The sequence below is a fragment of the Komagataeibacter sp. SM21 genome (assembly GCF_041402665.1).
Taxonomy (GTDB): domain Bacteria; phylum Pseudomonadota; class Alphaproteobacteria; order Acetobacterales; family Acetobacteraceae; genus Komagataeibacter; species Komagataeibacter saccharivorans.
Genome location: NZ_JBGLOV010000021.1, coordinates 1 through 41,393, shown reverse-complemented (window position 1 = coordinate 41,393; position 41,393 = coordinate 1). Strand labels below are relative to the sequence as shown.

Here is a 41,393-nt window from a genome sequence, read left to right as displayed (position 1 = left end):
GTAAAGGGAAAACACGCCAAGATCGCCATTACCGCAATCATGCGAAAGCTCATCGTCCTCGCAAACGCCCTGCTTCACAAAGATCGGCTTTGGATGCCAAAAGCCGCTTGACCACAACGGATACTCTCAATGGTATTGAGGCATATCTGGTCAAAGCTGCCGTAGGTGAAAGAGATGAAACTGGCACCCTGATCCAAACCAATATGGATTACGGTGGTGGCACCATTGGTCAGGGTCATGGAGAAACCGTTCGTATCCGGCCTTTGCTGGATATCCTGACCGATGCCAAAGTCAACAAGGTTGATGTGTTGAAGATCGACATTGAAGGATATGAGGACCGGGCTTTAATGCCCTTTTTCAGGGATGCACCCTCAACCTTATTTCCCTCACACATCATCATGGAATACAGCGAGAGTGATCGCTGGCAATCAGACCTGATGGGCAAACTGGCTCAGGCTGGATACCGTCAAACGGCACGTAGCAGGGGTAACGCCCTGCTATCACGCAAATAGGGGAGAACAGGTAAAATTAGCGGGTAGGTGGTTACGACCACCGACCCGTTTTTGTATGTTTGTTCGTTGGTATATCAGCGATAAATGCTACGTTTTGGGACTTTTCAAACAGTCACTTACCCTGCTTCTGGCAACAGGATTCCGGGGTTCTCTTGGGCCGTTATGACATTACATGCGCTACGTTCAACACGCGCATTGCGGCTTTGGGGTAACAGTCATACCGGAACGACAGCGACCCCTTGCAGGACGCAACCGTTCATCAGTTATCGGAACCGACAGAAGCGGGAACAGGCAAAAGCCGTTTCCTCAAGGGTTATCTATCCCTGACCGGTAAAGTCGGAAATATTGATATCTTCCCTCCATACACATCGGCGCCGTGGCGTCCATTTTTGGACATCACAGCGCCGGATACCATGCAGAAAAGAAGAACCTTGACGATGGTCCGCCGCCGGGGCTGCCAGTAATGCAGCCCCGGCGGCGGCGGGGTCCTATCGGTTGAGCAGGTAGAACAGTCCCGCAGCGATCGTAATGGTGACAGGCAGCGTGCAGACCCATGCCAGCGCGATCTTGACCAGCATGCCCCGGTTGATGCCCGAACCGGAACCAAGCATGGTGCCCGCGATACCCGCCGTAATGATGTGTGTCGTGCTGACAGGCAGGCCGGTATAACCAGCCGTGGCGATCAGCCCCGCGCCCACCAGTTCAGCCGATGCACCCTGCGCCGGGGTCAGGTGCGTATTACCGATTTTTTCGCCCAGCGTATGCACGATGCGCTTGTAGCCGATCATGGTGCCGATACCCAGGCACAGGGCGCTGAGCAGCCGCACCCACCACGGCGCGTATTCCACCACCGGGCGCATCTGGTTGCCCAGCGTCTTGGCCATCGCGCGTTCCTGCGCGGATGCCTGCGGGTTCGCGGCAACGGTTTTCAGCCCGGCCACGACTTCATACAGGTCGGCACGCAGTTCGGAAGGCACGACCTCATCCGGCGCGGTTCTGGACAGGCGGGTAACGGAAGCAACCGCTTCGTCACGCAGGCCATCATGGTCATACTGCTGGATCAGCGGGGTAGCGTTTGTCGCATACTCCGCGATGTGGACAATATGCGGCGCGCTGTTGGGCGCCAGCGCGAAGGTCGCGGGCAGGATACCGATGATGGTCAGCATGATCAGGCCAATGCTTTTCTGCCCGTCATTGCTACCGTGGGAGAAGCTGACACCGGTGCAGGTCAGGATCAGCAGTCCGCGCACCCAGCCACGCGTCGGCCTGTCACCCTGCGGGGGCTGGTACAGTTCCGGATCGCGCACAAGATGGCGGATTATGAAATACAGCCCACCCGCGCCAATCAGGCCCAGCAGCGGCGAGATGGCAAGGGCGCGCAGGATCTTCCATATCTGCGACCAGTCCACGCTGTTGCCCAGATCGCGGGTATGCAGCAGCGCATCCCCGATCGCTATGCCGATCAGCGCGCCAATCACGCAATGCGAACTGGAGTTCGGAATCCCGAACCACCATGTAAACAGGTTCCATGCCAGCGCCGTGCCGAACAGGGATATCAGCATCGGCACCGCCGGATCGCCATTGGGTGGGGACAGCACGTCGGCGGGCAGCAGTTCGACCAGACCGTACGCAACACTGATCCCGCCCAGGATAACCCCTACGAAATTCATGCACCCCGACCAGATCACAGCCGTGCGGGGTTTAAGCGATCTGGTATAGATAACGGTGGCGACCGCATTTGCCGTGTCGTGAAATCCGTTTACGAATTCAAACACGCAGACAAGCGCGAAGCACACGACAAGCGCGATTATGGAAAATGTGGAATAGGGTGCAAAGTGAAGCATATAACTACACACAGAAAGTTATTGTTATTTGCTTTATAAATAATTTTAAGGACGAATTTAAGTCACCGCACCTGATCTTCATATAATATTCATATTTACATAATCATGCGCTTTATTACGTGATCGCACCTGTTCAGAAGGGGGCGGGACATTACTTCCAGCCCGCTGCGTGACTGGAGATAACGTCCCATAAAAACATCCGTAGAAAACGGCCTACCGGTTCAGCCGCGTCACCAGTAACTGATTGATGCGGAAACCTTCCACATCGACCACTTCAAAACGGAAACTGACCGTGTCCACCCGGTCCGCCTTACGCGCCATGCGCCGCAGGCGGTGCAGGACAAAACCGCCAATGGTGTCAAAAGGCGCGCTTTCATCCAGATCGAACGCATCCAGCGCGCGCCGCACATCCCCGATCGTGGCGGCACCGTCAATCAGCCACGATGTCGCATCGCGGCGCACGATCAACTGCTCCTCAAACGGATTGGCAAGTCCGCCCATCAGCGCGCCAAGAATGTCCTTGAAGGTGATAAGCCCCATCACCAGCCCGTATTCATTCACCACCAGCGCGAAACCCACGCCATGGGTATCGAACTGCGCCAGCGTATCCCACAGGTTTATGGTCTCGGGCACCGACAGGACATCGCGGCGCATCTGCACGATCGGGTTTTCCCGTGGCGCAGGGGCGTCCTGATCGTCCGGCGTGGACAGGACGCCGGGCCTGCGGTCCACCACGGCGGCCAGCACGTCTTCCGCCCGGATGGAGCCTATGACGTTATCCAGTCCCCCATCACACAGGGGATAGCGTGAATAGGGCTTGGCGCGGACCTTGTCCTTCTGCATCTCGATGCTTTCCTGCAGATCGAGAAACACGATTTCATCACGCGGCGTCATGGCGGATGTGATGGAACGGTCCTGAAGCCCCAGAACGTTCTGGATCATCTGGTGTTCCTGTTCCAGCAGGACACCCGAAGCCGTGCCCGCGGCCAGAATGGCGCGCAGGTCTTCCGGCGTGACCGGCTCGACACCGGATGCTGCGGGAATTTTCAGGGCGCGCAGGATCGTATCGGATGTGCGCGAAAATACCCACACAATGGGATAAAGCAGTTTCAGCGCCGCCGCCGGGAACCAGCCCACCGCCAGCGCGATCTTGTCGGGCGCGTTCATGGCTACGCGCTTGGGCAGCAGATCGGCAAACAGGACGAACATGCCCGTTACCAGCACGAAGCCGAACGCCGAGGCCAGCGTCTGCGCCGTTGCGATGCTCAGGCCCCAGTGGACCAGATACTGATACAGCGGCGGGGCGATCATGCCGGAACTGATGATACCGCCCAGAACCCCGACCGCGTTAAGGCATATCTGCAGGACGGTAATGACCTGCCCGCTGTTGCGCCGCAGTTTCAGGAACGCGACAGCCCGTTCATCACCCGCTTCCGCGCGGGACTGGAGCCGCACATCGCGGGCTGCGGCAAAAGAGACTTCGGAAAGCGAAATAAAAATATTAAGCGCGACCAGCATAACAAGCGATACCAGCCCCGACAGAAACAAAATCACACAGCACCTATGGAAGAATATTTAATTCATCATATCATGAACTGGCGATTACCTAACAGGATAAAGGTTTTTGGTCCGGGAATTTTTTGTTAAGATTTCAGGCATGTTTACCGTAACCAGACCACGCCTGTTCCCGGCCATGGCCTGCAACGCGGACACATCCCCACTGTTTCCATAAATCCCGATGCCAGCAGGCGCATTTTACTAAACCGTGCCCGGTTCGGGCGGGCCGGAACCCGGACCGGGCGCACAAGCCCACAAAAGCGCAGGCAACAGGCCGTTATTGCCGGGGTGAGAGGGCCTGCACCAGTTGCGCCACCACCGCTTCCAGCAGCGCGCGATCCCTGTCGGTGAACCTGTCACGGCGCGGACTGTCGATGTCGAGCACGCCCAGCAGTTCGTTGCCCATCACGACCGGCACCACGATTTCCGAAGCCGATGCCGCGTCGCAGGCAATATGACCGGGGAAAGCATGCACGTCCGGCACCACCACTGTCTGCCGGTCCCGCGCAACCGTGCCGCACACGCCTTTGCCAAACGGGATGCGGGTGCAGGCCACGCGCCCCTGAAACGGCCCAAGCACAAGCTGGCCATCCTTTGCCAGATAGAAGCCCGCCCAGTTCAGGTCCGGCAGGGCTTCAAATATCAGGGCGGCGATATTGGCCATGTTCGCGATCATGTCGCCCTCACCCGCAACTACGGCGGATACGGTTTCAGGCAGGGTATCGGGCGTTACGCGCCGGTCGGGTGCGGTCATGACTGTGTTCCTCTGGACAATGGGCGGACAGGGGACACTACTGTAACGCACCGGTCAATCACCCGGCCACATGGGGGGAAGCCGGACGGAATGCTTCTATCCCATCGATACCTCCACCGCATGGGTATTGCCGTCATCGAGCATGTCGATACTGCCGGTGGCCGGTATGCTGACCCCATCCACGCTGACAGTGCCGATCCCCCGGCACAGATGGGCGGGATTGAGCACGGTAATGTTGTAAACCGCACTGCGCCAGCGCAGCGTGACTTCAAAACGCGGCCAGTCATGGGGAATGCACGGGTCAACCCGCAACTGCGTGCCATGCACCCGTATGCCAAGGATGGTCTCGATCCCCACACGCTGCATCCATCCCGCCGATCCCGTGTACCACGACCACCCACCCCGCCCGACATGCGGTGGCTGGGAATAGACATCGGCGGCGATTACGTAGGGCTCCAGCCGGTAACGCGCGGCTTCCGTGGTATTCAGCGCATGGTTGATCGGGGTAAGGGTGTGAAACAGCGACTGCGCGCGGTCCCCGTCGCCCAATGCCGCCACGGCCATGACCGTCCACAGCGCGGCATGGGTATACTGGCCACCATTTTCACGGATGCCGGGCGGATAACCGCGGATATAGCCCGGATCAGGCCCCGTGGTATCGAAGGGCGGCGCAAGGACAAGGATCAGCCCTTCATGCTGGCGGACAAGACGCGACAGCACGGACCCCATGGCATGTTCGGCACGTTCGGGTGACGCAACGCCTGACAGCACCGCCCATGACTGCGAAATCGCATCAATCTGGCATTCCGCGCTGATATGCGACCCAAGCGGCGTGCCATCGTCAAAATAGGCACGCAGGTACCAGTCGCCATCCCATGTCTTTTCCAGCGCCACGGCAAGGGCCCGCGCATGGTCCTCCCACGCGCGGGCGCGGACCAGATCGCCGCGCGCGCGGGCCAGCGGGATAAAGGCGTTCAGGGTGGCATGCAGGAACCAGCCCAGCCAGACACTTTCCCCCTTTCCGTGCTCGCCCACACGGTTCATCCCGTCATTCCAGTCGCCCGTGCCCATAAGCGGCAGGCCATGCGCGCCAACAACCAGACTGTGATCCAGAGCACGGGCACAATGTTCGAACAATGACCCGCTTTCATCCGATATGGTCGGAACCGTGAAACGGTCATGTTCGGTAATGGGAAGGGGCGGGGCCACCAGAAAGGGGAGGCTTTCATCCAGCACACCCGTATCGCCCGATGTCGCGACGTAATGCGCCACGGTATAGGCAAGCCATGCCCGGTCATCGGAAATATGGGTGCGCACGCCCGCCCCGGTCTGGGGCAGCCACCAGTGTTGCACGTCGCCTTCCACAAACTGGCGCGAAGCCGCGCGCAGCAGGTGCGCGCGGACCAGATCGGGCCGTGACAGCACAAGGGCCATGCCATCTTGCAACTGGTCGCGGAAGCCATAGGCCCCACTGGCCTGATAGAAACCCGCACGGGCCTGCACGCGGCTGGCCAGTGTCTGGTAAAGCAGCCAGCCATTGAGCATGATGTCCATGCTCCGGTCGGGCGTGCGGACCTGCACGGATTGCGTAATCCGGTCCCAATGCTGGCGGACATCGCGCAGCACACCATCCAGATCCACGGTGCGGTACCGGGCCACGAGGTCACGGGCCTGATTGATGTCCGCCCCCTCGCCCAGCAGGAAGACGATTTCCGCTTTCCCACCCGGCGGCAGGATCACCACCGTCTGCACCACCCCGCACGGGTCCAGCCCAGCACCCGTGCGCCCCTGCACGCCATCGGCATGGGCGAAGGCCGCCGGGTGTTCGACGGTGCCGTTACGCCCGACAAAGGCCGTGCGGTCGCCGGAACTGGCGGTCAGATAGCCGCCGATATCGGCAAAGGCCACGCGGTTTCCGTAATCCGCGCTCCACGGGTTGCGGGCAAACAGTGTGCCGGTTTCCTCATCCAGTTCTGTGGAAACAAAGGCCGCCGACGTGCTGCGCGCCCGCCCCAGCACCCATTCGACATAGGCGGTGATGGACAGCGTGCGGGAATGATCGGACAGGTTGCGCAACTGGATGCGCGTAATCTTGACCGGGTCCGCCACGGGCACGTATTGCAGCAGCGTGCTGGCCACCCCATGGGCAATGCGTTCCTGCCGCGTATAGCCGCGCCCATGCGTGGTAACGTAGGTCGCCGCGCGGTCGCGCCGGACGGCGGCGGCGGGGCACCACAGCATGCCGGTGCTTTCATCGCGGATATAGAAAATCTCGCCCGCGTGGTTGCTGACCGGATCGTTGGACCATGGCGTGATCTGGTGTTCGCGGCTGCTGCCCGACCATGTATAGCCACTCCCCTCCCCCGACACCTGAAAACCGAAGGTGTCGTTGGTGATGACATTGATCCACGGCGCAGGCGTGGTCTGTCCCGGCGCCAGCACGATCACGTATTCCTGCCCATTGCGGGCAAAGCCGCCATGGCCGTTGAAGAATTCAAGTTCCGGCACGGGCGGGGCGGCAAAGGCCGAAGCGGGCGACGGCGTGGGGGCAAGGGTGGGCAGGAACGTACGTTTTGCGGGAACCCTTGCATAATCAAGCTGTTCCGCCAGACCCCGATCGGCCACCAGCACCACGCGGGCGACCGACAGGATCAGGTCACGCATGGCGGGGGTAAGCAGGTCGGCGCGCAGCACACGCACGGTGCCCGCATTCCCCCCGCTCTGTGTTACGGAATGGACAAGCTGGTCCAGTGCCGCCTGAAGTTCCTGAAGGTAGGAGGATGGATGTTCGTTCAGCACGACAAAATCCACCGCCACCTGCTTGAGACGGAAATATTCATGCGCCAGCAGCAGCAGGCGCACGATGGCGGTATTCGACGCCTCGCGTATGCGCAGCACAAGAATGGGCAGGTCGCCCGAAATGCCCTGTTCCCACAGAAGCGGCTGTGCCCCCGCCCCCTTCGCGATCGCGGGCGGACTGGCCCGCAGCGCCGGCCCGGCAAACAGGATATGTCCCGCCAGGCGCTGGAACAGATCCGCCGTGGCGGGCGTGATGTCCAGATGGCGCAACTGCACCTGCGCCTGTGTCCAGGCAAGGGTGCGCACACGCTCGAATGCGGCATGGTCGCGGTGCGTGTCGATCAGGTCCAGAAGCGCTTCGCGCGATGGCGCGGCCATGGTCCAGAACGCGATGCGGCCCATGGTGCCCGGACGGATGGAAAGGGGAACGCGGATGGAAAAGATCGGGTCCAGCACGCTGCCCGTATGACCGGCCAGCGCCCCGTCACCCATCACGGCCACGGGCCGGTGCACCGTGCGCTCGCGTCCAAGGAAGCAGGCGCGGTCGGTTTCCACCTCTATGGCAGTACTGCATACCACCAGATGGGCGACCCATATTTCCGCCTCGTCCGGTGTGCGGCGGCGGCGGGTCGCGATCAGGGCGCGCGCGGCATGCAGGTATTCGGTATGGACGAAAAGCTTGGTAAAGGCCGGATGGGCCAGATCGCCAGCCTGCGCCAGCAGCGCCAGTTCCATATAGGATGTCACATCGATATCCAGCGGATCGCTGCCCGCGTTGAACAGGGAAAGCTGGCGGACTTCGGCATCGTTCTCGGCCGAGACAAGGACTTCCAGCCGCGTCGTAAGCGTCCCGTCACGACGGGCGAATTCGGCGCGGTCTTCATGGAAGGCCACGGCATATTCTTCGGGCGACGGACCACAGGGCTGCACGCCCGCCGACCAGACCTGTCCCGTCCTGCGGTTTTTCAGGTACAGGTACGACCCGTAATCATCGCATGTCGTATCTTCGCGCCAGCGCGTGATGGCCTGACCGTTCCAGCGGCTGTAACCCGATCCCGCCGCCGTCAGCATGACCGTATAGCGGCCATTGGACAGCAGATGGGTGACAGGCTGGGGCGTATCGGCGCGTTCCAGATACCGCCCCGCCGGGGTGGAGACGGCGTGGACGGTGGGATGCGTATCCTCCTCGAACGGTAGCGGGCGGGCGACCGCGCCGGTACGGGGGGCGCGTTCCTGCAGCAGCAGTTCGGCGGACGCCACGACCGGGTCGGAATGAAAGCGCGTGCGCATGACGCCATTCATGATGGCGTCCGCCACCGCAAGGATGGACATGCCCTGATGATGCGCCATATACGCGCGCACGATTGCCACCCTGCCCTGATCGGGAACACGATCGGGCGTGAAGTCGAGTGATTCGTAAAATCCGTACTGCCCCAGCGCCCCGGTCTTTTCCAGCACGTACAGATTGGCCACCGCCTTCTGCGGGTCAACCATCGCTGCCAGCATGGTGGCGTAGGGGGCCACCACCCGGTCCAGCCCCAGCCCGCGCTTGAACCCCAGCCCCGGCACGCCGAAATTGGAATACTGGTACGTATAGTCCAGATCCCGCACGTTATAGGCGGATTCCGAAACCCCCCACGGAATGTCATGCGTCTGGCCATAGGCGATCTGGCGCTGCACGATCAAGCCGTTGGTCTGTTCCAGCAGGCTGCCCACCGGCGCACGCATGACGAGCGAGGGCATGAGGTATTCGAACATCGACCCCGACCACGAAACCAGCGCCGCGCCATTGCGCACCGGCGTAATCGACCGGCCCAGCCGGAACCAGTCATGCGCGGGCATGTCGCCCTTGGCGATGGCGAAGAACACCGCCAGACGCGCTTCGGACGCCAGCAGGTCATAACAGTTGGTGTCCTGCGTATCCTCGGCCACCAGATATCCGATGGACAGCAGCTTGCGCGACGGATTGCACAGGAAATGGAAATCCATCTCCTGCGCCATGGTCCGGGCCTTCTGTGCGATGGTTTCCAGCCTGCTGGTCAGCGTGGCATGCAGGTCCGTATCAAGGTCGCGCATATGGCTTTCCAGCGCGCGCAGCGGGGCCGTGACCCAGAATACGCGGTCGGCAATACGGTCGGTGCCCCCGGCGGCCACGTCAGGGTGCATGCGCGCTACATGTTCCGCAGCCCCCGCGGCATGACGGTGCAGGGCCGCCAGTTCGGCGGTTGATTTGCCGGGGGTGGACAGGACCGCGTTTTTCAGTCCTGTCAGCAGGCGCAGCAACTGCCGCTCCGCCGCCGTGTGGCTCTGCCGGACGCCACGATCGAATGTCAGGTCGGCAATGGCGATGTTCAGCGCATCGGCAATCCCTTCGCGCCACGTATCGGTTTCAGGCCCCGCATGCTGCCAGCCCTGACACGCACTGGCCAGCGCGATCAGGTGGCCCGCCATGTTGCCACTGTCCACGCTGGAAACATAGATCGGTTCCAGCGGGCGCAGATCATCGGTTGCATACCAGTTGTAGAAATGCCCCCGGTAGCGCGGCATGGTTTCCAGCGTGCTGAACGTCGCTTCCAGCCGGCTGACGGTATCGGCCAGGCCGGTCCAGCCAAAATCATGCGCGCTGGCGGTACACAGCAGGTAAAGGCCGATATTGGTGGGGGAAGTACGGCGGGCCAGAACGGGGGATGGATCTTCCTGAAAATTATCCGGCGGCAGCATATGGTCCGCCGGGGTGGTGAAGGTTTCAAAAAAGCGCCACGTCCGCCGCGCGGTCATGCGCAGGGTGCGGATATCGGTGCGGGACGGACGCGAGCGGGCCGCGATGACATGCGTGCGGCTGGCCCACATGGCCACGGCGGGCGAAAAACTCCACAAAACCGCCACCGGCACCGCCAGAAACAGGCTCCACGGCGCCCATATGGCCACACACAGCGTAATCCCCCCCGCCAGCAGGGGGGCAACGGACATGCGGCCATAATAACCCGCCAGACCCGACCGCAGCAGCCCCGCGATCTGGGCTGCGGGCACCCATTGCAGCATATGGCGGCGCGTAATGAACACACGCACCAGCGTACGCGAAATCGCATCCCCCATAAGACAGGCCTGATGGGCCAGAAAGGTGACGTTCAGGAACGTCATTACGGCGGATTCAGCACTTTTTGCGCCAATAACGCTAAGATAGCCGCGCAGCGTAATCCATTCCCGCCGCGGGATGATGTCCGGCAGGACCGGCAGGAACGCAGGCAGGGCCATGCCCAGCAGCACGAACGCCGTCCACACCACCGCCGCGTGCAGCGGCAGGAACCACCCTGCGACAAGGGCCACCAGCGCCAGTGGCGTGACCAGCGTGCGGCGCAGGTTATCGAGCATCTTCCATAACGCGATGCCCGAAAACCGGTCGCGCACCGGCGCGTTGCGCCGCGCGATGCCGGACATGATCCACGGCAGCAACTGCCAGTCACCGCGTGTCCAGCGGTGCATCCGCTGGGCCGCGACAAGGTAGTCGGTGGGGAAATCCTCCACCACCTCCACATCCGTCGCAAGTCCGGCGCGGGCGAATATGCCTTCAAACAGGTCATGGCTCAGCAGGGTGGATTCCGGCACACGCCCGGCAAGGGCCGCCTCGAACGCATCAATGTCGTATATGCCCTTGCCCGCGTACGACCCTTCGCCAAACATGTCCTGATACAGGTCGGACACGGCGGCGGAATAGGCGTCAATGCCGCTGGCGCTGGCGAATATGCGCTGGAACAGGGTGCTGTGATGCCCCACCGGCAGGGATGGCGTGACGCGTGGTTGCAAGATGGCGTAGCCTTCACGCACACGGCCCGCCACGGGGTCGAAGGCGGGGGCGTTGAGCGGGTGGGCCATCTTGCCGATCAGGCGGCACACCGTTTCCAGCGGCAGGCGGGTATCGGCATCCAGCGTGATGATATACCGGACATTGGCGGGCAGCGGGGCGGCAGGCGCAAGGTAGGTGGTATCCGTCGCGCCGCGCAGCAGGCGGTTGAGTTCATGCAGCTTGCCGCGTTTACGCTCCCAGCCCATCCAGACCTGTTCGCTCTCGCTCCATGTCCGCCTGCGGTGCAGCACGTAAAAACGCATTCCGCCGGGTGCGGGCCCATATTTGCGATTAAGGCTGGCCACCCTGTCCAGCGCCAGATCCAGCAGGCGCTGGTCATCGGGGGCATCGGGGCTGTGGAAATCGGTCCAGTCGGTCAGAAGGGCGAAGTGAACGGAGTCATCGCGCGTGGCGAGGTAATGGACCTCAAGCCGCGCCAGCAGGGCGGTGAGCGTTTCTTCCGTGGTCATAAGGGCGGGTACGACGACCATGCTGCGCAGGGTGGCGGGAACACCATCACGGAATTCCAGCCCCGGCAGGGCGGTGGCGTGGATCGCTTCCAGCGCCAGCCGGTTTACACAGGCCACCGCAGCTTCCGAAACCGGCACGAAGGCGAGCACCGCCAGCAGCCACGTCATACCGCTTGCACCATCCGATGTCAGCCACAGGGGCACGGCAAGGAAAAGCAGCGTCAGCAGGGTCACGACAATGCTGTAGGCCGCGATGCCACGCGCGCAGAACAGCCGCACCATCTGGCTTGACAGGGGCGGACGGAAGCCGATTGCCGCTTCCAGTTCCCTGCGCCCCGCCATAAGCAGAAGGTAATAGCCGGGATCGGCCCGGCGCGGGTCATGACCGTCCACGGCTGCCGCCCGGCGGGCCATGCTGACGGACAGTTCGGCTATCGCCATCTCGCTATGGTCACTGCCACGGGCCAGATCCTCGATGGCCTTGCGGTACAGGTCACGGCTGGCGAAATCGGCCTGGGTGAAGCTGGGGTAGCTGTCAAAGATCCTGTTGACCAGACAGACATGGTCGAAGGCTTCGGTCCAGTCGAAACCTGCGATCAGGCGCAGGCTGGTGATGATGTTGCGGATGGTGGCGTTGAAGGTGCCCTGTTCCTGCAGGTCGTCGCGCACGGCGTCTTCAATGCTGGTGCCCCTGTCCGCCAGCCGCTGTCCAAGCCAGACAAGGGCGGGGTCCTTTTCGGGGTCCAGCCCGCGCGAACGATGGGCAAGCTGGGCGATGAAGGCACCGTTCAGCACGCCGGGGTCAACGGTGGCGAGGAAGGCGGCCATCGCCGATGGCGTATCCTTGCGATAGCCATCCAGACTGTCGGCCAGCATGTCGGCTTCGCGCCTGCTGGCGTTGTTGGCCATGATCGCGCTGACCACGCGGCGCAGGTTTTCAATCAGCACGATCCGCAGCGTGATCGGCACCGCCCAGAGTTCACCAATCGTCAGTGGCGTCACGCCCTGATACGCCAGCAGGTAGTTATACAGGGTTTCGGGCTGGATATTGCTGTCCGTATGGGCCACCAGCGCCCATGTCACGCCAAACACACGGGGCAGTCCGGCAAAGGGACCGCTGGCCAGCTTGGGCAGGCGGGCATAATAGCGCGGCGGCAGGTCCAGTGCGATTTCACGGATCTGCATGTCAACCAGCGCGTAGTTATCCGCCAGCCATTGTGCGGCGGGCGTCAACTGCTTGCCCGCCTGAAGGGCCTCGGCAATCCTTTCATCCGCGGCCCGCAGGAATGCGCCATTGTCCGCAAGGCGGCGGGCCAGTGAATGACCCTGCCCCCGCATATGGGTGCGGGGCGTTATGGTCTGCGCGGCGGCAAGGCTTCTGGCATGGGCTTCCAGCCGTTCCATGCCGAAAATTTCGCTTTTGACCGGCGCGAAATCATCCTGCCACGTAAGCTGGGAAGGCTGACCAGACAGGCGTTCGAGCCACGAGCGGGGCATGGCCCGGAACGCGCGATCGGCCTGATGGGGTAACGCGGGATTTCCGTCCATGCTCTGCTCCAGTTATATCCGTGGCGGAACACCCACACCCGCGTTCCCCTATCTGCGAAACAGGCTCATCCGTGGCTGGGACGCATGGTGGGCACGCTGGCGCAACAGGGGCGGCACCGCATGGTCGCCTTCCCGCGTCATGGATTGTGTTGTGTATTCATCCGGCCCATCACCATCAGGCGGGAATTTTCCTGCCCTCCCCGCCACGGGGCGCGCGGCAGCGACGGCGCGGGAAGGCGCGTACTGGCCAGACGTGGCCGGTTTGAAGGATGTATCCATCCTCCACTCTCCTCTATCCGGGATATGGAAATAATGCGAAGGGCCTGACTGGATCGGTCGCCGGCAGGGCCGGGGGCAGGATACAGTCGCCCATAGTGTAACGCCGGTATCGAGACTGCGTTCCCTGAATATCTTTTGTCCGTGCCATCTGCCGGGCCAGCATGGCGGGGGCGGGCGATCTGGTTTTTCCGCCTGCCTGCGGGGCAAAAAAGCGCGGTCTGCTCCGTCACGGGGCCGGTCACTGATTGTTAACGCCTGCGCTCCTATCCTGAAATTCATGACCCTGCACCGGACCGCCTGATCGGGCGGACAGGCCGCAGGCCAGCCATGCGACCGGCAACATCTTCCGGCCGGGGGCGTTTGGTTGACGAAGACGGGGCGCACGCAGTGGCCCCATAACGGCCCGCGCCGCCCCTTGTGCCACCTGCTGAAGGAAAATCCATGACCCAGAGCATTCCCCCCCAGAGCCAGGACCACCAGCCCGGCGTCGAACGCCTGCTCAAACCCAGGGCTGAACATATCCGCCCCGATTATCGCGGCAGCGACAAGCTGAAGGGACGCCGCGCGCTGATTACCGGCGGTGACAGCGGCATAGGCCGCGCCGTCGCCCTGCATTTCGCGCGGGAAGGGGCGGATGTCGCCATCCTTTATCTTGAGGAGGAAGAGGACGCGCGCGAGACCATCCGCCTGGCGGAAGCCGAAGGTGTCAGGGCCCTCGCCATCGAAGGCGATGTGGCCAACAGCATGGTCTGCAATGACGCCGTGGCCCATGTGGTCGAGGTCTTTGGCGGGCTTGATATCGTCGTGAACAATGCGGGCGTGCAGTATGTCAGCACGGACCTGACCGATATTTCCGATGAGACATGGCAGCGTCACATGGACGTCAACATCAATGGCTATTTCTACATTACCCGTGCCGCCCTGCCGCATCTGAACAGGGGCAGCGCGATCATCAATACATCGTCGATCAATGCTTTCGCGGGCAACAAGGCGCTGGTCGCCTATACCACCACCAAGGCCGCCGAGATGGGCTTCACCCGCGCCCTTGCCCTCCAGCTTGCGGAAAAGGGCATCCGGGTCAACGCGGTCGCCCCCGGCCCGATCTGGACGCCGCTGCAGCCCGCAAGCTGGGGACCGGTCGATCCGCAGGCCGTGGCCGACATGGGCAAGAGCACGCCCATGGGCCGCATCGGCCAGCCCAGCGAGATGGGTCCGGCCTATGTCTATCTGGCGGCGGAAGATTCATCTTACGTCACGGGGCAGACGGTGCATGTAAACGGGGGCATGATCATCAATGGCTGAGGCGCTCCCCTCGCTCATGCTTCCTGCATCGAGCTGGCTTCGCGCGGCGGCCCACCGTCGCTGGCTTGATGCGCAGGGGCAGCGCCTGCTTGATTTTTCAAAACCTGCCCGCGTGCCCGACGGCTTCGCCTCGCTGGATGACGACGGGCAGCTTTCCGCCGATGCCGGGGCGGACGCGATCCTGACCGCGCGCATGACCCATGTCTACGCGGTGGCGGCGGGGCGCGGCCTGCCGGGATGTTTCCCGCTGGCCACCCACGGTGTTGCGGCCCTGCTGGGGCCATTGCGCGACGAAAGGCATGGCGGGTGGTTCACCGGGCCGCCCGCCGATGGCCTGCCACCCGATGGGGGCCGCAAGCAGTGTTACCTGCATGCCTTCGTAGCCCTTGCGGCATCATCGGCGGTGGTAGCAGGCGTGGACGGCGCACGCCCCCTGCTGGAGGAGGCGCTGGCGGTATGGGAACACCATTTCTGGAGCGAGGAAGAAGGCGTTTTTCGTGAAAGCTTCGCGGCCGACTGGTCGGATGAGGAAAATTACCGTGGCGCCAACGCGAACATGCACGCAGTGGAAACCTGCATGGCAGTGGCGGATGTGACTGGCAGGCCGGTCTGGCGACAGCGCGCGCTGAGGATTGTGGAGCGGATCATCCACGACCTTGCCCGGCGCAACAATTACGACGTGGCTGAACATTTTGACCGCAACTGGACGCTGCTGAAGGATTTCAACCGCGACAAACCCACGGATGACCTGCGTCCCTTCGGCATGACGCCGGGGCATTTCGTGGAATGGTCACACCTGCTCCTGAAACTGGAGGCCGCCCTCCTGCGCGAAAGCGGTCGCGCGCCTGCATGGCTTCTGGATGATGCGACCGGCCTGTTCCAGCGGGGCATGGCGGCAGGCTGGGCGCGCGATGGCCAGCCGGGCCTGCTGTATACCGTGGACTGGAACCTTGAACCGGTGGTGCATAACCGCCCCCACTGGTGTCAGGCGGAAGCCATGACATCCGCCGCTGCCCTGCTCAAGCGGACCGGCCACAGGGAATATGAACACTGGTACCGCACGATATGGGATTATATCGACCTGTACATGATCGACCGCAGGCGCGGTGGCTGGATTCAGGAACTGGACCGCGATAACCACCCGTCCGAAGTTGTCTATGCGGGCAAGGCGGATCTGTACCATGCCTGGCAGGCGACGCTTACGCCGCTCCTCCCGCTGGCACCGAGTTTCGCCACCGCCGTAGCCAGCCTGGACCAGTAACCCCGCGAACATGGCCGGTCTGCGCTGCATCCGGCCATATCCCCCTTTTCGCCATCAGGACGGTTCAGTTGAACCCGATTGATGCCCCCACAAACACGCCAAACCCGTCACCCGGCTGCATGACCGCCAGTTGCTTGCCCGCCGCCTGATACCCCGGCACCACGATGGCCGCGTAATGGGTGTTGGCAAGGTTATTGAAGCTTATGAAGACTTCACGGTGTTTATGCGGCCATGAATACCCGATATTGGCGTTATAGATATGATAGGAGGGGGCAAAATACGTCATATCATAGGACGCGCCCACCTTGGATGAAACCTGCGCGCTGAAGCCTGCGTAAAACCCGTTGCGCATGTCCAGATGCACTTCACCCTGATAGAAATGCTCAGGAATGCCCGGCAGGTGATTGTTGCCGAAAACCGCGTCATGTCTGTAGCGGAAATCCTGATACGTATAGGCCTGCCGGAGTGACAGCGTATTGCCCGCCCATTTCAGCAGTTCGGTTTCCAGCGAAACCTCGACACCCTGATGGGTTGTGGGGGATGCGTTGCCATAAATCGACGTGCCCGCCGCAAGGGATGCGGGCGTAGTGATCGTAAGCAGTTCGTTATGCACGGATGAATGATAGTATGTCAGGCTCCATTTATTGTGGAAGTAATGGCCGGTCGTGCCGATCTCGAACGTGGTTGCGGTCTGGTTGCGCAGCCTGCCCGATGTGGAGTTTTCCCCCGCCGTCGCCTGTAGCGGATAACTGGCGGCATTATAGTAATTCCCGGCATAGTTGTAGTTCCAGTCATTGGGGGGCTGGATACTGCGGCTGACATTGCCATAAATCTCGATATGCGGGTCGGGTATGTAGCGAAAGCCGCCACGCGGCACGAAGTTGACCGATGCCGTGTGCAGGTCGCTCCGGTTGGGATAGGTGACATCGGACGTACGCTTGATGAACGCCAGCGCCCCCGCCGCCGTCAGCCACAGGTTATGCACGACCTCGGTATTGTTGCGCAGATGGAAATAGTTTTCCGTGCCGCCATATTTCACGTTACGCAGCAACGTGCCATCCGGCACCCCGCCAAATACGCTACTGACGCGGATGCGGTTGCGCTGCCATGCCTCGATATCGCTATAGCTCAGGATACCAACCTGCGTATCGCTTTTATGGCCACGCAGCACATCATGGCGGTCGTAATTCAGCACGCCCGCGATCGTCTTGTAGCCCCATATCTGCGATGATGCGGTATTCTGGATGTCGATTGGCGCATCCTGATAATTGCCGCCGAACTCGATCTTCGAGTGATCGTCGATACGGATGGTCGTCATGGACCCGTAATACTTGGTTCCCGGCTGGATACGGTGTGATCCCCATGAATAATAGGGGGACTGCGCCTGCTTGGGATCGGACAGGATCTGGTCGCGCGTCAGATAACCGGGATAGCCGTTATCGGTCTGCCGGTAGCGAAAGAAGGCCCGCGTCGAGACGCGATCGTTGAATCGGTAGCCGAAATTGGCGTTAAGCCCGAAGCTGGTCGCCTTGGTATTGTCCTGATACCCGCCACGATAGGAATTGGTGGCGCTGAGGTAATAATCGAACTTGCCAAAGACCCCGCCGGAACTGAGCTGTTCCTTGACATAGCCAAAGCTGCCCGCTTCCACCCGTGCCTGGTACCGCTGCGCGTCATATCCGGTCTGGCTGACATAATTGATCCCGCCGCCAAGCTGCATGCCCCCATAATCGAACGCGTTGGCCCCGCGCAGCACCTCGGTATAGCGCAGGCCCAGCGGTTCAAACAGTTCATAGGGCGTGCCCGCCGGTGTCGTAACCGGCAGTCCGTCAAACATCATCAGCATGCCGGAACGGAAATAATTGGTGCCGGTGGCAATGCCGGACCCACGGACGGACAGGCGGATGCCATCGCCCCCGCCCGATGACTGCGCAAAAACGCCGGGCTGGAACGCAAGGGCGTCGGCGCTGGTGAAATTACGGCCCTTGAGCACTTTCTGCGCGTCAATCACGCTGGTGGCGCCGGGGATGGAGGCCAGCCTTGTCTCCGCCCGGCTGACGGGCGTTGCGCGGTGGCGGGAGACGGAAATCAGTTCCGGTCGCGGCGGCGTGGGCGCGGTGGCAGTGGACGATGTGGACGCCGCCGCGGGTTTTGCGTGCTGCGTGGCGGCAGCATGCCCGGTACGGGGGGAAAGTGGTTTTTCAGCCGCAAACGCATGGGGGGCAAACCCTATCCAGCAGGAACTGACAACCAGCGTGGTGTGACGGGACAGGATGCGCGAACTGGTGGAATATCGGTTACGTATGGTGGTTACGGGTATCCGGGGCATAGGGGGCTGTTCCATAACTGTATCTGTATTGATTGTTTTCTTTGTTTTTCTTCGTAATCATTGTACGCATGCCTCGGTTCTACACATTCCACTGTTCCATTCATGAATGACTGAATACGACCGCCCGTTCTTCATCGGGTGACCGCATGGCTGTACTGCCGGTTGAACCAGACAAGGCCCGGCTGGCCATCATTTTCACCGGTGATGACATCCACCACATGGGCAATGACCACCGTATGGGTGCCAACATCGCGGATTTCCCTGACACGGCAGTCAAAGTTCACCAGCGCCCCGTCAAGGAGCGGCGCGCCCGTCCGGCCCCTGTGCCATCGTGCGGCGGCAAAGCGTTCGGCCATGGGGCGTGAACGGCTGCTGAAAATATCCGACAGCGGCTGCTGCCCGCCATGCAGGACGTTGATGGCCAGCACCCCATGTTCCAGCACATGCGGATGCGCGCTGGTGGAGCGGTTTATGCACACCAGCAGGGTCGGCGGCGTATCGGATACGCTGCACACGGCGGATGCGGTAAATCCGTGCGGTCCCTGCGGACCATCGGTCGTCACGATCGTCACCGCACTGGCCAGCGCCGCCATGCCATTGCGGAAATCCGCGACCGGCACCGCGTCCTCTTCCAGGGCGGTATAGCCAAACGGCGTGATTACATTTGTCATGAAGGATCAGCTCCCACTTTCAGAAGAAACCAGCATTTCAGGGGTGGCAACGACATAGGACGCCCGCGCGGGGACAGCGGCCCGGTGCCGCCGCAGGGCGGGGTCCATATCGGGGTCGTAGCCAAATACATCCCACCGGGAGAGGAAGGACATGGTGATCCCGGCCACCGGGGCCAGCAGCACCAGCCAGAACAGGCGCGGGCCAAGATGTGCGTTCAGCCACGGCAGGAACAGCAGCGCCAGCGTGCCCCCCATGCCCGAAACCAGCCGCGCCAGACCAATCCCCATCCCGCGCAGTTCCGTGGGGTAGCTAAGGGTGGGATAGGCCATGAGCTGGCACCCCGGCCCGAACCCCTGCGCGAACAGGAAGGCGGCAAACCCGCCAAGGGCGACAATGACGCCCGGCGTCCCGTGTGGCGTGCCGGTCAGCGCAAGGGCGGCGATACCCGCAATCTGCACCGCGTAACCCGCCAGCACGATGGGACGGGAATGGAAGCTGCGGGTCAGCCGCACGCCCAGCAGGCCGCCGGGAAACGCCACGGCAAGGTTGAGGACGATGGAAATGACCAGCACCTGTCCCGCGCTGGCATGCACGATGGTTGTCAGCAGTCCGGGCAGGCCGAATATGATGGCGCTGTAGGAAAGCGCGCTGACCAGTGTCATGCCGCAAATCAGCAGTCCGCGCTGCAACAGCGGCGGCCGCAGCAGTTGCAGCGGATCGGGATGGACGATAACGGGCGCATGTGTCGCGGTCGGACGCACGATGGGATCGACGCCATAAGACCGGCGCACGATTTCCGCCGCCCGCGCCAGATCGCCACGGCGGGCGATCCAGACGGGGGATTCATTCATGTAACGCCCGCGCACCATGATGATGATGATGGCCGGTACCGCGCCAAAAGCCAGCGATGCCCGCCACAGCCAGTCGGGGTGCCCCGCCGGCAGCACATGCGCGAGCACAAATACCAGCACGAAGCACAGGGATGACGCGGCATACCATGTCGGGCACCATGCCGCCGCCCGGGCGGCCTTGCTGCCCCGCCCCTCAAGGCGCGAGAATTCCGACAGGAACGCCATGGCCACCGGCAGGTCCATCCCCACCCCGAACCCCATGGCGAACCGCGCCGCGATCAGGATACCCACGCTTGGCGCGAACCCCGCGACCAGTGCGGCAATGACGAAGCACACCATATCCGCCATGAATACGGCGTACCGCCCGATGCGGTCCGTCAGCCACCCGCCCGCCAGACTGCCGATGATCGTGCCTGCATTCAGGGCGGCGGCGACAAGGCCGGTCTGGAACGCCGACAGCCCGAAATGGGCCTGCACGTCCGATATGCCCCATGACAGGGTCGTCAGGTCATAGGCATCAAGAAACACGCCACCCAGCGCAAGTGCTACGACAATGCGGGCATGGCTTCCCGCGCGCGGACCGGCATTGATGATGGCGGAAATATCGTCCGCGTCCCGCACAACGGGGCGATCGGACGTGGTCTGTTCTGTCATGTCGTCACCTGTTCCTTGTGGGAATGATGGCCCGTAGCGTGCAGCGTGGTCAGGGCGGACAGGGTTATCGCCAGCTTTTCGGCATAGCGGGTGACTTCGGGCAGACCCATGAGTTCACCAAAGCGCCCACGCGCCAGCGGCCCGGCGACAAACAGGTTGCCCGCATGCGCCGTCCCGACACAGGCGCGGCCCAACGCATCCACATGCAGGCCAAGCCCCGTCGCATCCATTTCCACCCACCCGGCGGCGGCCAGTTCCGACAGGAACGGCACGGTCTTCAGGATGGCGTCGTGCGCGGGGCCGGTTGTGGTGATGATGGCGTCATACGTCCCCTGCCGCGCCGGGTTCGCGCCATGGCGGATGGTTGCCACAAACGCGCCGCGCCGGCTGTCCACCTCCACCACGCGGCCCGCGCGGATCTCCAGCGTGCCGTCACGTTCGCGCTGGCGCAGGATGTCATCGGCCTGCGGCGCGATGCGGAAGCGGTGCGTATCCCAGAACGGACGCAGGTGCCGGATCAGCCGCCTGCGTTCGACAACCGGCAGGGCGGCCCAGATATCAGGCCCCTGTTCGCGGATGCGGTCAAACACCGCCTGCCATGGCTGACCGGCGGCATCCGCCACGGCATGACGTATTGTGCGCAGCAGGTGTCGCGCCGTACGCGACGGGGGCGATGCGAACTGCCCGGTTGGCGTCACCGCGCCATCATGATGCCCGCGCGGGCGTTGACCCCGGCGGGAAATGGCGGTGATGGGGCCATGATGCCCCCGATCGGTCAGGGTTGCGACCACATCCGCCATGCTCAGGCCGGTCCCGATGATCAGGACACGGTCCGCCTCCCCTATCGCATGCAGCGCCGTGCCGTCCCATGGATTGGTGATGAGCCTGGGGGCGCCATCCCCGCCGGGCGGCAGGTCACGCAGCACGGCAGGGGCCTGCGGGGCCGGATGGCTGGTGGCGATGACCACGATATCGGCGGTCGTGGACTGGCCGCGCGCATCGGTCAGCACCCATCCATCCCCTCGCCCCCGGTGGACCGACACCACCCGGCGGCGCAGATGCGTGACCACCCCGCCATGCAGCAGCGGGGCCAGACGGTCAGCCATGTAGCGGCCGAATACGGAACGGGCGGGAAAATGACTGCCATCGGGCCGGATGGCGTCCGGGTCATCCGCCAGCGCACCGGTCTGCCTGATCCAGTTGGCGAAATCATCCGGGTTGGCGGTATCGATGCTCATGCGCGTCGCGGGCACGTTGACCCGGTGCTGCGGGTCGGTCGCGCCATAGGCCAGACCCGCCCCAAGGAAGGGGCGCGGTTCAAACACGGTAATACGCTGCGGGCCGCTGGCGCCACGCGCAAGGTGCCACGCCAGCGCCGCGCCGCTGAACCCGCCACCGATAATGGCGATATGCGGTATGGAAGAAAAAACCGGCATGGCGGACACCCCCACGATCAGGCCGCGCGGGTCGGGCGGTGATCGCCTGCGATGGTCTCGCCAAACGGCCCCATGTTGTTCAGCGACGCGGCGCCACGCACCGGATGCGCGGTGGGCAGGTGGGGCAGCACCAGTTCACCGAACCGGTAGGCTTCTTCCAGATGCGGATAGCCGGAGAATATGAAGGTATCGATGCCCAGGCGGCGATATTCGTCTATGCGCTCCTGCACCGTTTCCGCATCACCGACCAGCGCCGTACCCGCCCCGCCACGGACCAGGCCGACGCCCGCCCACAGGTTGGGACTGATTTCCAGCCTGTCGCGCCGGCCGCCATGCAGCGCGCTCATGCGCGACTGGCCCACGGAATCCATGCGGGCGAAAACCTGCTGGGCCTTTGCAATCGTGGCGTCATCCAGATGCTGGATCAGGCGGTCCGCGTCATGCCATGCTTCTTCCTGCGTTTCGCGCACGATCACATGCAGGCGGATGCCGAATGAAACCTTGCGCCCCTGTTCACGGGCCAGTTTACGCACATGGCTGATCTTTTCAGCCACAAGCGCGGGCGGTTCGCCCCATGTCAGGTATTTGTCGACCGACTTCGCCGCAACATGCACCGCCGCTTCCGACGATCCGCCGAAGAACAGCGGCGGGCCATCCTTCTGGAAAGCGGGGAACAGCAGCCGCCCGTCCTTGATGGTGAAGTGCCGGCCTTCAAAATTGACATCCTCCCCGCGCAGCAGGGCACGGTAGATATCAAGGAATTCATCGGTAATTTCGTACCGCGTGGCATGATCGGCAAACAGGCCATCACCGGCGTTTTCCGCCGGGTCGCCCCCGGTTACGATATTGATCAGCAGCCGCCCGTTGGAAAAACGGTCCAGCGTCGCGGTCATGCGCGCGGCAAGCGTGGGGGAAAGCAGGCCCGGACGCAGTGCGATCAGATAGCGCAGGCGCTCGGTTACCGGCGCCAGGGCGGATGCGACAATCCAGCTATCCTCGCAACTGCGGCCCGTGGGGATCAGGACGCCGTAATAACCCAGCGTATCCGCCGCCTTCGCCACCTGTTGCAGATAGGGCAGGTCAACCGGGCGCCCCCCCTTCTGCGTGCCAAGGTAGCGGCTGTCGCCATGGGTGGGCAGGAACCACAAGGCGTTGATCTTTTCGGGAATTTCGTAGGACATGGTTACGAGGCCTTGGAAAATGTTTCGGTAGGAAAAAGCGGCTCGGCCGGGGCGTGAAGGGCTGCCGGGTTACGGTAGCGACTGCCGAAATGCCGTTCGGGCAGATGGGCACGCCCCGGCTCGAACAGGCGTTCACGCAGGGTTTCACCCGGCGCATAGGCCGTGCGGTAGCGCCCGCGCCGCTGGAGTTCGGGCACGACCAGATCAATGAAATCGCGGGCGGTTTCGAATGTGTGGTACTGGCGCAGGTTGATGCCGTCGATGCCGTCGATATCCAGCCAGCGTTCGATTTCATCGGCGATACGTCCGGGCGTGCCCACCACGAAAAAGCGCCCTTCATCAAACGATGCGATCTGGCGCAGGGCGCTGCCAACCGTCTGGTCGGGATGGAAACGCCGCCCCATATTGCCAAACGGCACGCCTTCACGTTTCAGCACATCGCCGATGCGCGCATCGGGGTCATGACGCCGCAGGTCTATTTCCGCCTGCGCATGGACCAGTGCACCTTCCACGCTGTAATACTGGCGGTATTTCTCCAGCTTCTTTTCCGCCAGTTCCTGCGTCGTATCGGCAATGATCCCGGCCATGACGATAAAGCGGATGTCGTCGCCATTGCGGCCATGGGCGCGCGCGCGTTCGCGTGTGCGGGCAATGTTGTCGCGCACCGCCTGTGTCGTATTGCCGCCGATAAACACCACTTCCGCATGGCGCGCCGCGAACTCCAGCCCGGCGGGGGAGCCGGTCGCCTGAAACAGCACGGGCGTACGCTGCCGCCCCGGTGCGACAAGATGCGGCCCTGCCACGCGGAAATGCCGCCCGTCATGGTTGATCGGCCTTACGGCGTCGGGATTGGTGAATACGCCTGCGGCCGCGTTGTTGACAACGGCGTCGTCATCCCAGCTTCCTTCCCACAGCTTGTACAGCACGTCGATATATTCATCGGCTATCGCGTAACGCTGATCATGGGGGATTTCATCTTCCAGCCCGAAATTGCGCGCGGCACTGGGCAGGTAGGACGTGACGATATTCCACCCCACCCGCCCCTGGGTCAGCAGGTCCAGCGTCGCCATGCGTCGGGCAAAGGCGAATGGTGGTTCGTACGTGGTGGAGAAAGTCACCCCGAAACCAAGATTTTGCGTCACGGCCGCCATGGCGGGCACCAGCATCAGCGGGTCGAGGTTGGGGATCTGCAGTCCTTCCCGCAGGGCCGCCGCCGTACCATCGCCAAACCGGTCATAGGTGCCGATCACATCCGCAAGGAATACCGCGTCAAACAGCCCTTCTTCCGCCAGTCTGGCGACTTCCAGCCAGTAGGACAGTTCCCCGTAGCGGTGGCGGCTGTTGCCGGGGGCCCGCCACATCCCGTGCACGATGTGGCTGACGCAGGCCATTTCAAACAGGTTGACGTGCAGTTGTTTGGGCGTGGTGGTCATGCTGCCTGCTCCCGTCGGGTGGCGTTGGTGGCGCCTTCGCGCGCGACATCGGTGCGTTCGCGCCACCGCGAACCGAATGCCGTGCCGTTCAGGGCGAAGTCACCCAGTTCGCGCTGACGCTGGATAAGGGGATTGTGGGATGCGAGCGTGCGCGCATTGCGCCAGTGCCGGTCCAGTCGCCGGGCTTCGCTGGTGGCCGATGCGCCGCCCACTTCAAACAGCAGGTTGGCCGCTTCAAGCACCTGCCCCGCCACGATCTGCTGGGCCTGATAGGCCTGCACCTGCGCCACCTCAAAGGCAGGGCCGCCATCGACGCCGGCAGCCCACTGGGCGGATGTGTCCTCCAGCGCCCATGCGACCTTTTCCACCAGCGTACCGGCGGAAAATGACAGGGCGGACAGGCGTCCCACCACACCCTGCACCAGCGGGTCATGACGCTGCGCGACCTGACCGGGCACGCCGAAGGTACGGGTGCGAGGCCGGACAAACGCCACCGCATCGCGCAGGATCGCCCGCCCAATCCCCGCCAGCGTCGCCAGATGGAAAAGCTGGTAATAGGTGGTCAGGTATTCATTGGTGGGAAAGGCGTCGATCGGCACGCGGCTGAGGACGTTTTCATCGGGCACGATCACGTTTTCAAAACGGGTCGTACCGCTGCCTGTCAGTCTCTGTCCAAAACCGTCCCAGTCATCCACGCGGGTGACGCCATGCGCGGTTACGGGCACGGCGACATGGATGCGGTCCGCCCCATCGGTTGCGACCGCTACGATCCACGATGCGTACAGCGTGCCGGTGGAATAATATTTCGTCCCGTCCAGTATCCATGACGCTTTCGACGCATCCGGGTGGGGCCGCAGCGTTGTGGTGGTGCCGGTACTGTCCGTCAGTTCGGCCATGGCCGCGCCAAAAAGTGCGCCACGAGCCACCTGTTCCAGCCACCGCACGGCCTGCGGGCTGTCGCCGCGGTGCAACTGCCCTTCGACAAAGGCGAAATGGGCGCGAAAAATCTGGGGCAGGTTTGAATCAGCTTCGGCCAGTTCTTCCAGCAGCCGGAAAGTTTCCGGCAGGCTTGCCCCGCTGCCGCCGTAGCGCACCGGCACCCGCAACGCGCCAAAACCGGCATCGAGCAGACACCGGACAGCATCATGGGCCAGAACCCGCTCGTGTTCACGGTTGATGGACTCACTGGCGATGCGCGCGAAGATCGGTCGCAGCGTCTGGGCAAGCGCCTCAATCCGGGGGGAGAAACCGTGTGAAGGACGTAGCGGATCAGTCATGACAACCCTGCCGTATTTCTATTTAACTATTTTATTGTGTTGTTTATCCTTCAATCACATTAACAACCGTTATATCCGAGTCAATTATAAATTAACGCGTTTTGTCGTTTATATCGTTATCCTGGGGTGCGCAGGGATATAAATTCGATTGCCGCCCATCGCATTTTTCGGTGCTTAATTCATATATGTATCTGATATATGGATATGTTTTTCATACCGCATTCCACTACATTATTTAGTTTTTTATAACGCCAATGTGCGCTTTTAATTTGCACATTTCATATCGTGGTAATCGGTTCAGAACGAAATCCGGAACAGTTCATACATTTCCGTTTCGGTATATTTATCAATAAACATACCGATTCGCGCGTTATGAGTGGTTCTCCGTTATTCACGATTATATATCGTTGGTTTGCGGCAGGGAGGCGTTCCGGATGGACGCATCAAGCCGGGACGAAAGGACGATGCGGTCAAACGCCTTTAAATCTTCCCATATTTGACATTGCGAACCAGTCTCACTACTTGGATGACTGTAATCCGATGGACGAACCATGCGACCTGCACTTGCCCTAACAGCCCTCGTCTCCATGATCGTGGCCACAACCGCAACGGCGCACGCCATGGACCCGGTCCGACTGGAAGTGAAAGACCATCACTTCTCACCGGACCATTTCACCGTGCCTGCCGGTCAGCGCTTCGTGATCGAACTGACCAACCATGATGACACAGTGGATGAGTTCGAAAGCTACGACCTGAAGTTTGAAAAGATCGTGGTCGCAGGCGGCACCATTTCGGTTCATGCGGGACCGCTTCATCCGGGCACCTACAAATTCTTTGATGACTACCACCCCGACAGCGCCACCGGCACCGTTACCGTAACGGAGACCCCCTGACATGCTGGGCAGTCTTCTGATCGTCTTCCGTGAAGTCATGGAAGCCGGGCTGATCGTGGGGATCGTGCTGGCGGCGACGCAGGGCATTCCCCATCGCGGGCGCTGGGTTGCGGGCGGTATCGGTGCGGGCATTGCCGGGGCCGGTATTGTGGCGATCTTTGCCGGGGCGCTGTCACAGGCGCTATCCGGCAACGGGCAGGATGTTTTTTCCGCCACCATCCTGTGCCTCGCGGTGGTGATGCTGGGCTGGCATATCGTGTGGATGGCGCGGCATGGACGCGAAATGGCACGGGACATGAAGGCGGTCGGGGCCGAAGTCGCCAGCGGCAACCGCTCCCTGCTGGCCATGGCGGTGGTTGTGGCCGTGGCTGTCCTGCGTGAAGGCATGGAAGTGGTGCTGTTCCTGTATGGTATCGCAATTTCCAGTGGCACGGGGCCGGTGCCGATGCTGATTGGCGGCATACTGGGCGTGTTTGCCGGTGCGGCCCTGTCCTGGGCGCTGTATCGCGGGCTGGTGGTGATCCCCCTGAACCGGCTGTTTGCCGTAACCGGCCTGCTGGTCACGTTCCTTGCCGCGGGCATGGCCAGTCAGGCCGCAGCCCTTCTGGCCAATGACGACCTGCTGCCCGCACTGGGCTATGACATATGGGATTCTTCGTGGCTGCTGTCCGATGGCAGCATGCTGGGCCGTGCGGCGAAGGCACTGATCGGTTATTCGGACCGGCCCACGGGCATCCAGATACTGGCATGGATCTGTACCTGCGTGGTGCTGACCGTAACCGGCCATCTGGTGCGCCATCGCACGCCCGCAAAGGCCAGAAGCGCGGTCTGACAGGGACCGCGTACCCGGTTTCATCGCCTGACATAATGGCGGCTGGAGCCGGATTGCCGCGCATTCTTTCCGTGACATCACGACCTTAAAAGCAGGGATACGGACCGGGCATCATGACCCGGCCCGGTCGGGCGGCTTTCATCGGGATCACTTTATCCCCGGCTGACATGATCCTGCCGCCGCAGAGACAGCGGACATCCTGTCCGCCAGATCCCCACGCAGGGGCAGCGGCCTGTGCCGGGGTCAGGTGCCTTTCTGCCGTCCCCCCGGTATTACGGTAGTGGAGTGCAGGTCTGTCCCGTCAGCAGTCCTGCCTGCCGGAACCGGCGGTTTCCTGCAAAACAGGCCGACCCCCGTCCATGGGGGAGAGGCGCTTGCCAATATCATCCGTGCAGACTGGTTCAGCCCTGCGGTAAAGGTTTACTGCAGAACGCGACTGGAGAAGCAGGATGACCCGGAAACTCGCAGCGATTACCCTTGCCCTTGCCCTTGTCATCATTCCCCTGATGGGCCGGGCGCAGTCTTTCGGCGTGAATGGCGGCATGGCCACAGGCACGTTTGGCATGGCGGGCGGTGGCGCGGGTTCCGCGCAGATGCCGTCCACCCGGTACAGTCCCTACGGCGCGTACGGGCCGCCTGCGATGGCCGGGGGACAGGGTGGATATGGTGGATATGGTGGATATGGTGGATATGGTGGATATGGTGGATATGGTGGGGGGATGATGCCCTACATGTTCGGTGGCTACATGCCCTATGGCTGGGGTGGCATGAATGGCGGGTATCCGCCTTACGAGCCGCGTACCTATGGCCCCGGCAGCCAGACCATAGTGGATGGAAAACCGGGATTCCCACCGGCGGACTCCCGCCCGGCATGGGGCAGTCATACAACGGTGGACGGGCAGTAGACATTCCGCCGGTCAGGAGTGTTTGACAGTGATGGGCTGAAAAAGTTTCCGGGTGCCGCCTTTTTCAAAAAGGCGGCGTTTTCCGAAGCTTTTCCACAATGGGCGGGAAGTGGCCTGGGCAGGTTTTCGCTGTGCGCAACCCCCGGCTGGCGTCAGGTCAGCAGGCGCGCCCGTTCTTCCACATCCCGGCTTTCCGATGTGAGCTGAAACTGGCTGACAAGATCAGACAGGCGCGTGGCTTCATCCAGCAGCGAACGGCTGGCCGCGGTTGACTGTTCCACCATTGCCGCATTCTGCTGCGTCACCTGATCCATCTGCGATATGGTGGAATTGACGTTGGCCAGACCGCCCGCCTGTTCCTTTGCCCGGTGCGTGCTTTCATCCATGATCTCGTTGATCTCGGCCACCAGCTTCACGATACGGTCCAGCGCGCTGCCCGCTTCGGAAACCAGCTTCACGCCGGAATCAACCTGTCGGCTGGATGTGGAGATAAGGGTCTTGATCTCCTTCGCGGCCTCGGCTGAACGATGGGCCAGATTACGCACTTCGGATGCGACCACGGCAAACCCGCGCCCCGCATCCCCCGCCCGCGCGGCCTCGACACCGGCATTGAGGGCCAGCAGGTTGGTCTGGAAGGCGATTTCGTCAATCACCGCAATGATCTGGGCGATCTGCCCCGCGGATGTGGCGATGCCATCCATCGCGCCCACGGCCTGACGCACGATGACGGTGCTCTGCTGCGCATCGTTATTGGCGCTGGCTACCACTTCCTGCGCGTGGATCGCCCCTTCAGCGGATTTCTGCACCGTTGCGGTAATATGGTTCAGCGCGGATGCGGTCTCCTCCAGGTTCTTGGCCTGTATCGCCGTGCGCTGGGCCAGATCGTCGGATGCCTTGCTGATCTCGCTCGTACCGTTCCTGATCCCGATGGTATTGGCCACCACGGCCTCAATGACACCGCGCAGCCGCACGACCGTTTCGTTAAAATCGGTGCGCAGGCGTTCGTATTCAGGCGCGAACTTTTCCGTCAGGGTGAAGGTCAGGTTCCCCTGCGCCAGATGGCCCAGACCGGTGGCAAGCCCGTCCACCACGGTTGCCTGACGGGCGGCGGTTTCCATGCGTTCCACCTCGGTCCGGCGATGTTCGGCTTCCGCAAGGCTGCGCTGGTGTTCCACCTCGTGCGATGCGGCTTCCGCCTGTTCGGCATTCTGCTTTGCTTCCGCCAGCGCGGTATTCGATACGGCAAAAAGATGCTCGATCTGCTGCGCCATCCAGTACAGCGCGCCCGCTTCCACCACCACAATGGCCGCATGCACCATAACACGGTAGAAATCCGCGCCGTCCTCAAACACCAGTTTCGGCATAAGGAAATTCATGACCAGATGATGCACTGCCGTAGTGGCCGCGCCGACCAGAATAACATCGCCGTCACAATAGGTCGCAAGCATGGCAAGCGCCGCGAAATAGTACATATGCACGTCAATCTGCATATACGACCCACGGCACGCCGCCAGAATGATCGAAACCAGTGCGCTGACGCCCACGCCAATGGTCAGGCGCGTTGTCTTGGCCTGTGGCGCCATCCACCATACCAGCGTTTCAATCACCGCCAGCCCGACCGCCGCAAGCGTGGGCGCAACCCAGTCATTGCCCGCAATATGGGCGCATGCCGCCACAAGACCCACATGCAGCCAGAACCCGCAGATCAGGCCCTGACTGACTGTCGCGCGAAGTTTTCCCAGAGCATCGACCATCTTGATTACATCTCCATCTGCCGGGATGCGTGGCAGCCCGTCATAGCCTGTGGGTTAAGGACAAGGATCGCCCCGGATTTTATGGCATCCCCCCGCGCCATATTCCCGCGCGGTTCAATTATGACGATGCTGGCCACAGCACCGGTACCAATCACGCGCCCGACCGAACCGGCAGCCTGCCGCGCATGCTGTCCGTCCCACCATGGCGGGAAAACCAGCGCCAGCGGTCCCTGATCGGGAGGGGACAGATGAATACCGAGAATGACCACAAGCGACCCGACCGCAAGCAGGACCGGCAGCAGCAGATCCGTAACCTTTCGCCGGGGTCGGGCATTCGGGGCGTTCCGGCTGTCAAGCATGACAGGCTGCATCATCCGGCCCTGTCATGATGCCGGGTTACGGTCGCAGTCCGGCCCGGCGCATTCATCGACCGGCCCCGCCATTCCCTGCCCGCCATACGACCATGACAGACGGCGGGGCCATCATGGACGGTCGCAACCTTGCCCTTTCCCCGCGCCGGGGCGTAAGGGGGGAGAGAGGCTGCAGGGTGAATGAACGGGTACATTGTTTACTGAGTTTACTGATTTCTAATAATGATTAACGCGTGGTTACAGCATGGACGGCCAGACAGAAAGAGCCAAGTGCGCCATCGGCCGGAAGGGTATCAAAAAACCCTTTTCCCCGAACATACCAGAAGGGCGCGTCGCGCATGGAAAGACACACGCCCCCTTCCACCATGACCGGAACGGAAGGGCCGGATCGGGCCTGCAACAGGATGGAGCGGCGTCATGACGACCATTAATACACCGGGATCGCCGCCTGCTTTCCTGTCCCCTGGGGAAAGCGGGGTTGAAAATATCAGGGCGGCGGGGTCGCAATCATCGCTCGGTCCATCATCCGGCGTGGGTGGGGGCGATACCGTTACCCTCTCCGCCGAGGCCACGGCCATGCTTGCGCAAATGACAAAAGATGTCGTTGCGCCGGAAATCGCCTATTTCGCGCAGTTCTTCCCGGTTCTGGAGGGAATGGATGCGACCGCCCTCGGCGCGGGCGTGGCGGACCCGGCCGCGACATCGCTGTCTGCGGGCCTGTCCCCTGACGAAATCGCCGTGCTGGCGCGCGCCAGTATCGACGCCGCCCGGACCGCGCCTGACGGCCCCGCCGGTCTGGCTACCGTGCGCAGTCTGGACAATGTGGAATGGACCAGTCTCATGTCCATGCTGGACCGTCCCGCCCTTGCAGCGGTGCGGGCCAATGAAGGCGGCCTGTTTACCCGCGATGAACAGGACGCGGCCCGGACCATCATGGCCCGGCAGCAGGAAATGGCCATGGGTATCCTGCCCGAACATGGTGAAGCCATGGCCCGGCAGGCTGTCGATGCGCTGAACGCCTATACCAGCCCGGAACGGATGACGGCGGCGATCATGTTCCTTGACCGGGCCAGCCTGTACGAAAAAAGCACCATTGCATGGGTATTCGGCCGCGCGGCGGCGCAGGTTGTCTATGACGGGGATATGGAAGCCGCGGGCCTCCTGCCCGATAATACCATCCTGAGCGAATTCAATATCGTGGCCATGGTTGCCGCCGCCATGAACACAGCGCAGCAGCGCGGCCCCAACGCCCGCGCCAGCCTTCAGGACCGGAGCAGTCTGGACGATCTGCGCGCGCGACTGGACAGGGCACTGGCCCGCATGCGCGAAGAACTGGGCCTTCGCCCCCAATCCACACGCCGGACCTGCATGGAAGCGCAACGCATGGCCACCCAACCGGGACGGCAGGCCGCGCCGCTGGCGGCCCTGCTCAACACATTTTACGCACGCGCCGGTCGGTAGGCGGCTTCTACCGGCCTTTATCCGCCCTGTGCTCCTCATAGACACGCAGATTGAGGTCAACGAGATCAAGAATGGGCGTTGCCACCGCGTGACTGCGCGCCCTTGCCACAAGATCACCGATGATCTGCCCTGCCTCGATCGCTGCCCCCTGCGACAGATCCCGAAACATGGAGGAGGTGAGGGTCGAGCTTTCGGCAGTCAGCATGCGGATGGTACGCTCCACCACCCCATCGGCAGGCGGATGGCCCGATGCACCGGCCACCGCCACACATTCCGCAACGGTCGCACGGGCAAAATCCTGCCCGTAAGGCTGGCGCGCCACATCGCCTACCGTCCCGCGCATAAGGCAGCACAGGGTGCCAAGGGATGCGAGCAGCACCCATTTTTCCCACATATCCTGCATGATATGGGGTGACAGCACCGTATCGAAACCGGGGGCCGACAGGGCGGCGCTGATGGCGTGGACACGGGGCGTATCCACCCCGGAGCGTTCACCATAGGACAGGCGCGGCTGCGGTCCGGTCTGCACGATCCGTCCGTCCGCGTCCAGAGTACTGACAATGAAACATGTGCCCCCGAGAACGGCGTCCGCCCCGAAGCGCTCCGCCAGCACATCAAGGTGACGCATGCCATTGAGCAGCGGGACGATGCAGGTCTCAACCCCAACGGCAGCGCTGAAATCATCCATGGCCTGCGCCAGAGAATAGGCTTTCACGCTCAGCAGCACGATATCGTACGGATGGGTGATCTCATCCGCCGTAATCATCTGGGGACTGATGCTGGCATCCCCCGCCGCGCTGACAAGATGCAGTCCATCGGCGCGGATCTGCCGCAGCCTGCCGGGCCGGACCAGAAAGGTCACATCATGCCCTGCCGCGGCCAGCCGCGCGCCAAAATACCCCCCGACGGCCCCTGCCCCGACAACCAGAATTCGCGGCTTCATCGTGTTTTTCCCTGCCCTGCCGATGGAATATGAAAAAGTCCGGGCACGATACAGCCGAAACCTGCGTGTGATAAGCGGTTAAGCCGCAATCTGCGCGCCGTTCTCCTTCCTGCGCACCGGCCGTATCGGAACCCGGTGCATGCGGATCGAAAAAGGGTCGCGCATCAGCACAAAACGGCAGAAACCGCCATTTCCCTGCATTACCGGCCATACTGCAATCATTATGGGACGACATGGCGGGCAACACCGTTCGATTACTACAAATGACACAGCGCAACAGTCAGGTCTTCCGGCCCGCCTGCCATCCGCCGCCCATTGCGCGCACCAGATCAATGCCCGCAATCCGGCGGCGCGTCAGCAGGGTAATCATGTCTTCACGCGCCTGCAGTTCGGCAGTCTGCGCAATGACAACCTGAAGATAGTCCACGGCCCCTTCACGATACTGGATGCTGGCCAACTGATCGGTACGGGCGGCGGCGGTGACGGCTTCAGCCTGCCGCGTGGTGGCATCGGCCAGATGGTTGAGCAGGGCAAGCTGGTCCTCCACTTCCTGAAAGGCATGCAGGGCTGTCTGGCGGTAATTCGCGGCACCTTCAGCATAGGCGGCGTGCATGGCGGCCAGATCGGCAAAGCGGCGGCCCCCGTCAAAAATGGCGAGGGTCGCCAGCGCAGGCCCCAGCGCCCACACGCCCGAACCGGCGGACAGCAGCGTGCTGACCGTAGTTTCCGACCCACCGGACGCGCCAAGGTTGATATTGGGAAAAAACGCCGCCCGCGCCACGCCAATGCGTGCATTGGCCGCCGCCATGCGGCGTTCGGCGGCTGCCACGTCCGGGCGACGTTGCAGCAGGGCCGACGGGGCCACGACAGGAATAACCGGCACGACATCAGACATATCATGCGGGGGGAGCGAGAACGTGGTCGGTTCCTCACCAATCAGTACCGCAATGGCGTGTTCGACCAGCGCGCGGTCCGCAACCTGCTGTTCAAGCTGTGACTGGACAGACGCAAGCTGCGTTTTCGCCCGCCCCACGTCCAGTTCGCTCGCCGCCCCGCCCGTGAAACGGTCCGTCGTCAGGTGCAGCGCCGCTTCATAGGCGGAAGCAGTCCGCCGCAATACATCTATGCGCGCATCCAGACCGCAGATGTGGAAATAGTCATCGCCCAGTTCCGCCTCCAGACTGAGGCGCATGGCGGCAACGTCATCGGCGCTGGCCTGCGCCTGCGAACGCGCGGCTGAAACAAGGTTGCGTATACGCCCCCACAGGTCAGGCTCCCACGAAACGGTGCCGCCAGTCGCGTAATTGCGATAATCGAAATAGGAACCGGTCTGCAGGAACAGCGTGCGCTCCCGCACGGCACTGGAAGACGCATCGATCTGGGGAAAAAACTCCGACCGTGCGCGACGCACCATCGCGCGGGCCTGATCGTAACGGGCAACGGCGGCGGCCAGTTGGGGGCTGCCATGTTCGATGCGTGCCTCCAGCGCGTTCAGCCGCGCATCCCCCATGACTGTCCACCAGTCCGCCCGCGTGGAAGGGGGCGTGGGGGAAACTGGCGTCCACGGACCACTTTCGCGGAATGTGACCGGCAGCACGGGCTGGGCGGGCTTATGGTAATCCGGCGCAAGGTTACACCCGGCAGGCGCAAGTGCCGCCATGCACGATATGCCCGCCCACACGATGCCGAAGGGACGACCGGAACGCCCATGATCCCGCCTGCGCCCCCGGTCCCGAACGGCCCCTGCACGCCGTTCCGTATCAGGCGCCATGCCTGTTCTCCTGCGGCCGGACTTCATCCCCGTCACGCAGGTCATCGCGCGGATTGTCGATGACCGCACTCTGCGCGGTCAGCCCCGTAACCTCAAGCTCCGTGCCGAAATCGGTTACGATGGCAATGGGCAGGATTTTTACGTGCTGGCTGGAATCCATGGTTGCCACCGTGGTGCCGTCACGCCGGAACAGCAGGCTGCTGGCGGGAATACGCACGGCACCGGATGCCCCATCTGTGGCAGGAAAGGTAAAGGCGATCTGTGCATACGCCCCCGGCCGGAGCAGGTTGCGGGCGTTGTCATAGACAAGCTGGACCAGCATGGCACCCGACTGCGGATCAACGGCATCCGCGGAACGGATAAGCCGGGCCCTGAACTCCCTGCCCGGATAATCGGGCACGGTGAAGGCGACGGACATGCCCTCCTTCATGCGCGCGATGTAGGTCTGGGGCACGCTGACATAGATGCGCAGTTGCGAGACATCGGAAACGGTGAAAAGCGGCTGGGCGGCAGATGTACCGGCCACGATCAGCGCGCCAATATCCGTGGCGCGACTGGTGACGACACCGGTAAACGGCGCAACGATACGCTTGAAACCCGACAGGGTTTCAAGCCGCTGCACCTCGGCTGCCGCTTCGTGCCGCGTGGCCTCGCTTGCGGCAAAATTACCCCGCCTTTCGTCCGTTTCCTGCTGCGATACGGCATTCAGCGCATTGAGCCGGTTCCACCGCCGCGTGGTGATGCCCGCAAGGTCACGCTGCGCGGTCCGCGTGGCCAGCGCCGCGCGCGCGCCCGCCAGTTGCAGGTCCACATCGGGCGTGTCGATTTCTGCCAGCAACTGACCCGCCTGCACACTCTGGCCGATATCGACATACCACCGCAGCAGGTAGCCATTGGTCCGCGCATAGACCGGGGCGCTGTACCACGCCTGCAACCGCCCCGGCAGGACCAGCCGGTCGGATGCTTTCCCGCCCGGGTGGACGATGCTGACCGTCGGAATCGTTGCCGCGACCGTTACCGCATGAAGCTGGTGGCGCGCATGCAGCCGCATGAGCGTCCCCACCAGCAGGACTAGCGCAAACAGGACACCCGCCACAAGAACGAAGCGGTACAGGCGCGGACGATGTCCGGGTTTCTCCGCTGTCCTGTGCTGTGGGAATGATGAAGCCGCATCAGGCATGGGCGGGCGCCCCATGCGTCGTACCTTGCGCGCGCCGGTGATAGATGATGGCAAACAGGGTCGGTACAAGAAACAGCGAGGCACAGGTGGCGAAAATCAGCCCGCCAATGACCGCGCGGCCAAGCGGCGCGTTCTGTTCGCCCCCTTCCCCCAGTCCCAGCGCCATGGGCAGCATGCCGATGATCATGGCCAGCGCCGTCATCAGCACGGGCCGCAGCCGCGTCCTGCCCGCCACCAGTGCGGCGCGCAACGCATCGCCATGCTCCTCAAGCTGCTCACGGCAGAATGTGATGACAAGGATGGAATTCGCGGTGGCCACCCCCATGCACATGATCGCCCCCGTCAGCGCCGGGACGGAAAGGGGTGTGCCGGTCGCAAACAGCATCCAGCAGATACCGGCCAGCGCCACCGGCAGCGCGAGGATGATGATGCAGGGGTCGGTCCAGCTCTGGAAATTGACGACGATGAGCAGATAGATCAGCACGATGGCCCCCAGCAGCCCCGCGCCCAGACCGGAAAAGGCGGTCGTCATGGACTGGTACTGCCCGCGCAGCGTAACACTGACCGTTGCGGGCCGCTGGTGATCCAGCCGGGCCAGAATCTTCTGCACATCGGATGCGACCGCCCCCAGATCGCGCCCGTCGCTACCCGCGAAAACATCGATCAGGGGGCGGATATTATACTGCCCGTCCACCGGTGATGTCGTGCCACGCGTGATCGTGCCCAGCGCGCCCAGCACCTGCGGCTGCGTGGTGGCGGCCGCCCCCGTCACCGGCAGGCCGATCACGTCCGCCAGCGCCGCAATGCGGTATTCTGGCATCTGTACTGCAATGGGGTAGGTGACGTTATTCTGCGGGTTCAGCCAGTACAGGGGCGCTGTCTGTGATGTGCCCGCGATGGAGGTGGCGATGCTGTTGGTCACATCGCCTTCCGTCAGGCCAAGCTGGTTGATGCGCGTGCGGTCCACATCAAAACGCAGTTCGGGATAACTGGCGGGCTGCTGTATCCGCGCATCGACCAGACCGTCGATATGGCGGACCGCGCGCAGCACCAGTTCGGCAAACTGCCGCGTTTCATCGGGATGCGGGCCGATGATCTGGATATCTATCGGGGCCGGGGCACCGAAATTGAGGATCTGGCTGGTAATATCCGATGGCAGGAACGCGAACTGCGCCTGCGGGAACAGTCGGGGCAGCTCCGTGCGCAGGCGGCGCACATAGCGTGCGGTAGGGTGGTGATTTTCCTTCAGCGCAATCAGGATGTCCCCATCTTCCGGCCCGATCGTGCCCGATGCGTTATAGGACACATTGATCGCGCTGTTGGGCAGGCCGATCGTATCGGCAATGGATTCCACTTCATCGGACGGGATGCGGGCGCGTATGTGTTTTTCGATATCGAGGAAAAGCGCGCTGGTTTCCTCGATCCGCATGCCGACCGGGCCGCGCACATGCAGCGTCATGGCGCCCGCATCCACCTGCGGAAAGAAATTGCGCCCAAGGAACGGCAGCAGCAGCAGGCTGAGGAAACCAAACCCCAGAAAGCCGATCGCAAAACGCCCGCGCCGGGCCAGCACCGCTTCCAGCACGTTGCCGTAGCGATCGCGCAGGGCTTCAAAACGATGTTCGAAACCCTGCTGAAAGCGGGTGAAGACATTGCCCTTCCCCCCCTCGCCCCCGTCATGCCGGCGCAGCAGGAACATGGCCATGGTGGGCACGAGCGTACGCGAAAGGATGAAGGACATGATCATGGCGAAAATCACCGCCAGCGCCATCGGCACGAACAGGAAACCCGACACGCCCGGCAGGTAGAACATCGGCACGAAAACGATGCAGATGCACAGCAGCGACAGGAAAGCCGGGACGATGATTTCGCCCGATCCGTCAATGATCGCGGCATGCACGTCCTTGTCCATTTCCAGATGGCGTTCGATATTCTCGATCGTGACCGTCGCTTCATCCACCAGAATGCCAACGGCCAGCGCCAGACCGCCCAGCGTCATGACGTTCAGCGTCTCCCCCAGCGCCGAAAGGACTGCGATCGCGCCGAGGATCGATAGCGGGATGGAAGTCGCGACAATCAGCGTGGACCGCCACGACCCCAGAAAAAGCAGGATCATGAGACTGGTCAGACCCGCCGCAATCGCGCCTTCACGCAATACGCCGCTTACGGCGGCGCGGACGAAAAGCGACTGGTCATTGACCGGCGTGACCTGAAGCTGTTTGGGCAGTCCGCGCGTGGCGTCGGGTATGGTGGCGCGTATCCCTTCCACGATCGCGATGGTGGAGGTGGCGCCCGATTTCAGCACCGTCAGCATGGCCGAACGCTGGCCGTCGACATGCACGACGTTCTGCTGCGGCAGGGAGCCATCGCGCACATGGGCCACGTCGCGCACGCGCACCACCGCCCCGTTCACTGTTTTGACGGGCAGCATGTTAAGCTGTTCGACCGATAGCGGCGCATTGTTCAGGCGGAAATTATACTGGTATTCCCCGATCTTAACGAAACCGGCCGGTGTGATCTGTGTCTGGCTGGCCAGCGCACCGGCCACGTCCAATCCTGAAACGCCCCGGGCCTGAAGCTGCGCGGGATTGAGGTCCATCTGGATCTGGCGCACCCGGCCCCCGTTGGGAAAAGGAATGGCCGCCCCCGGCACCATGACAAGCCGGGTGCGGATGAAATTGAAGCCGAAATCATAAAGCTGCTGTTCCGTCAGCCCGTTTCCCGACAGGCCAAGCTGGAGGATCGGTACGGTGGAGGCATTGTAATTCAGGATCAGCGGTGGCGTCGTGCCGATGGGAAGCTGGCGCAGCAGCGTCTGCGCGATGGCCGTGACCTGCGCATTGGCAAGGCGGACATCAGCACCCGGCTGGAAAAATATCTTGGTCACACCAATGCCGGTCAGGGCCTGCCCTTCGATATGTTCGATATCGTTGACGGTGGTGGTCAGGGCGCGCTGGAACGGTAACTGGATGCGGCCCGACATATCCTGTGGCGAAAGGTTGGTATAGGTCCATGCAACCGCCACCACCGGGATGGCAATGTTGGGGAAGATGTCCTTGGGCGCGCGGATGGCGGACAGCACGCCCGCGATCACGATCAGGATCGCCATGACGACAAAGGTATAGGGACGCGCCAGCGCCAGACGGACAATGGCGTTCATGGCGGCAGGGGGACCGCTGACCCGCAGGGACCGGCCAATGCCATGAAGGCTACCATGCCTGGCCCGTGGGCGCGGGGCTGTCCGCTACTCCTGTCCTCATGCATGAAGCGGCGTCTTTCCATGATCCAGCCACGGGAGCCTTCGCATCCGGGCCACGCGACACACCCCCACACGGCTACTGAACGCCGGATGTGCCATGCGGTTTTTTCACCACCGGGTCATCATGATTATTTTCGGGCCCGTGCCGCAGCATGCGCGGTGTCTGGCGCGCTGGTGGACAGTCGGGTTCCATCGGTTCATAGTAAGCGGCCCGTTCGACACGCAGCCCGACGCAAGGAGCCTGCCTTGCACAATCTCGATTTCAGTTCCTGGCACAATCTTCTGGTCACCATGATCGGGCTGTCCCTGATTACGCTGATCGGGGTTGGCATCCGCCTGTTGATGATGGTCGTCATCCAGCAGCGGCGGGAGCGCATGAACCGCCAGATCAACGAACGGCTGCGCACCCTCATTGCCGCCTACCGCACGCTGGGCGGTTCGTTTACGGGAAATCTGGCCGTGGACCCGCGTCATCGCCGGGAACTGCGCAGCGTGCCGGATGGCGATACCCCCGATAGCCTTCCTGATAATGCGGATACCGGGGGCATGGCGGGATCGGATCGGGCACGACGCATCCGCGATGCAGTGGAGGCCGCCCTGTCGGACATCATGCTACTGGGCACCGAGGAGCATGTCCGCCTGGCGGAACGGGCTGCGCGGGAACTGGTGGCAGGGCAGCTTGTGCATACGCATGATCTGGTTGTCTCCCTACGCAGTTTCATCCGCAGGGCGCTGGATCTCGACCCCATTCCATCCGATCTTGCCATCCCGATGCAGGGACCGACCCGCACGCAGGGCACCGGCGGACGGAACAAGGAAGACGGAAAAAAGGAAGGAACCGGCAACGCGGGTGGCGGTGGCGGCGGCATGCAGTCAGGCGGCGACATGGCTGCAATGGGCGACACCGGCATGAATGCCGATGAAAGCCCTTCCGCGCACTGAAGGCGCAAGGCAAACAGTGGGACGCACGGATATCCTGTTCCGGATGGCCCAGGACTAGCCGACATCTGGTTCAGAATCTGTGGGCTTACTTCATGGGAATGGCGGCCTATGGCAGCTTACCACAAGACCTAATGGGTCTTGGCGCTAAATAATTTTTACATTACACTTATACCTATACGTAATGAAAATTATAGGCGAGGATCATTCAGGACAATCATGATACAAATAGAAAATAAATCAATAAGCATTGTTATACATGGAGGATGCTTTGAAAAAGACGCATCCGACATTGCCAATATACTTTCCAGTTATAGAAATATTTTTAGTGAATCAGAGATCATTTTTTCCATATCAAGCTCGGATTTTATAGATTTTGAACTTTCCAATGAGAAGTCTCTATTCTCATATAAAAATAATATGGTTGGCTTCTGCCGCCTTGTTAATAAATGTGCGGATAAAATAGCCTACTCCTATATGGCGCAACCCTTCCCGCCCATTATCCACGATGCGCCAAACTGTCATGCCAACCATATGATTGAATCCGCCCGTAACGGACTGGCATTGGCATCCAGAGAATTTGTCCTGAGAACAAGAAACGACTTATTATTCAAGGATAGATCTTTTATAAATGAATATATCAGACTATATAGTGAATATTATACAAGGGGAGAGTATACGGCTGTTTCTTTCCCGGTCATGATCCCTTCCCTTTATACACTTAATCCCTTTTCCAAGGCCAGAATCCCATTTCATTACAGTGACTGGTTTAACTTCGGCAAACTGTCTGATATACGCTCCATATGGGACGTACCTCTGGTTACCCTGGATTTCATGACATACTATGGCACCCATTATTGTGCACCAGGAAGCAAAGCGGAAGAGCGAAATTTCAATGCACATATTGCTATCGAGCAATATATATACTTTAGTTTTTTCTCTAAAAAGTTTAAAAATGGAGGGTTCGAAAAACCCTCTGGTATTGAGGTCTGCTCTGTGATTCCATTTTCCTTGCGTTGATTGGAGTATGGATCATGAAGCAGGCGGGATTTTTTGACGTTGAAGAGCGGCTTGCCCGGCTG

27 protein-coding genes and 1 pseudogene are annotated in these 41,393 nt (G+C 61.9%); 10 read left to right on the top strand and 18 right to left on the bottom strand.

The window, feature by feature from the left end:
* Nucleotides 1-111, top strand: a pseudogene (locus tag ACBR42_RS17230) (IS110 family transposase); the annotation flags it as partial.
* Nucleotides 90-512 (top strand): FkbM family methyltransferase, encoded by a 423-nt coding sequence (locus ACBR42_RS14910; protein ID WP_408887026.1) that lies wholly within the window; start codon nucleotides 90-92, stop codon nucleotides 510-512. The pseudogene ACBR42_RS17230 and the gene ACBR42_RS14910, both read left to right, overlap by 22 nt.
* A 488-nt stretch (nucleotides 513-1,000) precedes the next feature.
* Here ACBR42_RS14910 and ACBR42_RS14905 read toward each other — a convergent pair whose 3' ends face one another.
* The 5 genes from ACBR42_RS14905 to ACBR42_RS14885 all read right to left on the bottom strand — a co-directional run bounded on the left by ACBR42_RS14905 (nucleotide 1,001) and on the right by ACBR42_RS14885 (nucleotide 13,607).
* Nucleotides 1,001-2,356 carry an inorganic phosphate transporter gene (locus ACBR42_RS14905; protein WP_110547357.1) on the bottom strand — a complete coding sequence of 452 codons (1,356 nt, stop codon included), beginning with the start codon at nucleotides 2,354-2,356 and terminating at the stop codon, nucleotides 1,001-1,003.
* Between the two features lie 213 nt (nucleotides 2,357-2,569).
* Nucleotides 2,570-3,910, bottom strand: a complete 1,341-nt coding sequence (locus ACBR42_RS14900; protein ID WP_174234175.1) for a hemolysin family protein — start codon at nucleotides 3,908-3,910, stop codon at nucleotides 2,570-2,572.
* A gap of 280 nt (nucleotides 3,911-4,190) precedes the next feature.
* Nucleotides 4,191-4,667 (bottom strand): GAF domain-containing protein, encoded by a 477-nt coding sequence (locus ACBR42_RS14895; RefSeq protein ID WP_371208526.1) that lies wholly within the window; start codon nucleotides 4,665-4,667, stop codon nucleotides 4,191-4,193.
* A gap of 96 nt (nucleotides 4,668-4,763) precedes the next feature.
* Complete coding sequence (locus tag ACBR42_RS14890) at nucleotides 4,764-13,328, bottom strand: GH36-type glycosyl hydrolase domain-containing protein (RefSeq protein WP_371208525.1); 8,565 nt, start codon at nucleotides 13,326-13,328, stop codon at nucleotides 4,764-4,766.
* Nucleotides 13,329-13,376: 48 nt separating this feature from the next.
* Nucleotides 13,377-13,607: a hypothetical protein gene (locus ACBR42_RS14885; protein ID WP_118963707.1), complete on the bottom strand. Its 231-nt coding sequence runs from the start codon at nucleotides 13,605-13,607 to the stop codon at nucleotides 13,377-13,379.
* 441 nt (nucleotides 13,608-14,048) lie between these two features.
* On the opposite strand from ACBR42_RS14885, the gene ACBR42_RS14880 reads away from it, so the two are divergent.
* Nucleotides 14,049-14,909 (top strand): glucose 1-dehydrogenase, encoded by an 861-nt coding sequence (locus tag ACBR42_RS14880; RefSeq protein WP_110547360.1) that lies wholly within the window; start codon nucleotides 14,049-14,051, stop codon nucleotides 14,907-14,909.
* Nucleotides 14,902-16,170: an AGE family epimerase/isomerase gene (locus ACBR42_RS14875; RefSeq protein ID WP_371208524.1), complete on the top strand. Its 1,269-nt coding sequence runs from the start codon at nucleotides 14,902-14,904 to the stop codon at nucleotides 16,168-16,170. Before ACBR42_RS14880 ends, ACBR42_RS14875 begins: the two co-directional genes overlap by 8 nt.
* A 64-nt stretch (nucleotides 16,171-16,234) precedes the next feature.
* On the opposite strand, the gene ACBR42_RS14870 is transcribed toward ACBR42_RS14875, so the two are convergent.
* The 7 genes from ACBR42_RS14870 to ACBR42_RS14840 form a co-directional block, all read right to left on the bottom strand.
* Nucleotides 16,235-18,424 carry a TonB-dependent receptor domain-containing protein gene (locus ACBR42_RS14870; RefSeq protein ID WP_118963824.1) on the bottom strand — a complete coding sequence of 730 codons (2,190 nt, stop codon included), beginning with the start codon at nucleotides 18,422-18,424 and terminating at the stop codon, nucleotides 16,235-16,237.
* 206 nt (nucleotides 18,425-18,630) lie between these two features.
* Nucleotides 18,631-19,170: a flavin reductase gene (locus ACBR42_RS14865; protein ID WP_118963709.1), complete on the bottom strand. Its 540-nt coding sequence runs from the start codon at nucleotides 19,168-19,170 to the stop codon at nucleotides 18,631-18,633.
* Between the two features lie 6 nt (nucleotides 19,171-19,176).
* Complete coding sequence (locus ACBR42_RS14860; protein WP_118963710.1) at nucleotides 19,177-20,676, bottom strand: MFS transporter; 1,500 nt, start codon at nucleotides 20,674-20,676, stop codon at nucleotides 19,177-19,179.
* Nucleotides 20,673-22,112: an FAD/NAD(P)-binding protein gene (locus ACBR42_RS14855; protein WP_371208523.1), complete on the bottom strand. Its 1,440-nt coding sequence runs from the start codon at nucleotides 22,110-22,112 to the stop codon at nucleotides 20,673-20,675. The genes ACBR42_RS14860 and ACBR42_RS14855 overlap by 4 nt, the downstream gene beginning before the upstream one ends.
* Nucleotides 22,113-22,129: 17 nt before the next feature.
* Complete coding sequence (gene ssuD, locus ACBR42_RS14850; protein WP_110547365.1) at nucleotides 22,130-23,293, bottom strand: FMNH2-dependent alkanesulfonate monooxygenase; 1,164 nt, start codon at nucleotides 23,291-23,293, stop codon at nucleotides 22,130-22,132.
* A 2-nt stretch (nucleotides 23,294-23,295) separates the two neighbouring features.
* Complete coding sequence (locus tag ACBR42_RS14845; RefSeq protein ID WP_110547366.1) at nucleotides 23,296-24,726, bottom strand: LLM class flavin-dependent oxidoreductase; 1,431 nt, start codon at nucleotides 24,724-24,726, stop codon at nucleotides 23,296-23,298.
* On the bottom strand, nucleotides 24,723-26,003 hold the full coding sequence (locus tag ACBR42_RS14840; RefSeq protein WP_371208522.1) for an acyl-CoA dehydrogenase family protein: 1,281 nt from the start codon (nucleotides 26,001-26,003) through the stop codon (nucleotides 24,723-24,725). The genes ACBR42_RS14845 and ACBR42_RS14840 overlap by 4 nt, the downstream gene beginning before the upstream one ends.
* 551 nt (nucleotides 26,004-26,554) lie before the next feature.
* Between ACBR42_RS14840 and ACBR42_RS14835 the strand changes: the two genes are divergently transcribed.
* From ACBR42_RS14835 to ACBR42_RS14825, 3 genes are all read left to right on the top strand, one after another.
* Nucleotides 26,555-26,896 carry a cupredoxin domain-containing protein gene (locus tag ACBR42_RS14835; protein ID WP_282760553.1) on the top strand — a complete coding sequence of 114 codons (342 nt, stop codon included), beginning with the start codon at nucleotides 26,555-26,557 and terminating at the stop codon, nucleotides 26,894-26,896.
* A gap of 1 nt (nucleotide 26,897) precedes the next feature.
* On the top strand, nucleotides 26,898-27,728 hold the full coding sequence (locus ACBR42_RS14830) for an FTR1 family protein (RefSeq protein WP_371208521.1): 831 nt from the start codon (nucleotides 26,898-26,900) through the stop codon (nucleotides 27,726-27,728).
* 449 nt (nucleotides 27,729-28,177) lie between these two features.
* Nucleotides 28,178-28,633, top strand: coding sequence for a hypothetical protein (locus tag ACBR42_RS14825; RefSeq protein WP_371208520.1), 456 nt, complete (start codon nucleotides 28,178-28,180; stop codon nucleotides 28,631-28,633).
* A 152-nt stretch (nucleotides 28,634-28,785) separates the two neighbouring features.
* Here ACBR42_RS14825 and ACBR42_RS14820 read toward each other — a convergent pair whose 3' ends face one another.
* On the bottom strand, nucleotides 28,786-30,387 hold the full coding sequence (locus tag ACBR42_RS14820) for a methyl-accepting chemotaxis protein (RefSeq protein WP_110547371.1): 1,602 nt from the start codon (nucleotides 30,385-30,387) through the stop codon (nucleotides 28,786-28,788).
* A gap of 5 nt (nucleotides 30,388-30,392) precedes the next feature.
* Nucleotides 30,393-30,761 carry a hypothetical protein gene (locus tag ACBR42_RS14815; protein WP_371208519.1) on the bottom strand — a complete coding sequence of 123 codons (369 nt, stop codon included), beginning with the start codon at nucleotides 30,759-30,761 and terminating at the stop codon, nucleotides 30,393-30,395.
* 414 nt (nucleotides 30,762-31,175) lie between these two features.
* Here ACBR42_RS14815 and ACBR42_RS14810 point away from each other — a divergent pair, with 414 nt between their 5' ends.
* Entirely contained in the window at nucleotides 31,176-32,219 is a 1,044-nt protein-coding gene (locus ACBR42_RS14810; protein WP_371208518.1) for a hypothetical protein, read from the top strand.
* A gap of 7 nt (nucleotides 32,220-32,226) precedes the next feature.
* Here ACBR42_RS14810 and ACBR42_RS14805 read toward each other — a convergent pair whose 3' ends face one another.
* The 4 genes from ACBR42_RS14805 to ACBR42_RS14790 form a co-directional block, all read right to left on the bottom strand.
* Nucleotides 32,227-33,162 (bottom strand): ketopantoate reductase family protein, encoded by a 936-nt coding sequence (locus ACBR42_RS14805; RefSeq protein ID WP_371208517.1) that lies wholly within the window; start codon nucleotides 33,160-33,162, stop codon nucleotides 32,227-32,229.
* Between the two features lie 280 nt (nucleotides 33,163-33,442).
* Nucleotides 33,443-34,933, bottom strand: coding sequence for an efflux transporter outer membrane subunit (locus ACBR42_RS14800; protein ID WP_371208516.1), 1,491 nt, complete (start codon nucleotides 34,931-34,933; stop codon nucleotides 33,443-33,445).
* Nucleotides 34,923-36,128: an efflux RND transporter periplasmic adaptor subunit gene (locus ACBR42_RS14795; RefSeq protein WP_371208515.1), complete on the bottom strand. Its 1,206-nt coding sequence runs from the start codon at nucleotides 36,126-36,128 to the stop codon at nucleotides 34,923-34,925. The genes ACBR42_RS14800 and ACBR42_RS14795 overlap by 11 nt, the downstream gene beginning before the upstream one ends.
* A complete protein-coding gene (locus ACBR42_RS14790) occupies nucleotides 36,106-39,273 on the bottom strand; it encodes an efflux RND transporter permease subunit (protein WP_371208514.1) in 3,168 nt (1,055 codons plus the stop codon). Before ACBR42_RS14790 ends, ACBR42_RS14795 begins: the two co-directional genes overlap by 23 nt.
* A gap of 345 nt (nucleotides 39,274-39,618) precedes the next feature.
* Here ACBR42_RS14790 and ACBR42_RS14785 point away from each other — a divergent pair, with 345 nt between their 5' ends.
* Complete coding sequence (locus ACBR42_RS14785) at nucleotides 39,619-40,314, top strand: hypothetical protein (protein ID WP_371208513.1); 696 nt, start codon at nucleotides 39,619-39,621, stop codon at nucleotides 40,312-40,314.
* Nucleotides 40,315-40,530: 216 nt separating this feature from the next.
* Entirely contained in the window at nucleotides 40,531-41,331 is an 801-nt protein-coding gene (locus ACBR42_RS14780) for a WavE lipopolysaccharide synthesis family protein (RefSeq protein WP_371208512.1), read from the top strand.
* Nucleotides 41,332-41,393: the final 62 nt, after the last annotated feature.

Excerpts from the sequence above, each read along its gene's own strand:
- ACBR42_RS14800 (WP_371208516.1), bottom strand. The coding sequence starts at position 34,933 with ATGGCGCCTGATACGGAACGGCGTGCAGGGGCCGTTCGGGACCGGGGG.
- ACBR42_RS14840 (WP_371208522.1), bottom strand. The coding sequence starts at position 26,003 with ATGACTGATCCGCTACGTCCTTCACACGGTTTCTCCCCCCGGATTGAG.
- ACBR42_RS14865 (WP_118963709.1), bottom strand. The coding sequence starts at position 19,170 with ATGACAAATGTAATCACGCCGTTTGGCTATACCGCCCTGGAAGAGGAC.
- ACBR42_RS14780 (WP_371208512.1), top strand. The coding sequence starts at position 40,531 with ATGATACAAATAGAAAATAAATCAATAAGCATTGTTATACATGGAGGA.
- ACBR42_RS14885 (WP_118963707.1), bottom strand. The coding sequence starts at position 13,607 with ATGGATACATCCTTCAAACCGGCCACGTCTGGCCAGTACGCGCCTTCC.
- ACBR42_RS14815 (WP_371208519.1), bottom strand. The coding sequence starts at position 30,761 with ATGATGCAGCCTGTCATGCTTGACAGCCGGAACGCCCCGAATGCCCGA.
- ACBR42_RS14795 (WP_371208515.1), bottom strand. The coding sequence starts at position 36,128 with ATGGGGCGCCCGCCCATGCCTGATGCGGCTTCATCATTCCCACAGCAC.
- ACBR42_RS14790 (WP_371208514.1), bottom strand. The coding sequence starts at position 39,273 with ATGAACGCCATTGTCCGTCTGGCGCTGGCGCGTCCCTATACCTTTGTC.
- ACBR42_RS14875 (WP_371208524.1), top strand. The coding sequence starts at position 14,902 with ATGGCTGAGGCGCTCCCCTCGCTCATGCTTCCTGCATCGAGCTGGCTT.
- ACBR42_RS14890 (WP_371208525.1), bottom strand. The coding sequence starts at position 13,328 with ATGGACGGAAATCCCGCGTTACCCCATCAGGCCGATCGCGCGTTCCGG.
- ACBR42_RS14845 (WP_110547366.1), bottom strand. The coding sequence starts at position 24,726 with ATGACCACCACGCCCAAACAACTGCACGTCAACCTGTTTGAAATGGCC.
- ACBR42_RS14805 (WP_371208517.1), bottom strand. The coding sequence starts at position 33,162 with ATGAAGCCGCGAATTCTGGTTGTCGGGGCAGGGGCCGTCGGGGGGTAT.
- ACBR42_RS14835 (WP_282760553.1), top strand. The coding sequence starts at position 26,555 with ATGCGACCTGCACTTGCCCTAACAGCCCTCGTCTCCATGATCGTGGCC.
- ACBR42_RS14810 (WP_371208518.1), top strand. The coding sequence starts at position 31,176 with ATGACGACCATTAATACACCGGGATCGCCGCCTGCTTTCCTGTCCCCT.
- ACBR42_RS14880 (WP_110547360.1), top strand. The coding sequence starts at position 14,049 with ATGACCCAGAGCATTCCCCCCCAGAGCCAGGACCACCAGCCCGGCGTC.
- ACBR42_RS14895 (WP_371208526.1), bottom strand. The coding sequence starts at position 4,667 with ATGACCGCACCCGACCGGCGCGTAACGCCCGATACCCTGCCTGAAACC.
- ACBR42_RS14860 (WP_118963710.1), bottom strand. The coding sequence starts at position 20,676 with ATGACAGAACAGACCACGTCCGATCGCCCCGTTGTGCGGGACGCGGAC.
- ACBR42_RS14855 (WP_371208523.1), bottom strand. The coding sequence starts at position 22,112 with ATGCCGGTTTTTTCTTCCATACCGCATATCGCCATTATCGGTGGCGGG.
- ACBR42_RS14825 (WP_371208520.1), top strand. The coding sequence starts at position 28,178 with ATGACCCGGAAACTCGCAGCGATTACCCTTGCCCTTGCCCTTGTCATC.
- ACBR42_RS14830 (WP_371208521.1), top strand. The coding sequence starts at position 26,898 with ATGCTGGGCAGTCTTCTGATCGTCTTCCGTGAAGTCATGGAAGCCGGG.
- ssuD (WP_110547365.1), bottom strand. The coding sequence starts at position 23,293 with ATGTCCTACGAAATTCCCGAAAAGATCAACGCCTTGTGGTTCCTGCCC.
- ACBR42_RS14820 (WP_110547371.1), bottom strand. The coding sequence starts at position 30,387 with ATGGTCGATGCTCTGGGAAAACTTCGCGCGACAGTCAGTCAGGGCCTG.
- ACBR42_RS14905 (WP_110547357.1), bottom strand. The coding sequence starts at position 2,356 with ATGCTTCACTTTGCACCCTATTCCACATTTTCCATAATCGCGCTTGTC.